This window comes from Streptomyces sp. NBC_01481, assembly GCF_026339995.1.
GTDB lineage: Bacteria > Actinomycetota > Actinomycetes > Streptomycetales > Streptomycetaceae > Streptomyces.
The window spans coordinates 1,086,684-1,142,939 of record NZ_JAPEPT010000003.1; the positions used below are offsets into that span (position 1 = coordinate 1,086,684).

The 56,256-nt window shown below is 70.4% G+C and carries 50 protein-coding genes and 2 pseudogenes (2 of these 52 running past the window's edge); 24 read left to right on the forward strand and 28 right to left on the reverse strand.

The genetic code is table 11. The features are described from left to right. Positions 1-617 carry the 5' portion of a nitroreductase gene (locus OOK40_RS21435; protein WP_266484205.1) on the reverse strand. 367 nt of this gene lie to the left of the window's left edge, so only the first 617 of its 984 coding nucleotides appear in the window; the start codon lies at positions 615-617; its stop codon lies off the left edge, out of view. A 437-nt stretch (positions 618-1,054) separates the two neighbouring features. Here OOK40_RS21435 and OOK40_RS21440 point away from each other — a divergent pair, with 437 nt between their 5' ends. Then, the gene (locus OOK40_RS21440; protein ID WP_266484208.1) at positions 1,055-1,945 is read left to right on the forward strand and encodes a pyridoxamine 5'-phosphate oxidase family protein; all 891 of its coding nucleotides are present in this window, start codon (positions 1,055-1,057) and stop codon (positions 1,943-1,945) included. 76 nt (positions 1,946-2,021) lie between these two features. Here OOK40_RS21440 and OOK40_RS21445 read toward each other — a convergent pair whose 3' ends face one another. The 10 genes and pseudogenes from OOK40_RS21445 to OOK40_RS21490 form a co-directional block, all read right to left on the reverse strand. Continuing rightward, positions 2,022-2,894, reverse strand: a complete 873-nt coding sequence (locus tag OOK40_RS21445) for a universal stress protein (RefSeq protein WP_266484501.1) — start codon at positions 2,892-2,894, stop codon at positions 2,022-2,024. A 339-nt stretch (positions 2,895-3,233) separates the two neighbouring features. Continuing rightward, a pseudogene (locus tag OOK40_RS21450) lies at positions 3,234-3,809 on the reverse strand (FkbM family methyltransferase); the annotation flags it as partial. Beyond that, positions 3,806-4,015: a Trm112 family protein gene (locus OOK40_RS21455; RefSeq protein ID WP_266484211.1), complete on the reverse strand. Its 210-nt coding sequence runs from the start codon at positions 4,013-4,015 to the stop codon at positions 3,806-3,808. The gene OOK40_RS21455 and the pseudogene OOK40_RS21450, both read right to left, overlap by 4 nt. Continuing rightward, positions 4,005-4,913: a hypothetical protein gene (locus OOK40_RS21460; RefSeq protein ID WP_266484214.1), complete on the reverse strand. Its 909-nt coding sequence runs from the start codon at positions 4,911-4,913 to the stop codon at positions 4,005-4,007. The genes OOK40_RS21455 and OOK40_RS21460 overlap by 11 nt, the downstream gene beginning before the upstream one ends. 4 nt (positions 4,914-4,917) lie before the next feature. After that, complete coding sequence (locus OOK40_RS21465; RefSeq protein WP_266484217.1) at positions 4,918-5,637, reverse strand: class I SAM-dependent methyltransferase; 720 nt, start codon at positions 5,635-5,637, stop codon at positions 4,918-4,920. After that, positions 5,634-6,980 (reverse strand): condensation protein, encoded by a 1,347-nt coding sequence (locus tag OOK40_RS21470; RefSeq protein ID WP_266484219.1) that lies wholly within the window; start codon positions 6,978-6,980, stop codon positions 5,634-5,636. The genes OOK40_RS21465 and OOK40_RS21470 overlap by 4 nt, the downstream gene beginning before the upstream one ends. Beyond that, positions 6,977-11,425, reverse strand: coding sequence for an alpha-(1->3)-arabinofuranosyltransferase family protein (locus OOK40_RS21475; RefSeq protein WP_266484222.1), 4,449 nt, complete (start codon positions 11,423-11,425; stop codon positions 6,977-6,979). Before OOK40_RS21475 ends, OOK40_RS21470 begins: the two co-directional genes overlap by 4 nt. Further along, a complete protein-coding gene (locus tag OOK40_RS21480; RefSeq protein ID WP_266484225.1) occupies positions 11,418-12,188 on the reverse strand; it encodes a class I SAM-dependent methyltransferase in 771 nt (256 codons plus the stop codon). Before OOK40_RS21480 ends, OOK40_RS21475 begins: the two co-directional genes overlap by 8 nt. A 7-nt stretch (positions 12,189-12,195) precedes the next feature. After that, complete coding sequence (locus tag OOK40_RS21485) at positions 12,196-13,353, reverse strand: glycosyltransferase family 4 protein (RefSeq protein ID WP_266484227.1); 1,158 nt, start codon at positions 13,351-13,353, stop codon at positions 12,196-12,198. A gap of 171 nt (positions 13,354-13,524) precedes the next feature. After that, on the reverse strand, positions 13,525-14,475 hold the full coding sequence (locus OOK40_RS21490; RefSeq protein ID WP_266484229.1) for a DUF3068 domain-containing protein: 951 nt from the start codon (positions 14,473-14,475) through the stop codon (positions 13,525-13,527). A 167-nt stretch (positions 14,476-14,642) separates the two neighbouring features. On the opposite strand from OOK40_RS21490, the gene OOK40_RS21495 reads away from it, so the two are divergent. Together OOK40_RS21495 and OOK40_RS21500 are read left to right on the forward strand one after the other, a co-directional pair. Then, complete coding sequence (locus tag OOK40_RS21495) at positions 14,643-14,807, forward strand: hypothetical protein (RefSeq protein ID WP_266484232.1); 165 nt, start codon at positions 14,643-14,645, stop codon at positions 14,805-14,807. Between the two features lie 30 nt (positions 14,808-14,837). Continuing rightward, positions 14,838-16,076, forward strand: coding sequence for a CdaR family transcriptional regulator (locus OOK40_RS21500; protein ID WP_266484234.1), 1,239 nt, complete (start codon positions 14,838-14,840; stop codon positions 16,074-16,076). 9 nt (positions 16,077-16,085) lie between these two features. Here the strand turns inward: OOK40_RS21500 and OOK40_RS21505 are convergent, their stop codons facing one another. After that, positions 16,086-17,417, reverse strand: coding sequence for a helix-turn-helix transcriptional regulator (locus OOK40_RS21505; protein WP_266484236.1), 1,332 nt, complete (start codon positions 17,415-17,417; stop codon positions 16,086-16,088). Between the two features lie 139 nt (positions 17,418-17,556). Between OOK40_RS21505 and OOK40_RS21510 the strand changes: the two genes are divergently transcribed. Then, positions 17,557-18,909, forward strand: a complete 1,353-nt coding sequence (locus tag OOK40_RS21510) for a M64 family metallopeptidase (protein ID WP_266484238.1) — start codon at positions 17,557-17,559, stop codon at positions 18,907-18,909. On the opposite strand, the gene OOK40_RS21515 is transcribed toward OOK40_RS21510, so the two are convergent. From OOK40_RS21515 to OOK40_RS21535, 5 genes are all read right to left on the reverse strand, one after another. Beyond that, a complete protein-coding gene (locus tag OOK40_RS21515; protein ID WP_266484240.1) occupies positions 18,844-19,710 on the reverse strand; it encodes a RimK family alpha-L-glutamate ligase in 867 nt (288 codons plus the stop codon). The two genes, OOK40_RS21510 and OOK40_RS21515, sit on opposite strands and share 66 nt — an antisense overlap. Then, positions 19,707-20,621 carry a RimK family alpha-L-glutamate ligase gene (locus tag OOK40_RS21520; RefSeq protein ID WP_266484241.1) on the reverse strand — a complete coding sequence of 305 codons (915 nt, stop codon included), beginning with the start codon at positions 20,619-20,621 and terminating at the stop codon, positions 19,707-19,709. The genes OOK40_RS21515 and OOK40_RS21520 overlap by 4 nt, the downstream gene beginning before the upstream one ends. A gap of 409 nt (positions 20,622-21,030) precedes the next feature. Next, complete coding sequence (locus tag OOK40_RS21525; protein ID WP_266484244.1) at positions 21,031-21,882, reverse strand: SAM-dependent methyltransferase; 852 nt, start codon at positions 21,880-21,882, stop codon at positions 21,031-21,033. 248 nt (positions 21,883-22,130) lie between these two features. After that, entirely contained in the window at positions 22,131-22,589 is a 459-nt protein-coding gene (locus OOK40_RS21530; RefSeq protein ID WP_266484246.1) for a CBS domain-containing protein, read from the reverse strand. Between the two features lie 89 nt (positions 22,590-22,678). Then, positions 22,679-22,978 carry a hypothetical protein gene (locus OOK40_RS21535; RefSeq protein WP_266484248.1) on the reverse strand — a complete coding sequence of 100 codons (300 nt, stop codon included), beginning with the start codon at positions 22,976-22,978 and terminating at the stop codon, positions 22,679-22,681. A 195-nt stretch (positions 22,979-23,173) separates the two neighbouring features. On the opposite strand from OOK40_RS21535, the gene OOK40_RS21540 reads away from it, so the two are divergent. After that, entirely contained in the window at positions 23,174-24,151 is a 978-nt protein-coding gene (locus OOK40_RS21540; protein WP_266484251.1) for an ABC transporter substrate-binding protein, read from the forward strand. Between the two features lie 19 nt (positions 24,152-24,170). Here the strand turns inward: OOK40_RS21540 and OOK40_RS21545 are convergent, their stop codons facing one another. Beyond that, the gene (locus OOK40_RS21545; RefSeq protein WP_266484253.1) at positions 24,171-25,307 is read right to left on the reverse strand and encodes a hypothetical protein; all 1,137 of its coding nucleotides are present in this window, start codon (positions 25,305-25,307) and stop codon (positions 24,171-24,173) included. A gap of 154 nt (positions 25,308-25,461) precedes the next feature. Between OOK40_RS21545 and OOK40_RS21550 the strand changes: the two genes are divergently transcribed. The 9 genes from OOK40_RS21550 to OOK40_RS21590 all read left to right on the forward strand — a co-directional run bounded on the left by OOK40_RS21550 (position 25,462) and on the right by OOK40_RS21590 (position 34,431). Further along, positions 25,462-26,922 (forward strand): cellulase family glycosylhydrolase, encoded by a 1,461-nt coding sequence (locus OOK40_RS21550; RefSeq protein WP_266484255.1) that lies wholly within the window; start codon positions 25,462-25,464, stop codon positions 26,920-26,922. A gap of 74 nt (positions 26,923-26,996) precedes the next feature. Beyond that, positions 26,997-28,295 carry an alpha/beta fold hydrolase gene (locus OOK40_RS21555; protein ID WP_266484257.1) on the forward strand — a complete coding sequence of 433 codons (1,299 nt, stop codon included), beginning with the start codon at positions 26,997-26,999 and terminating at the stop codon, positions 28,293-28,295. A 28-nt stretch (positions 28,296-28,323) separates the two neighbouring features. After that, the gene (locus OOK40_RS21560; RefSeq protein ID WP_266484259.1) at positions 28,324-29,070 is read left to right on the forward strand and encodes a PIG-L deacetylase family protein; all 747 of its coding nucleotides are present in this window, start codon (positions 28,324-28,326) and stop codon (positions 29,068-29,070) included. Positions 29,071-29,160: 90 nt separating this feature from the next. Next, the gene (locus OOK40_RS21565; protein WP_266484261.1) at positions 29,161-29,754 is read left to right on the forward strand and encodes a helix-turn-helix domain-containing protein; all 594 of its coding nucleotides are present in this window, start codon (positions 29,161-29,163) and stop codon (positions 29,752-29,754) included. Positions 29,755-29,832: 78 nt separating this feature from the next. Continuing rightward, a complete protein-coding gene (locus OOK40_RS21570; protein ID WP_266484263.1) occupies positions 29,833-30,801 on the forward strand; it encodes an NADPH:quinone oxidoreductase family protein in 969 nt (322 codons plus the stop codon). Next, positions 30,798-31,979 (forward strand): acyl-CoA dehydrogenase family protein, encoded by a 1,182-nt coding sequence (locus OOK40_RS21575; protein ID WP_266484265.1) that lies wholly within the window; start codon positions 30,798-30,800, stop codon positions 31,977-31,979. Before OOK40_RS21570 ends, OOK40_RS21575 begins: the two co-directional genes overlap by 4 nt. Further along, entirely contained in the window at positions 31,976-33,055 is a 1,080-nt protein-coding gene (locus OOK40_RS21580; RefSeq protein ID WP_266484267.1) for an acyl-CoA dehydrogenase family protein, read from the forward strand. The genes OOK40_RS21575 and OOK40_RS21580 overlap by 4 nt, the downstream gene beginning before the upstream one ends. A 195-nt stretch (positions 33,056-33,250) precedes the next feature. Next, entirely contained in the window at positions 33,251-34,117 is an 867-nt protein-coding gene (locus tag OOK40_RS21585; protein WP_266484504.1) for a phosphatidylinositol-specific phospholipase C/glycerophosphodiester phosphodiesterase family protein, read from the forward strand. Positions 34,118-34,236: 119 nt separating this feature from the next. After that, positions 34,237-34,431: a hypothetical protein gene (locus OOK40_RS21590; protein WP_266484269.1), complete on the forward strand. Its 195-nt coding sequence runs from the start codon at positions 34,237-34,239 to the stop codon at positions 34,429-34,431. Positions 34,432-34,450: 19 nt separating this feature from the next. On the opposite strand, the gene OOK40_RS21595 is transcribed toward OOK40_RS21590, so the two are convergent. Next, a complete protein-coding gene (locus tag OOK40_RS21595; RefSeq protein WP_266484272.1) occupies positions 34,451-34,810 on the reverse strand; it encodes a DUF779 domain-containing protein in 360 nt (119 codons plus the stop codon). Positions 34,811-34,957: 147 nt separating this feature from the next. Here OOK40_RS21595 and OOK40_RS21600 point away from each other — a divergent pair, with 147 nt between their 5' ends. Further along, on the forward strand, positions 34,958-35,524 hold the full coding sequence (locus OOK40_RS21600) for a dihydrofolate reductase family protein (RefSeq protein WP_266484274.1): 567 nt from the start codon (positions 34,958-34,960) through the stop codon (positions 35,522-35,524). A gap of 66 nt (positions 35,525-35,590) precedes the next feature. Then, positions 35,591-36,031 carry a nitroreductase family deazaflavin-dependent oxidoreductase gene (locus tag OOK40_RS21605; RefSeq protein WP_266484276.1) on the forward strand — a complete coding sequence of 147 codons (441 nt, stop codon included), beginning with the start codon at positions 35,591-35,593 and terminating at the stop codon, positions 36,029-36,031. Positions 36,032-36,054: 23 nt separating this feature from the next. Here OOK40_RS21605 and OOK40_RS21610 read toward each other — a convergent pair whose 3' ends face one another. From OOK40_RS21610 to OOK40_RS21620, 3 genes are all read right to left on the reverse strand, one after another. Beyond that, positions 36,055-37,407: a hypothetical protein gene (locus tag OOK40_RS21610; protein ID WP_266484277.1), complete on the reverse strand. Its 1,353-nt coding sequence runs from the start codon at positions 37,405-37,407 to the stop codon at positions 36,055-36,057. A 76-nt stretch (positions 37,408-37,483) separates the two neighbouring features. After that, positions 37,484-38,806: a cell wall metabolism sensor histidine kinase WalK gene (locus tag OOK40_RS21615; RefSeq protein ID WP_266484280.1), complete on the reverse strand. Its 1,323-nt coding sequence runs from the start codon at positions 38,804-38,806 to the stop codon at positions 37,484-37,486. A 25-nt stretch (positions 38,807-38,831) separates the two neighbouring features. After that, a complete protein-coding gene (locus tag OOK40_RS21620) occupies positions 38,832-39,509 on the reverse strand; it encodes a response regulator transcription factor (protein WP_266484282.1) in 678 nt (225 codons plus the stop codon). Positions 39,510-39,900: 391 nt separating this feature from the next. On the opposite strand from OOK40_RS21620, the gene OOK40_RS21625 reads away from it, so the two are divergent. Both OOK40_RS21625 and OOK40_RS21630 read left to right on the forward strand, forming a co-directional pair. Next, positions 39,901-40,656, forward strand: a complete 756-nt coding sequence (locus tag OOK40_RS21625) for a nuclear transport factor 2 family protein (RefSeq protein ID WP_266484285.1) — start codon at positions 39,901-39,903, stop codon at positions 40,654-40,656. A gap of 64 nt (positions 40,657-40,720) precedes the next feature. Then, on the forward strand, positions 40,721-41,149 hold the full coding sequence (locus OOK40_RS21630; protein ID WP_266484287.1) for a PPOX class F420-dependent oxidoreductase: 429 nt from the start codon (positions 40,721-40,723) through the stop codon (positions 41,147-41,149). A 51-nt stretch (positions 41,150-41,200) separates the two neighbouring features. Here the strand turns inward: OOK40_RS21630 and OOK40_RS21635 are convergent, their stop codons facing one another. Further along, positions 41,201-41,587, reverse strand: a complete 387-nt coding sequence (locus OOK40_RS21635) for a nuclear transport factor 2 family protein (protein WP_266484289.1) — start codon at positions 41,585-41,587, stop codon at positions 41,201-41,203. A gap of 394 nt (positions 41,588-41,981) precedes the next feature. Between OOK40_RS21635 and OOK40_RS21640 the strand changes: the two genes are divergently transcribed. Then, entirely contained in the window at positions 41,982-42,902 is a 921-nt protein-coding gene (locus OOK40_RS21640; RefSeq protein WP_266484292.1) for an AraC family transcriptional regulator, read from the forward strand. A gap of 17 nt (positions 42,903-42,919) precedes the next feature. On the opposite strand, the gene OOK40_RS21645 is transcribed toward OOK40_RS21640, so the two are convergent. Next, positions 42,920-44,848, reverse strand: coding sequence for a glycoside hydrolase (locus OOK40_RS21645; protein WP_323136083.1), 1,929 nt, complete (start codon positions 44,846-44,848; stop codon positions 42,920-42,922). A gap of 361 nt (positions 44,849-45,209) precedes the next feature. Between OOK40_RS21645 and OOK40_RS21650 the strand changes: the two genes are divergently transcribed. The 3 genes from OOK40_RS21650 (at position 45,210) to OOK40_RS21660 (ending at position 49,113) form a co-directional block, all read left to right on the forward strand. After that, on the forward strand, positions 45,210-45,890 hold the full coding sequence (locus OOK40_RS21650) for a response regulator transcription factor (RefSeq protein WP_266484296.1): 681 nt from the start codon (positions 45,210-45,212) through the stop codon (positions 45,888-45,890). A gap of 11 nt (positions 45,891-45,901) precedes the next feature. After that, positions 45,902-47,272: a cell wall metabolism sensor histidine kinase WalK gene (locus OOK40_RS21655; protein WP_266484299.1), complete on the forward strand. Its 1,371-nt coding sequence runs from the start codon at positions 45,902-45,904 to the stop codon at positions 47,270-47,272. Positions 47,273-47,601: 329 nt separating this feature from the next. Next, on the forward strand, positions 47,602-49,113 hold the full coding sequence (locus tag OOK40_RS21660; protein ID WP_266484301.1) for a nucleobase:cation symporter-2 family protein: 1,512 nt from the start codon (positions 47,602-47,604) through the stop codon (positions 49,111-49,113). Positions 49,114-49,153: 40 nt separating this feature from the next. Here OOK40_RS21660 and OOK40_RS21665 read toward each other — a convergent pair whose 3' ends face one another. Continuing rightward, positions 49,154-49,771 (reverse strand): TetR/AcrR family transcriptional regulator, encoded by a 618-nt coding sequence (locus OOK40_RS21665; RefSeq protein ID WP_266484303.1) that lies wholly within the window; start codon positions 49,769-49,771, stop codon positions 49,154-49,156. Between the two features lie 106 nt (positions 49,772-49,877). Further along, positions 49,878-51,940: pseudogene (locus OOK40_RS21670) on the reverse strand (discoidin domain-containing protein). A gap of 289 nt (positions 51,941-52,229) precedes the next feature. On the opposite strand from OOK40_RS21670, the gene OOK40_RS21675 reads away from it, so the two are divergent. Beyond that, a complete protein-coding gene (locus OOK40_RS21675) occupies positions 52,230-52,790 on the forward strand; it encodes a GNAT family N-acetyltransferase (protein WP_266484331.1) in 561 nt (186 codons plus the stop codon). A 39-nt stretch (positions 52,791-52,829) separates the two neighbouring features. Here the strand turns inward: OOK40_RS21675 and OOK40_RS21680 are convergent, their stop codons facing one another. After that, positions 52,830-53,390: a cysteine hydrolase family protein gene (locus OOK40_RS21680; protein WP_266484334.1), complete on the reverse strand. Its 561-nt coding sequence runs from the start codon at positions 53,388-53,390 to the stop codon at positions 52,830-52,832. 426 nt (positions 53,391-53,816) lie between these two features. Here OOK40_RS21680 and OOK40_RS21685 point away from each other — a divergent pair, with 426 nt between their 5' ends. Further along, entirely contained in the window at positions 53,817-55,265 is a 1,449-nt protein-coding gene (locus tag OOK40_RS21685) for an MFS transporter (protein WP_266484336.1), read from the forward strand. A 46-nt stretch (positions 55,266-55,311) separates the two neighbouring features. Here the strand turns inward: OOK40_RS21685 and OOK40_RS21690 are convergent, their stop codons facing one another. After that, on the reverse strand, positions 55,312-56,256 hold the 3' portion of the coding sequence (locus OOK40_RS21690) for a PI-PLC domain-containing protein (protein ID WP_266484339.1). 36 nt of this gene lie beyond the right edge of the window; the window shows 945 of its 981 coding nt (coding positions 37-981); its start codon lies off the right edge, out of view; the stop codon is at positions 55,312-55,314.

Sequence of the window (56,256 nt, forward strand, 5' to 3'; positions counted from 1 at the left end):
AAGGCGTACTCGGGAACACCGTCGTCGGCAGCCGTCTCCGCGCCGATGCGGGTCCATTGCTCCACCTCGGCGACGCGGTCGGGGTCCATCAGGTCGAGCCCCTCCGCGTCCTCGACCAGGTCCAGCAGAAACCGCACGTGCCAGGGCCCTGGGAAGTCCAGCGCGGCCCCCTCCAGCCGTGCGGCTTCGCGCAGGTCGTCGCGTACGGGGGAGGGGATCGGCGTGTCCGCGAAGGGGTAGCGGCTGGTGTGCCGACGGGCGATGGCGGGGTACAGCCGGGCGAGAGTGCCGCCGGGCTGGGCGGGCGCGGACAGGTCCACCGTCGCGAGGAGGTGAGGGCGCTCGGGGTCGGGCAGCAGCCGGACATGCGGCTCCCGGCCCGCGTGCACGGCGGCGACACGCAGCGTGAACAGCGCGGCGCCGCAGCCGATGTGGAGAGCGCGGCCGGCCGGATCGGCGTGCGGTATCGCACGTTCATGATCGGCGTACAGCTCGACGGTGCCGGAGTCGCGCAGGAACCGGAACCGCCACGGCTGGGCGTTGTGCATGGACGGCGCGGTGGTGGCGTCCTTCACCAGTGCGGCGATGGTCGTGGTGTCGAGAGCGGGCACGGACACGACGGCCTCCCTTCGTGCGGAGCGCTGGGCGCCTGCGAGGCGGGATCGGGTTCGTTGTGCCGGGCCGGCCTCGTGGCTCGTCTCCAGCATCAGGTCGTGCCTGCCGGCGCCGCTGGGGCCGAATGTCCCCAGTCACCGGCCGTGCGGCCCACACCGCAGAACCCCGGCTATGCCGATCCCGACGCCCTGCTTCAGGGCCCGGTCGCGGCCGGAACCTATCCGGTACGGGTCACCCGGTTCGACCGCACGCGAAACAGCACTCGCCCCATGCGTCCCCCCGCCAGGCGTGGCACGGTGGGTGCTAGGGAGTGTCTTCAAAGTAGCGTCGTCCGCCCGAAGGGCGGGACTGGCGGCGTCTGGTGCGTGCGTGCCAGGCGTCGCCAGGCAGACGGGACTTTGAAGACACGACCTAGGGGGGCCGGAAGGCGGTGATGGTCATGCGAGCCCACATTGGTGATCAACTCGTGGTGGAAAGCCCGACCACGGGCTCGACCCGGCGGGACGGCGAGATCGTCGGACTCCACCACGATGACGGCACGCCTCCCTACGACGTCCGCTGGTCCGACACCGAACAGATCACGCTGGTTTTCCCGGGCCCCGACGCGCATGTCCGGCACAGTGAGCACAGGCTGGAGAGCCTTCGGCAGGTGTCCCGCCGGGGGACCGACGACACGACCCGGCGAGCCCCTGACCCCGGCGACATCGGACGGCGCGTGGCCCTCGAACGAAAGCGCCAGGGACTGACCCGTACGGAAGCGGCTCGCCGCGCCAGAATCGCCCCGGAATACCTGAGGTATCTCGAGGAGCGGTCGGCCCACCCGAGCCCGGCGACTCTCATCAGGCTGGCCGACGCCCTGGGGACGGGTGTCGCCGACCTGCGGGGAGGCGGGGTGGACCTGCCTCCCGGACAGGGACATGCGCTCCGCCACCCCATGCTGGAGGACCTCACCGCCGAAGAATGCCGCGCCCGCCTCTCCACGCACGGCGTCGGACGTGTCGCGGTGTCGACGCCCGACGGCCCGGCGGTGGTTCCGGTGAACTACGAGGTCATCGACGATGCGATCGTCTTCAGGACCGCCCCTGGCTCCGATGCGGCAGCGGCTGTGGGAGCAGACGTCGCCTTCGAGGTGGACCATGTGGACGAGGCCATGAGCCAGGGCTGGAGTGTGCTCGCCGTCGGCCCCGCACAGGCGGTTACCGAGCCCGACGCGATGCGGCAGCTGGCCGAGCGGGCCCACACCGATCCCTGGGCAGGTGAACGCGACCTGTGGGTGTCGATCCGGCCCACGCGCCTCACGGGTCGCCGCATCACCAGGTCCGACAGGTGACTGTCCGCGCCCTCCAAGAGGCCGTTGGCGCTCCCCGGGCCGGACGCCTTCCCGGCTCCGCGCCGACCCGCGGCTCTCAAGCGTGCGGAACCACCGCGACGGGGCAGGTCGCATGGTGGAGGGCCGCATGGGCGACGGACCCGATGCGCGTACCGATGGCGGAGCGGCGTACGCGGCGGCCCACAACGAGCAACCGCGCACGAGAGGCGGCCGACAGGAGGACCTCCCCCGCGCTCCCGATTTCGACATGCTCGATCACCGGCACGTCGGGAAAACGCTCGCGCCAGGGGGCGAGCGCCTGCTCCAGTGCCTTCTTCTCGAAGGGTTCCAGCCCCCCTGCCTCGTCGGCCAGGTACATCGAACCAGGGCTGTAGGCGAAGACGGGCGGCAGACTCCAGGCCCGCACCGCTCGCACCGTCGCTCCCCGTACTGCCGCGGCCTCGAAGGCGAATCCCAGCACCGCGTCGCTGTCCTCCGCCCCGCCCTGCTGCCCTACGACGATCTCAGCGCCCTCCGGCTCGCCCGCGTCCTCCGCGTGGGCCCGGACCGAGACCACGGGACGTGTGGCGGCAGCGATCACCTGCTGACCGTACGAGCCGAGCATGAAGCCGACGAGGGCGCCGTGCCCTCGCGATCCCAGTACCAGCATCTCGGCTTGCTCGTTCGCCGCGAGCAGCGCGGCGACCGCGGTGTCGGGCACCACCTCGGCGGACACCGGCAAGTCCGGGTACCGGCCGGCCAGTTGCGTCTCGGCTTCCCGTACGACGGCGTTGGCCGATTGCGTCTGCGCGTCCCTGTCCTGCACCACGGGCACGTCGATGGTTTGCCAGAGCCAGGCGTGCACGATCCGGAGCGGCAGCCCCCGAATTGTCGCTTCGCGGGCTGCCCAGGCGGCCGCGGCCAGGCTTTCCGGGGATCCGTCCACTCCTACAGCGATCGCGCGGGTCATGGGGCTGCCTCCGTGCTCGGTGGGCGGCACGGTCACGCGGACCGGCCTCTGTCCCCTCAGCATCGCCGAACCGGGGGCAGCCGGCAGAGGGCCGGTCGGCCCAACATCGGTACCCGTTCGGCCGCCACGGCCCCGGCCCGCCGCCTCCGCGCCGCCCGGCCGCCGGGATCCGTGGAGGAAGAGCACCGAGTTGACGTACCGCCGCCGGAAGGGGCTCAGGCTGCGGCGCAGCAGTCCGTGCTCGGCGACGTGTGCCGTCAGCAACTGCTGGCCCGGCAGGTCGAACTCGGACAGCGGCAGCCAGTCGCGGCCCGGCAGCACCCAGCCCCGGTAGCCGTGGTGGGCGAGCCGGTTCAGTACCGGGTCCACCGGTCCGATCCGGGCCTCCAGCTCGACGAACAGCGCCGGGCGGTCACGGACCAGGATCTCCTCGGCGCCGCGCAGCACGTCCAGCTCGCTGCCGTCCACATCGATCTTGATCAGGGTGACGCCTGTCAGGCCGAGACTGTCGATGCGGACGCACGGTACTGGTATCGACCTGCTGTGGATGTCTCTGCGGACGAGTGAGGAGACACCGCGGTTGCCGCGGTCGCCCGCCGGCAGCCACAGGTGCGCCGTGCCGCCGTCGTGGTCCGTGGCAGCCGCGTTCACCACGTCGACATGAGCCGGTGTGGTGGCGGCCAGCACGCGGGCGAGGTGGGGCACCGGCTCGATCACCACCACCCGGTCGGCCCGCCGGGCCAGCCGCCGGGACCACGGGCCGTACCAGCCGCCGACATCCACCGCCGTGCCGCCGCCCGGGCAGAAGTCCGCCAGCCGCCGCAGCTCCGGCTCGTACCGCGGATACAGCAGAGCGACGCCCGTGGCGATCAGCGCGGGCGGCAGACGAGGGGCGATCCGGGCGGCCAGTGTCATGGACCGATCCGCCTGAGGATCCGCTCGTGCTCATCGTCGGGCACCCGCGTTCCCGAGGAGGGAAGCAGCTGGGGGATCCCGTCGATGATCGGATAGCGCCGGTGCAGCCGCGGGTTGTAGAGGACCTCCTCGGGCAGAAGCAGCGTCAGCTGTCCCTTGTCGATCGGGCAGGCGATGATCCGGAGCAGCGGATCGTCAGGCTTCATGGGCCAACTCCTTTGTCGGCGTGGGTGGTTCGTCATGACGTGGAAGCATCAGCAGGACACAGACGGCGAGCGCCGTGCCGCCGAGCCGCAGGGCGAGCCGCAGCGGGTCTTCGGGCAGGGACTCGCCGAAGACGAATGTGCCCAGCGCGGCCGTGAACAGGCAGGTGACGGTCGTGCACACGGGCACGATCAGCGAGGCACGGCAGCGCTGCAGCGCGGTCTGGGACAGGATCAGGCCGGTGACTCCCGTGAAGATCAGGATGTAGGGATACGGGGACTTCAGCAGGCCGAAGGCCGCGCCCTGGACCCCGCGGGTCGTCAGATGGCCGGAGACGCCCTTGATGGCGAGAGAGCTGACTCCGTACAACAGCCCGACGGCAACGCCGTATTCGACGCCCGCGGTGGGCAGCCGGTGACGGCGGCGCGCCCTGCGTTCCACGGACCGGTAGAGCCACAGCCCCGCCGCGAGCGCGGGCAGGCAGATCAGCAGCACACGGCCGTACGAGGCATGGCCGCCCACGGAGTCGGAGTGCTGGAGGGAGGCCACGACCATCAGCAGCGCGAGGGTGATCACGACCACGCTCCGTCGCTCGCGGCCGCTGGGGCGCTCGCCCAGAACGACCGAGGAGAGCAGAAGCAGCAGGACGAGACCGGAGACGAAGATGCCCTGCGCGGCCGCGATGGGAAGGGTGCGGTAGACGGCGAGCTGCGCGGCGAAGCCCGCGGCGAGCGCGAACGAACCGCCCAGCCACAACGGGCTGCCGATGAGCAGGCGTACGACGCGCGCCGGTTGTCCGGTGTTCAGTCGCGGCAGGCCCGACAGAGCCCGCTTCTCCAGTACGAAGCCCGTGCTGTAGAAGACGTTGGCCAGCAGAGCGGATGCCACCCCCCACCACATGGCGCTACACCCGCCTGGCGTGCACCAGGAGGATGGAGGCCAAAGACGGCGCGGCACAGGCGGCACGGTCCACCGGGCGCAGGGGGCGCGGCACGCCGTGGAAGGGCGCGCCGGTCAGGGTGACCACCTCGAAGCCCGCGGCGGTCAGGAATTCCCGCAGCGCACGGGCCGTGAACAGGCGCAGATGGCCCACCACTTGGGAACCGGGGCGGCCGTGGATGCCGCGCAGGCTGACCTCGGAGAACACGGGCTGCACCCCGAGGGCCAGCAGCACCCGGTTGTACCAGGCGGCCAGGTTCGGGGTGGAGAGCATCAGATGACCGCCCGGTTTGAGGATGCGGCGCAGCTCGTCCAGGGCGCTGTCGGGATCCACCAGATGCTCGATGACCTCGCTGAAGAGCACGGCGTCGGCGGTCGCGTCGCCCAACGGCAGTCCGCCCGAGGTCAGTTCACCCCGCACGACATCGTTCATCCGGGTGGCGGCCCGGCGCAGCGCGTCCTGGGACCAGTCGATACCGACGATCCTGTGATCGCCGAGCAGCGGACCCGCGGTGGCGGCCGCGGAGCCGTCACCGCAGCCGACGTCCACGACGACGCAGGGCTCGGCGGGCAGCACCCGGGCCAGCATCACCGCCTGCCGGCGGCTGCGCTCGTCCCCGGAGGCGACGGGGACGGCCGGGTTCTCGTAGAACTCGCGCAGTCCCGCCGGGAGAGTTCCCGTCACGGCCCGTCACCTCCTGAATCGGCCGACAGGTCCGTCATGGCCGCCAGATACTCCGTGAAGAAGTCGCACAGTCGCCTGCCCGCCGCGTCGTCGAGGAGCGCGCGCGACCAGCGCAGTGCCAGATGCAGCCGTCCGCCCGTGCTGGCGGTGGTCACGGTCAGCCCGCGCGGCATCGAGGCTGGAGCCGAGAACCAGACGGCCTCGGCGCGGCCCGCCTCGGCGAAGTCCAGTGGATACGAGATGCGTCCGATGTTGCTGAGCAGAGTCGTCGAGGTCCAGGGTGCGGCAGCCCGCCGCAGGCCACGGGTCAGGGCGGCCCTCATCCCGACGGGCACGGCGGGTGCGGTGAGGAGGGCGGCGGCATGGCCGAGTTGAGGGCGGGGCGCCGACTTGAGGGCGTGGGTGCGTTCCGCGGTGCGGTGCAGCAGCGCGGCGAGAGCGTCGGGGCCGGGCTCGGGCGCGTACTCCCTCGCCGCGAATCCGACCTCGACGAGACGTGTGCCGTTTCCGATGGGCATCTCGGCACCGCGGGGCCGTTCGTCGATGGGCATGGTGATACGCATGGGGCGCGGCGGGACATCGTGCAGCCGGTTCCAGCGGGCGATCATCAGGCAGGTGGCGACGAGGAGTTGATCGTTGACGGTGTAGCCGGCTCCGGCCGGCCGGCCCGGCACCGGCAGTTCGGCCAGCAGCAGGCCGTTGCCGCCGCGTCCCCGGGCGTCGGTTGCCGGTGCGACACGAGCGGGCCGGGCAGCGCCGCCGCCGGTGCGGGCGGGCGGCGGCCCGGGCCGCCCGGGCGCTGCGACGGAACTGCGTACGGGAGAGAGGGCGCCGCCGTACAACTCGGCGGCGGTGGCCAGCACCCGCAGACACGCCGGCCCGTCCAGGGCGGTGTGGTTGAGCGTCAGAAGCAGGACACACGAGCCGCCCGCCGGCGAGGGCCTGACCACCTCCAGCCGGACGGGCGGGGAAACGGACAGCGGCGGAGCCTCGGCCAGCGCTCTGGCCCTGGCCCGCTCCAGCGCGCCGGGCCCCGGCTCCGGGAAGCGAGTCGGATCCACGTCCGGGGTGCCCGTCAGCTCCCATTCGTAGCGCCGCCGATACCAGGGGCGGGGTGCCTCGCGGACCAGAATGCGCGGGTGTCTGCGCAAGGCCTCGCCGAACGCGGCCCGAAGCCGCTCCGGATCCGGCTGCCGGGGCAGGTGCACCTCGATGTGTACGGTCTCGGGCTCGTCCTCGCGCACACAGTGCCGGGAGATCTCGTCGACGACCGGAAACGGAATCCGGCCCGAAGCAGCGGGCTCGGCCGGTGGCCCCGGCCGCGCGGGTTGCAGAGCGGTCATCGCGGCGGAGCCTCCCTTAGGTCCTGTCCGGTCGATCTTGCCGGGCTCGCGGGCCCTGGCACGGCACCTCGCCGCGTTGTCGTCAGTCGCCTACGCTCCGCGTGGGCTCCATCCTCCGCCTTGCGATGCACCACGCCAGACCCCGCTCCCTGATCCGGCCTGATCGACCGGACAGGACCTAGGTCGATCGGTGCGCTGCCGGGCGGATCGGGGCGGGGCGCCGGGGCCGGATCGGGGTGCCCGGCAGGGCCGTTCGCCGACCGCACCCGCTGCGGCAGGGGCGGCGGATCCGGATCCACCGCGCCCGATGTGCGCTCGCGCGTGCGCCGGTCCACGGTGACCACCGCCGCGCACAGCGCGATGAGCGCCAGGAGTTGGGCCGCCGGACCGAACGCGCCCCGCCCGGCCGAGACCGGATCGCCCGCCTGCGTCGCCGCCGCGATCCCGGCGCCCGCCATCGCCACCAGGGCGATCGGCACCAGCAGGGAGTGCCGCAGACGGGCAACCACCGCCAGCGCGGGGACGATCAGCGCGAAGGGACCCGCCACGACCGCGACCACAAGGGTCAGCGCGACCAGGCCCAGCACCCACCCGGGCTCCGGCGGGGTCATCACCGCGGCGGCCGGGGTGGCGCTCCGGCGGCGTACGAGTGCGAGAGCCGCCAGCAGCGCCACCGCCACCGCACCGCCGATCATCCCGATGTCGTAGAGCAGCACCGGCTCGTACTCCAACTCGACCGTGCCGCCCGCGCCCGCGGGAATCAGCCAGGCCTGCTGCCAGCCGTCGATCCGCAGCGGGATCAGCGTCTTGCCGTTCAGGGTGGCTTTCCAGCCGTCGTTGGCGTTCTCGTACATCTGGAGGTACGCGGCCTCGCCCCCGCCGACGGTCACGGACCGCCGGTCGCCGCGCCAGTCGACCGCGGACGCCTCCCGCTGGTCGCTGACGGCGGGTGGCCGCAGCTCGCCGCGGGTCAGTGTGATGTCGGTGAGCGCGAGGGGACCTTCGTCGCCCGCCTCCACCTGGTGCAGCCCCCGGCCCAGCGGAAGAGTGCCCTGCTCAGTCCGGCAGAGCTTCACATCGACGGGCCTGCGCTCGGTCAGATCGCGCACCGTTCCCGACGCGCTCGTCGCGTGCAGTGTGCCGTCGACGGCGACGGGCGGACCCTGGCCGCACGGCACCGAGAACCTCAGCTCCGCGGCGGGCGGCGGTGTGCGCAGGTCGGCGAGTGCCGGTACGTAGACCTCGCTGAGGCCGACCGGCAACTGCATCCGGCTGTCGGCAACGGGGTTGTGGACGGTGAGCGGTGCCGCCCGGCTGACGGTGATGTCGAGCCCGTCGGTGGTGATCGGCTCGAAGCGGGCCAGGCCGTTCTCGTCGACCGCGGCCGTCACACCGCCGTTCGGCGTGCTGATCAGTATCTGCTCGGGCCGGGTGGACAGGCCTCCCGCCGCCGCGAGGACGATCTTGTCGATGGTCTTCCGGCCGGGCCAGCGCAGATGGATGACCGGCCTGTCGCCCGCGATCCATGCGGTGGTCAGATCCTCGTCGACGAGATTGCGCGGGCTGAGGCCGTTGTCGAGCCGGCTGGTCGAGTCCGCGGTCGCCGTGATCCGTCGCCCCTGCCGCGGATCGGCGGCCGTGATGAGCCGGTCGAGCGCCTCGCCGGGCACCGGCAGCGCCTTGGCCGTGACGGCGAAGTCTCCGCCCCGGCCGACGCCGAACCGGCGGTGCAGCCCCTCCTCGGCGGAGACCGGCGAGAGGCCGCCCGGGTCGCTGCCGCGATGGAGCGAGAACACCTCGGCGCCCGCCTCGGTGTCGCCCGCGTCGGTGGGGAGCCGCAGCAGCCGGGTCACCTGGACGCCGGGGACCGAGACTTCGCTGAAGCCCGCGCCGCCCAGTCCGGCCTTGGGCGACTGGGCCGCCAGGACCGTGATCCTCAGCCAATTGGCCTGCCCCGCCGGCGCCTTGACGGGCTGCGGGTTGCCGTTCGGAGTCAGCGGGCTGTCCTCGGAGCCCTGGTCGGTCTCGACCCGTACGAGTGTGGGGGCGGCCCGCATGCCGTCGCCCGGCAGGGGAGTGAGCTGAAGCGACGCGGGGACGTCGGTGGGCGAGGAGAAGCCGATACGCAGCCACTGGCCCACGGCGTTCCCGGCGCTGCCCTCGGCCCACGCCGTCTCGGGGTTGCCGTCGAAGGCGTTCACCGGGTCGTACTGCGGCAGATGGAACAGCCAGTTGCCGCTGCTGGATGCGGTCACCGAGGCGGCGCCGCGCAGGACGGCCGTCGTCTGGTGTCCGGCGCCCCTGTTCGGCAGGATCTGCCGCGGCCGCTCGCCCGGATCCTGCAGGCTCCCGGTGGGGTTCCGTTCGTCCGCGGTGTACGTGTACGAGGTGTTGCTGTTGACCAGTCCGAAGCGGGTGTCCGCGCGGCGCAGCCCGTCCGCGACGTACTGCGCCGCGGGCGTAGCGAGGCCCGGGTGGTTGTCGCCGGTGAGCACGGTGGGCCTGCCCCGCAGACTGGGATCGGCGGACAGTTGCAGCAGCGCTTCGGGGCCGCCGCTGACCACCGCGGTGTCGGCGATCGCCTGCAGACCGACCTGTCCGGGCCGCCGGGTATTGCCGGTCGGCTCGTAGATCTCGACGGCCTGCATACGCGGGAAGATGCCCTGGACCTGCACGGGTGTGTCGCTCGGGATGCGGCCGCCGGTGAGCAGCGGGCCGAAACCGGTGACCCGCCGATAGCCGGAGGCCTCCAGCGTGCGCTTCACGGTGATCGGCGGGACGTATCCGAGCTGGTCCGGGTCGAGGTCGTTGCGTACGACGACGAAGTAGAGGCCGGCGCGTGACAAGTAGTCGCGCAGGCCCGGTACTTCGCCGCCACTCATGAGCGCCTGGTCCACCGCGTCCATCGCACGCCGTGAGCCGGGCGTGCCGAGGGGCACGAAGTCGCGCTGTGCCCAGCGGGAGTCGGCCAGAACGTCGAGGGGCTCGTCGATGGGAGAGCCCCAGGTGTAGAGGCCGTGGGCGGTGGCGGGAACGACGAGGGCACGGCTGTCGGGGGAGTTCTTCTCCAGCCAGTCGGCGGCCTGCGTCCACTGGCTGGGCAGCTTCTTGAAGGCGCCGGGCTGCAGGATCGTCCCGTTCACATACGGCCAGGCCAGACCGGGCAGGACCAGCAGCGCGGCTATCAACGGCGCATGGCGGCGCGCGGGGAAGGGCCGGGCCCCGCGGCTCTTGCCCGCCGTCGCCACCAGGTGCGTCAGCCCGAAGGCGAGCGCGAGGGCGAGCCCCGGCTGGAACTTGTAGACGCTGCGGAAGGGCTTGAGCGGTCCGTTCAGCCAGTCCCTGACCGCCTCGTGGAAGGGGGCGCCGAAGGACCCGGCGTATCCGGTCAGGGCGATCAGGGCGACGGCCAGGACGGTGAGCAGCAGCCAGCGGCGCTCGGGCAGATCGCGCCGGGCCAGACCCGCGAGCCCGAGCGCGGCCGCGAACGCCGTGCCGAGGATGGTGACCGTCGCGGTCGCCACGGTCCAGCCGGCGGGCAGCCAGGCTTCGCCGAAGTGGAGGTAGGCGACCCAGTTGCCGGCTCCGCGCAGCAGTTCGGTCGCGGACATCGTCCCGGTGGTGGTGTCGGCCTGCTCGACGTACGGCATGAAGTCCTCGCCGTAGACGCCGAGAAGCAGCAGGGGGACAACCCACCAGGCGGTGGCGAGCACGACGCCGGGCATCCACCAGGCGATCAGAGCCCGCTTGCGCGGACCCGCGGGGCGGCTGAGCAGATAGAGCCCAACGGGCAGCAGCGAGGCGAGCGTCGACGCCGCGTTGACGCCGCCCATGAAGGGGATCAGCACCGCGGACGTGGCCGCGGCCACCCGCGGTGTGGTCCGGGTGCCGGTGAGCGGCAGCAGCACCCACGGAAGCAGCGCCCCGGGGAGCGCGGCCGCAGAGGTGGAGCCGACGACGATCGTGAAGGTCGGCCACAGCGCGTAGCAGACGGCGCCGAGCAGCCGGGACCGTGCGCTGCCGATCTCCAGGCGCTCGGCGAGCCGCAGCGCACCCCAGAACGCGGTGGTCACGATCAGCGAGAGCCACAGCCGTTCGGCCAGCCACACCGGGATGTGCGCGAGGTCGGTGAGCGCGTAGTACGGCAGGGTCGGGAAGGCGTATCCGGCGTACTGGTTGGAGAGCCCGCCGAAGCCGGCGCGGCTCTGCCACAGCTCTCCGAGGTCGCCGATGAACTTCCAGGGGTCGGCGACCACGCCGAGCTTGGTCTCGAAGGTCATCCTGCCCGGTGACACGGACAGGAAGGCGACGAAAACCGCCGCCCAGAAGGCCAGCAGCCACGATCTGCGGCGCGGCCGGCCGGCGGGCGGCGGGGACGGCGGCGGAGCGGTGGGCCGGGGACGGCCCGGCCTGCCCGGGGGGAGGGTCAACGTCGTCTCAGCCACGGGTGACTCGCAGGGGGCTGGTCATCGCTGCTGCCGTTTCTGTTCGGCGCCTAAGGACGAGGAGGAGGTTCCAGGTGGCGATCTCGCGCAGGCCCGGGACGCGGGTGACGGCCTGGGCGAGGAACGGCCAGTACCGCGAGCGGGCCGTGACGAGCGAGACGTCCTCGCGGGCGCGCACCTGGCGCAGGGTCGGACCGATGTGGATCGCGAAGAGGTTCTCGCCCAGGGTGTGCTTGGCCTGGCGCCCGGTCCGCCGCAGATAGCGGGCGCGGGCGCGGTCCGCGCCCAGGTAGTGCCAGGGCGCCCACTCGTGACCGCCCCAGGGGGAGAGCCAGTTGGTGAACGAGACGTAGATCAGCCCGCCCGGCCGGGTGACGCGGATCAGCTCGCTGAGGAAGGTCTGCGGGTCGGCGACGTGTTCCAGGACGTTGGAGGAGAAGCAGATGTCGGCGACGCCGTCGGCCAGGGGCAGCAGATAGCCGTCGGCGACAACCGAGCCCGCGGGGACGGTGCCCCGGGCGCCCAGTTCGCGCAGATCGGGCTCGAAGAGATAGCTGTGCGCACCGCGCCGCCGGAACTCCTCGGTGAAGTGGCCGCGTCCGCCGCCCACGTCCACCACCATCCTGCCGTTCAGCGGCATCTGCCGCTCCAGCTGGTCGGCCGCGTCCTGGGCGAGCAGGGTGTAACACCGGTCCGGGTCGGACTGCTCGCCCATGAACGCCCGGAAGAGAGTCAACGACCTGCGGATGGAGGGGTCCTTCATGGCCGCATCACCTCCGCTGCAGCGCGGCCTCCGCGGCCGCCGCCCGGAACTGCCGGACCGTGGCGCCCCAGCGGAACTGCGCCGCCCGCTGCCCGGCCGCTCGGCCGAGCGCCTCACGCCGCTCGGGGCTGAGCGCCAGCGTGCACCAGGCCGCGGCGAACGAGCTCTCGCCGCGGGCGAGCACACCGGTGACTCCGTCCTCGATCGAGTCTTTGAGTCCGGGTACGTCGAAGCCGATGGCCGGGGTGTACCGGGCCGCCGCCTCGGTCACCACGAGCCCCCAGCCTTCGACGAGCGAGGGGTGCAGTAACACCCAGGCCGCGCACAGCAGCCGGTGTTTTTCCGCCTCCGTGACCCGGCCTGCGAAGGTCACTCCGGGCCCGGCGAGAGATTCCAGCCTGGCTCGTTCCGGTCCGTCACCCACGATGACGAGCCGGCCCCCGGTAACCGGTCTGACCCTCTCCCACAGGCGCAGCAGCAGCTCGATCCGCTTGTACTCGACCAGGCGCCCCACGGCGAGGAACAGCGGCTCGGCCGAGGTCGGGGCGAGCGGTCCCGGCTCCTCGACACCGTTGTGGACGAGCCGGATCCGCTCGCGCGGGACACCGAGGCCGTGGAGCGCGTCGGCGGTCGAGGGGGAGACGGCGACCAGCAGGTTGCCGCTGTGGGCACGGGTCAGTGCCCAGCGTTCGAGCCTTCTGCCCAGCCGGGCGGCCGGGCCGGGGAAACGCTCTCCCCAGATGTCGGTGTGGACATGGTTGACCAGGCAGAGCGTCGGTCCGCTGTGCCACAGCGGGGCGAGGTAGGGCATGCCGTTGCACACCTCGACGAACAGGTCGCAGTCACCGACCTGCCGTTCGAAGGCGCGGCGGGCCCGCAGGAAGTGCCCGGCGTCGCCGCCCGCCGAGACCACGCGGTAGTCGCGGTAGGCGGCGGGACCGCCGCACAGGAGCGTGACCTGGTGGCCGTGAGCGGTGAGCCCGTCGGCAATGCGGTCGATGAGCAGTTCGGAACCGCCCGCGGCCGGGTTGCCGAGGTCGCGTCGGGCAAGGAAGACGATCCGGCGGGGATGCGGGGCAGGGCCGGACTCGGGGTCGTGCCGCGGGGACAGTCGCGGATGGTGGGGGAGTGGCGCGCGCAACGTGGGGGGTACGTGCTGGGGCATTCGAGCTCCAACTCGCCTCGGGGTGCGGGACGGTGGGGAATGTCGGGTGCGCGAGAGCGGTCGGCGGGGCGGGGTGGGTTGGTAGTGTCCGCCCGCCTGTTCGACGCCGCTACTCACGGTGGTGACAAATTTGGCCCGCTGTGGGCCTGACGCTCCATCACATTGTGCGCATTACTGGGGATTCGGGCGTTCCCGGCCGCGCACGACGAGTACGACACCCACGGCCGCCAGGACGAGCCCGGCCGCTCCCGCACCGATCGGCACGAGTTCTCCCACCGCTCGCAGTCTGCCGCTGTCGGTCTTCGCCAGCGCCACCTGCTCGCGCTGGGTGTCCGGCGTGAACTCCAGCCCGGCGCTGTCCAGCAGGACCACCTTCGCCTCGTCGCCACCGGGTGCCCGCAGCGTCTTGCGCGGAGCGATCCTCGCGTTCATGATGCGGCCGGTCCGGCGGTCGACGACCAGCTCGATGCCGTGGTTGGCGTACCACTCCTCGGCATGCACCTGGCCCTGCTTCGGCAGGCCGACCAGCCGCCCCGGTACCTGGCGGGTGCCCGTCCTGGTGTCCTTCACGGATCCGGTGAAGCGGTAACCCTCGTAGCCCGCGACCTTCTTGGTGCCCTTGAACTCCAGCCGGACCGTGGCTCCCAGCGTGTTGTCCCACCAGAGGTATCCGCGCCTCTGCACGTCGAAGGGGAACTTGAGGTAGGCCTCGCCCTGATACTGCGGCGTCTCCCCGCAGCAGTGCACCGGAGCGTTGGTCCGGCGGTCGGTCACCCAGCGCTCCAGCGTCCACTGGTAGGACCTGCGCGGATCGCGGAATGCGAGCGTGTCCGGGGTGTCGATGGCTGTGGACACGTCCCACACCGCCCGCCCGCTGCGCTCGCTCGCCGCGACATCGCCCAGCACCCGCCGGGTGATGGTGATGGGTTTCCCCTGCACGGGGCTGAGGCTCCCGGTGTCGAAATAGGCGCCGGTGCCGGTGAACACCGTGGTGACATCGACACTGGTCGGGGTGCGTTCGGCGCGCGGCTCGACGTACCAGGCGAGCAGCGGGGCCAGTACGAGCAGAAAGACGCCGGTGCCCAGCAGGACCAGCGACAACGGCGAAGCGGTACGACGCATTGGGGCACTCCCGGACAGTGGGGGAAATCAGGAACGGTGCGCGTCTGTACGGGCCGGGACCGTAAGCGCCCTCTTGACGAAGTGTCAATGCCCCTCACAGACTGGGCAGTCGCCGAGCCGGTGGCCGCGGGGGCGGGGTGCCTTCCGACCGAAAGGCTCGCTGAACCATGCCCAGACTGACCGCCGCCGTGCTGACCACCATGGCCGCAGCCGCCCTCGCCGTGGGGGCTGCCTTCGGCATCGTCGCCGCCCTGAACGCCACACCCGAGCAGCCCAACGTGCCTCTCGTCTCCTTCGAGACGGGCCGGCCGACAGCGTCCCCGCAGCCGTAGGGGCTCCATCAGCCGCGAGGGAGGAAACCCATGCCCGTGCGCACGGCCTGGCGGGACGTCCCCCGCCTGCGGGCACGCAGATTCGCCGCCCTGGCCATGGCCGAGGTGCCCGCGCTCGCCCAGGCCATCCTGGGCGAGATCCGCCAGGAGTACCCCGGCCTGCCGCTCGTCGTCGACGAATCCGGCGAACCCATGGCCCTGATCGGCATCCGCGAGGCGCTGGAGGACTTCGTGGGTCACCTCGTGGTGGAGGAACACCGGCCGCACGGGCGCCAGTTGGAGGTCTTCCAGGAGTTCGGCCGCGGCGAGGTGCTGCAGGGCCGCAGCCTGGACTCGCTCCAGGCCATCTACCGGCTCGGCGTGCGGCTCGCCTGGCGTCGCCTCGCCGAGATCGGGCAGCAGGTCGAGATTCCGCCGCCGGCCATGTACGAGCTGGTGGAGTCGGGCTTCGAGTATCTCGACGGGCTCGTGGCACAGTCCGTACGCGGCTACGTCGAAGCAGCGGCCCGCCAGGCCGGCGAACGGCTGCGGCTGCAGCGGCGGCTGATCAGCCTGCTGCTCAGCGAGCACCGCACCGATCCCACCGATGCCCTGGCCGAGCATGCCGGGCGCATCGGCTGGCCGCTGCCCGAACAGGTCGCCGTCGGAGTACTGCTGCGGCCCGCCCCGGAGTCCGTCGCCCCGGCTGTGGGCCAGGACGTGCTGCTGGACATGGAGTACGAGCAGCCGCGCATGGTCGTCCCCGAGCCGCACGCGGCCGGGCGGCCCGAACTCCTGGAGCGCGCGATGACCGGCTGGTCCGGCGCGATGGGGCCGCCGGTTCCGCTCGCCGAGGCCGCCAAGTCGCTGCACTGGGCCTTCGCCGCCGTACGCCTGATGGAGCGCGGGCTGCTCCCGGCCGGCCAGGTGCTGCAGTGCACGGAGCACACCGAGGCGCTGGTCCTGCTCCCGCCCGAGGAACTGATCGAGGACCTGGCCCGGCGCTGCCTGGCACCGCTCGACCAGTGCGGCCCCGCGCACAGCAGGCGACTCGTCGAGACGCTGCTGGCCTGGCTGGAGACACGCGGCGGTGCCCCCGAGGTGGCGGATCGGCTCGGCGTCCATCCGCAGACCGTGCGCTACCGATTACGCCAGATCCGCGCGCTGCTGGGCGACGAGGTGGACGATCCGGACCGGCGTTTCAAGCTGGAGCTGGTGTTGCGGGCCCGACGCCTGCGCGATGCGGGGACGGCGCAGGGCGCCGGTGGGCCCCTGCGCGGGCGCCGTTGACCAGATGGTCTAGAACGACGGAGCCGCCGGCGCCGGTCCCAGGGTCGTGGTGCCGGGGGCCGCCCGGTGCCCCAGTCCCGTCCGGTACGCGTCCAGAGCGGCCTCGGTGCGGCCGGCGCGGCGCAGCAGGTCGCCCAGCAGACGGCAGAGATCGGCGAGGTCACCGCTGGCTCCGCTCCGCTCCAGCATGGCGAGCGCCACGACGTAGTGCTCCTCGGCGGCCTCGGTCTCGCCCCGCTCCTCGGCGATCAGCCCGAGCAGCCGGTGCGCGCCGCCCGCGTGCACCGCGCCGTGCCGGTCGCCGAGTTCCAGGAGGGCCGAGAGCAGACCGGCCGCTTCATCGTGCCGCCCGAGCCGCCGCAGTACGTCGGCGAGTTCCACCTCCACCTGGGCGGTGTAGAGCACGGCGCGCTTGGCGGTCAGCATGTCCCTGGCCCTTCGCAACTCCTTTTCGGCGAGGGCGAGTTCGCCGTTCTGTGCCTGGACGTAACCGCGCATCCAGTGGCAGTGCGCGAGGTCGGTCCGCAGTCTCAGCTGGCGGTAGATCGTCTGAGCCTTGGCGAGCGAGGCGTCGGCGTCCGCCGTGCGTCCTTCGGCCAGGAACGTACGAGCCACCTGCCGGTGCATGCCCGCCACCAGTGCCGGATCACTGACCTGCGGTGCCAGGGCCAGGGCGAGTTCGGCGGCATGTGCGGCGCGGGCGTGGGCGCCCATGTCGATGTACGGGCCGATGACGGCGGCGTACAGGAGCACCAGCGCCTCGGGGTCGGCAAGGCCGCTGGTGCCGAGCTCGTCGATGGTGGACTCGAGGAGGTAGCAGGCGTAGCGCAGCTCCCCGGCGAGCAGGTGGGCGACGGCGCGGCCCCGGATCGCGCGGGCGCGGCGGGGCAGCGGCTCACCGGCCAGGAGCCGCTCGGCCGCCTCGAAGTGCCGTCCGGCGTTGGCCAGTTCGCCGGTTTCCAGAGCGCATTCGCCGAGCCCGAGCAGCGCCTCGGCCTGCTCGGGAGCCAGGTCGAGGTGCTCCGCGTCGGTCAGGAGACGGCGGTAGAGGACGGCGGCCTCGTCGGCGGCGCCGGTGGCGAGGTGCTGCTGGGCGTCGGTGAGGGCGAGCCGCAGCTCGGTGGCCACATGGGCGGGCCGTCCGGTGGCCAGTTCCTCGTACGTCGTGCCGAGCCGTCCGGCGAGGAAACGCAGCGCCGTCTCGGAGGGCCGGACCTTGCCGGACTCCAGGGTCGAGACATACGCGGGCGTGTACGAGGGTTCGGCCAACTGTCGTTGTGTCAGCCCGCGTTGGTTACGCAGACGCTGCACCCGGCGACCGATCTCGGCCGGTTCGTCCATGGGACCCCCTCTGGTTTCTGAACTCCCCAGTATTCAGGGGTCGTAGGCATTGCGCATCTCCTGTACGTCCCCCTAATTTAAGCAGCCAGTTCACCGTACTTAATCGACGACTTAACTTCCTTGACAGGGGGAGCACTTCATGCGTTCAGCACGGGGCAGTGCCCTGGCGGCGGCCGGCGTGGCCGCTGTCCTCGCGGCCGTTCTGGCGGCCGCACCCGGCAGCGCGGCCGCCGGTGCGCCGACGCCGGGCAGGAGCGGTGTCGAGGTCGAGATACCCGGGCCGGAGCACGGCGCAGCCGCCGGATCCGGCCACACGCACGTACCGAAGGAGGGCCAAGGCCGGCCGGCCTCCCGGCTCTCGGCGGTCGAGGAGGCCGCCGACGGCGAGGTCACCAAACTGGTGGACAACGGCTCCACCGCCGACCGGCTGGACATCGTCGTCGTCGGGGACGGCTATACCGCCGCCGAGATCGCGCAGTTCCACATCGACGCCAAGGAGAAGTGGGCCGAGGTGGCGGCCGTCGAGCCGTACACGACGTACCAGGGCCTCTTCAACGTCTGGGCGGTCGACGCCGTGTCGAACCAGTCCGGAGTCTCCGGCGACCCCGGTCCTGAGACGGTCCGCGACACCGCCCTCGGCTCGTACTTCTGGTGCGACGACATCGAGCGGCTGCTCTGCATCGACCAGGACAAGGTCGACGGCTATGTGGCGAAGGCCCCCGAGGCCGACCTGGTGCTCGTCCTCGCCAACAGTGCCAAGTACGGCGGCGCGGGCTACAACGAGCCGAGCGCGAGCCTCGGCTACGAGGGCATCTCGACCGCATCGGCGGGCAACGACAAGTCCGGCCAGGTCGCCATCCACGAGACCGGCCACTCGCTGGGCAAGCTCGCGGACGAGTACTACTACCCCGGCTACCCGGGCTACGAGGAGTACACGGGGGCCGAGCCCGCCGAACCCAACATCTCCACCCTGGCCGCCGACGACATGTCGGGGCAGGGCGCCAAGTGGCACCGTTGGCTCGGCGAACAGTCGCCCGACGGCGGTACGGTCGGCACGTACGAAGGCGGGGGCTTCTACGTCAAGGGGCTGTACCGGCCCACCGACAACTCCTTGATGCGTTCTCTCGGCAAGCCCTTCAACCTGCCCGGTGTCGAGGCGATGATCGCCGGCTTCTACCGCCATGCCAGGGTCGTCACCGCCGTCACTCCCACCGCCCCCACCCTCCGGGCGGGAAACACCGCGAAGATCGCCGTACCCCGGCTGGCAGGCGCGGACGGGCATCAGCTCAGGATCCGCTGGTACCTGGACGGCAGGGAGTTGAGGTTCTTCGAGGGCCGTAAGCAGATACGGGTGTCGGAGCTGGCCCCGCGGCTGATCGACCGGCGCCCGCACTCGCTGTCGGTCACCGCCGAGGACCGTACGGCCTCAGTGCGCGACCCGGAAATCGCCGGGACGCTGAAGTCCACCACCGGCTGGACGATCCGCCTCTGACGCCGAGCGGCTCGCCTCTGCACGGTCCAGGGCCAGTGCCACCAGCGCCTCCGGGGCGCCGGACTGGCCCCGGACTCCGGGGAAGGCGTTGATGTCCACGATCAGCGGCGCGCCGTCCCCCGTCTCGATGATGTCCACGCCGTAGACGTCGAGTTCGAAGACCTCGCCGAGCCGGCGCACCAAGGCCGGCCAGCCGGGCGGCAGGTCTTCGGGGGCGAGCGGCAGTGAGGGACCCCGGCCCCCGGGGAAAAGTTCGGAACGGCGCAGTGCGGCGAAGAGCCCGTCTCCGACCGCCCACAGTTTGTGGTCCCAGCCGCTGTTCGGTGCGAACTCCTGGACCACGACCGGCTCCAGGGGGTGCGCGGCGGCCAGCTCCCGCAGCTGTACGTCGCTGTCGAGACGGGCCACCAGGTCGTGCCGTCGACTGTGGCGGCTCTTGACCACCACCGGGCCGGGGAGCCCTGGTCCGGAGGCCAGTTGGGCGAGCGTGGCGAAGGTGCGGGTGGCCGCGAACGGGAGGCCCGCCCGACGTGCCTTGTGCGCCATCGCCGTACGGTCCTGGCACAGCGCGGTCGCCGCGGCCGAGTTCACCACCGCGGCGCCGCGCCGCTCCAGATCGCGGGCGAGGGCCAGGGCGCGTGGCGTACGCGACTTGAGCAGGTAGACGTCGGCGAGCGGCCCGGGGACTTCCGCCACAGTTCTCGGATCCAGCGTCTCCACCTGATGCACGGGCGTGAGCAGGGCGGTGGCGGCGGCCAGCAGCGGATGCCCGGGCTCGGGCGTGATCAGGCCGATCCTCATGTGCTCTCGCCCGCCGCCGCGGGAACCTGCACCGGAGCCTGAGCCGGGAGTTGCACGGGATGCGGACGGGCCGAGTGCAGCACGGCCGTTCTGGAGGACCCGCCCGTGCGGGCCAGCCCGAGCACGGCTCGTGCCACCCGGGCCGCGGCGTCGGGGACCTGACGGAAGCTCGGAAAGTCGTTGACATCGACGACTACGGGGCCGTCCGGTCCCAGCACCACGTCCACGCCGTACAGATCGAGGCCGTAGACCGCCCCGACCCGGGCGGCTATCGCGGCCACCTCGGCCGACAGCGGCACACGGCGTTCCGGCACCGAGCGGTCCGGGTGGAGCGGGGAGCGGCGCTCGGTCGCGTACAGCTCGCCGCCGACGCAGTACACCTTGACGTCGATGCCCGAGTTGGTCACATACGGCTGGGCGATGAGCATGCCCTCCCCCGCCAGTTCGGGGACCATCGCGGCGAGCCCGTCCGGCGACGGGACCAGGTACACGGCCCGTCCCGAGCTGCCGTCGGCGGGCTTGACCACCAGCGGGTACTGCGACGCCGGTATCTCCGCCAGCAGTTCGGGCCGCGCCGCCGCGTAGGTGGGCGGCAGCGGAAGCCCACGGCTGCGGCCGATCGCGGCGGCCAGCGCCTTGTCCCGTACACCCCGTATCGCCCGGGCGTCGTTGACGGTCGTCATCCCCGCCGAGGCCGCGGCTTCGAGCAGGGTCAGCCCCGGGCCTCCGGAGACCGTCTTGAGAACCCACGCGTCGTGAGTACCGGCCTGCACCACTTCGGTCATGTGCAGCAGGGAACCGCCGGGCCGCAGCACGTCCACCCGGTGCCCCCAGGAGGTCAGCCGGCGGATCACCTCGACCGGCATGCCGTCGTGCCGGTAGTGCTCCTCCACCAGGAAGCAGAGCCTCATCGACCTTCCCCGTAACCCCCGGACGTCCGCCGATCCCGTCCGGCGAGTTGTGACATCACAGGATGTCATGGACGTCGTGAGGTGATCTCCCCGGCGTCCGCCGGTGCTTCACGGAGCCTCACACCTCGACGGCGTCCTCGCGCTCGGGCGCGGGTGGGACCAGGAGGGCGGCGAGAACCGCGGCGGTCGCGAGAATGCCCGCGCCCCAGGCGGCGGCCACGGTAAGGCGGCCTTTCACCGGATGCGCAGCGCGGCGGTGAGCTCGACCAGCCCTTGCGCGAAGGCATCGCGGACGAGGACCTCACGGCTGTGGAGCGGGTCCTCGTCCGGATGTGTGACAACGTCGCGGACTGAAGCGAGCCGGCTGAAGCGGTCCGGCTGAAGCGGGAGTTGCCGGTGCGGCGGCCCCCTACGACTTGCGCAGCAGCCCGCCGTACTCGTAGATGCCCGTGTTCTTCTCGGTGGCGCCCAGGTACGGGGCCAGCGCCTCGTGCACCGGGGCGAGGCCCGGCTGGTCGGGGTCCGGGCGCCAGTCGGCGAGGTTGACCAGTCCCGGCTCCACCGGGTCCAGCCCGTCCAGGAAGACGTCGAGTTCGGCAGGGGTGCGGGTCTGCCACGGGATGCCGCTTTCCGAGATGTGCTCGGTCATCTGGGCGCCCCTGGCCGGATCGTCGGAGACGACCTGGGACAGACCCAGATAGCTGCCCGGTGCCGCCTCGTCGATGACGGTGCGCAGGACCCGGCGCGGATCGTCGGCGTCGGTGAGGTGGTGGCCCACGGACAGGAACAGCACCGCAACGGGCTCGCGGAAGTCGATCAGCCGCCGGACCTCGGGGTGGTCGAGTACCGACTGCTGGTCCCGCATGTCGGCCGTGATGACGGTCGTGGAGTCGTCGTCGGCGAGCAGCGCCCGGCCGTGTGCCAGCACGATGGGGTCGATGTCGACATAGACGACGCGTGCGTCCGGTGCGAAGCGCCGGGCGACCTGGTGGACATTGTTGTCGGTCGGCAGGCCGCACCCCATGTCGAGGATCTGGCGGATGCCCGCCTCCTGCGTCAGATAGCGCACGGCCCGGAAGAGGAACTGGCGGTTCTGCCGTGCGATGTCCACGCACTCGGGGAACGACGGCAGCGTGGAGAGGAGAAAGGCACGGTCGACGTCGTAGTTGTCCTTGCCTCCCAGCATCCACCCATAGGCTCGTGCCGAGGTGGGCACGTCGAAGGGTATCGAGGTCGTGCCGGACTGCCTGTCATCGGCCATGCGTGTTCTCCGCCTCTCCGTCCGCGGAGCCCCGCTCCGCCGTGGCGAGACTACCCTCTGCCGGTGTCTGTCATGGCCGGTTCGCGAGGGTCAACTCGCCCGCTGACAAGGGAGATTGGCGTCCGGATCGTCCAACTCGGGTATTCCCGCCCCGCGGGGCGAGGCGAAGACCCCGCCCCGGGGCAGGGGACGGGGCCATGAGGCCGCTCGTGAAAGCCCGACGAGACGACTCGGCCCAGGTTGTCGGGTCAGCCCTGGGACTGACCCGACATCGGGGCCGCTGCGTACACACGGGTCGCGAACTCGGCGATCTGCTCGTCGCTCAGGTTCTTCGCAAGGTTGGCCTCCGTGATCATGCCGACCAGACGGTGACCACCCTTGACGTCGATCACCGGGAGCCGCCTGATCTGGTGCTCCTCCATGGTCGTCAGGACTTCGGTCGCCTCCGCCTCGGCGTCGATCCAGTGCACCTTGGCATTGAGGGATCCGGCCTGCACGGTCGCCGGGTCGACGCCTTCGGCGCAGCACCTGACGACGATGTCACGGTCGGTGATCAAGCCTGTGAGCTTGTTGTTGTCGCCGCAGATGGGCAGGCAACCGACGTTCAGGTCGCGCATCATCTTCGCCGCGTCGAAGAGCGACTGGTGCGCCCCGACGCACTGCACGCCGCCGGACATGATGTCCCGGGCTCGCAGCTTCTCAGCCATGATTTCCTCCCGTCCTCGAGAGCGTTGTGTCCTCTGCCATCGATCACAACACGAATGGCGCAACACCGCTCCCTGGATGCGCCGGGCTGTCAAGGCTCCAGATGGCTGAATCCCACCTCGAAGCGTTCGACCGAGACAACCCGTTGGCCCTCCCGCTGGGCGACCTGGTCGCGAAGCCGGTTCGCCTGGTCCTCGCTGGCGTACATGGTCTTCTCGTCGTCCCACAAGGTCAGCGATTTGGCCTTTCCGGAGGCCCGGTCGACGAGGTAGTACACGCCCCGGAAGCCGGGGGCCTCCCGCACATCTTTGAGAACCGCTTCCCAGTTCGCGGTCAGGTCCCCCTGCGCCGGGACCGGTGAACCCTGGTACGTGCTGAGCCTCACGAACATGGCTGCCAACCCTTCCTGGCCGGCTGCCGGCCGGGGGCAGGCAGCTCTCCAGGACAAGGGTGCTCCGGCAGGCCGCACACCGCACGACGAGCGGCCGCGACCCAGCGTGTATGGCCCGCCTGTCGGGTGCCGGCGGGCCGTAGGCGTGCGCATGGAAAACGCGCGCCCGCCCCGCGCCCGCGCTGCAATGGACGGGTGACCGGGGCGAGGCAGATCTGGACGAGGGCGCGGCACGCTCTCGCGTCCGCCGTGCTGGTGACCGTCGTCGCCTGTTCGGCCGGGCCGTCCCCCGCGAACCTGGGTGCTGTCACGGAGTCGCCCGGCGCCACCAAGCATCTGACGATCGGTTCCGCGGGCTTCACCGAGAGCGATCTGCTCGCCCAGATGTACGCGCTGCTCCTCGGCGAGGCCGGATACCGCACCCGGATCCAGTCCGTCCCCAGCCGGGAGATCTACGAGCCGGCGCTGGAGAGCGGCCGGATCGATGTGGTGCCCGAGTACGCCGCCGCCTTCGCGGACTGGCTGAACGCCAAGGTCAACGGCCCCGGCGCGGGCACGGTCGGTTCGCCCGACCTCGCAAAGACGATGGCGGCCCTGCGGAAGCTGGCGACACCACGCGGTCTGACCGTCCTCGACGCGGGCAAGGCCGCCGACCAGTACGCCTTCGCCGTCAGTGCGTCCTTCGCCCGGGAGCTCGGGCTCACAACGCTCAGCGACCTGGGGAAGACCAAGCTGCCTGTGCGGCTCGCGGCGGACGAGGAGTGCGTCCAACGTCCTGACTGCGCACCCGGACTGAAGAAGACGTACGGAATCGACATCACGGCGGTCGATCCCCTGGGTGTCGGCACCACCCCTGCCAAACAGGCCGTCCAGAGCGGCCGGGACCAGATGCTGCTCACCACGACCACCGACGCGACGCTCGACGACTTCGGTCTCGTCCCGCTCGCGGACGACAAACACCTGCAGAACGCCGACTACATCGTGCCCGTCGTCAACCGGGCCGGGGCGGGCGGCGAAGGGGTCACGCGCGCACTGGGCAGGCTCAACACCGCACTGACAACCGCTGATCTGGCCCGGCTCAACGAGCAGGTGGACAGCCACGGTCGGCCGCCCAAGGACGTGGCCAGGAAGTATCTTGAGTCGAAGAAGCTGCTCCCCGAGTCCGGCGGCTGAACGCGGGCGCCCGAGGCTCTTACGCCACCGGGCCGGTGTGCAGGCTCTCCAGGCGCCGTTGCAGCACCTGCAGCGCCCCGCGCTGACGGCCCGGAACACTGCGGCGCAGCCGGACCAGCGCAGGCGCGAGCGCCCGCGCCCGGGGCAGGTCCCGGATCTGTTCCCACTGGTGATGAGCGCGGTCGACCGCACCCTCGACATCGGCGTCGTCGGTGGCCTGCCGGCGCGTCAGCCGGGCCTCCGCCGCAGCCATCCACAACTCGCAGCTGAGGGCCGGATCCTGAGCGAGCCGCGCGAGATCGGCCCGGACTTCCAGCCAGTGGATCGCCTGCACCGATCCGGGGCCGTGGGTGCGCAGCTCCCGCTGCTCCCAGGCGGCGGCAGCGGCGGCAGCCTCCGTGTGCCGCCCGGCCCCGGCGGCGGCGAGAATCGCCGGGTGCGGATCCTCGCGAGGCTCCGGAGCACTGGCCGGCCCTGTGGCCTGTACGGGCGGGGGAGCGCCGATCGCCAGCAGCAGGGCATCCTCATCACCCGCTCGGGCCGCGGCCTGCTCGTGCAGGGTGGCCGGGTCCGGCCGTGCCCCGCTGCGCCAGATCGCCGCGCACGCCTTCAGATAGGCGGGAGTTGCGGCTTCCCGGCTGCGCCGGAGAGCCGGGCAGACGCGCCCGTAGAGACGGATGCCCGGTCCGAGACCGAGGCCGTGCGAAGCGAGGTGCTGCCAGGCATCGGCGTCGGCGACGAGGTCGACGACGAGGGTGGTGGTGCCGGGCCGCCGGATCGCCGTTTCGGCGGCCAGCCAGTGCCACGGAAGCGCCGTGTAGCGCATGGTCGTCGGCGTGGTCCGGGCGAGGGCGAGATGCAACAGCCGCTGTTTGCGGTCCAGTTGGAGCTGGCCCGCGATATAGAGGAACAGCGGTCCCGCCGCGGTCGCCGCCGCCCGGATCCGGGTGAGGACGGTCTGCGGATCGAGGGGATCGGCGAGTTCGACGACCGTCGCCGCCGGGGTTCCGGTGAGCGCGCTGGGCGGGACGGCTGCGAGCGTGGGCAGTACGGAACTCGCGTCCACGAGACGGCCCTTGCCGACCGGGGCGGCCGCGATGAGCAGCGCCGTTCCCGGTTCTGCCGTGTCCCCTTCGTTGATCACCACACGCAGCACCGTAGCCGACCGCAGCTGCGGCCGACGGCGCCCGGCGTCGAGCGGCCCGCCGTCGGCTTTCTTGTCATGACCCTTGCAGGGAGGGGTCGGCGCTGCTATTCCATCGGTTAGGAAAGTTTCCTTTCAGTTCTCTGTACAGGCAATGGAGACCCCCATGAGACGGGCACAGTACTGGTTACGCTCGCTCGGCGGCGTCGGCACAGCCGTCACCGCTCTGCTCCTCGGCCTCACCGGCGCGCCGTCGGCCCCCGCCGCCGAAGCTCCGGCCGCCGCCGTCATCCACGAAGCCGAGAACGCGGTCGTCTCGCAAGGCGCAGTGGAGTCCAATCATGCCGGATTCACCGGCAGCGGATTCGTCAACTACAACAACCTCTCCGGCAGTCATGTCGAGTGGACGGTCAACGCCGCCCAGGCCGGTACCACCTCGCTGACCATCCGCTTCGCCAACGGCACCACGACCAGCCGCCCGATGGACATCACCGTCAACGGCGCCGTCGCCGCCACGGCCCGCGCCTTCCCCGGCACAGGCGCCTGGACCTCCTGGTCGACGACCACTGTCAACGCCACTCTCAAGGCGGGTGCGAACACCGTCCGGGCCACCGCCACCACCGCCAACGGCGGTCCCAACGTCGACAGTCTCACCACGGACGCGGGCGGCCCCGCGCCCGGCGGCAAGACGCCCGTCGAGATCAACGGACAGCTCAAGGTCTGCGGCACCAAGCTCTGCAACCAGTACGGCAAGCCCATCCAGCTGCGCGGCATGAGCACCCACGGTCTGCAGTGGTACAGCCAGTGCGTGACCTCCGGCTCACTCGACGCCCTGGCCACCGACTGGAACGCCGACGTCCTGCGCATCTCCATGTACATCCAGGAGGGCGGCTACGAGACCAATCCGCGCAAGTTCACCGACCTGGTCCACTCGATCATCGAACAGGCCACCGCGCGCGGTATGTACGCCATCGTCGACTGGCACATGCTCAGCCCCGGCGACCCGAACCACAACCTCTCCCGCGCCAAGACCTTCTTCACCGAGATCGCTCAGCGCCACGCCAGCAAGAACAACCTGCTGTACGAGATCGCCAACGAGCCCAGCGGCGTGAGCTGGTCGAAGATCAAGAGCTACGCCGAGCAGCTCATCCCGGTGATCCGGCAGCACGACCCGGACACCCCGGTCCTCGTCGGCACCCGCGCCTGGTCCTCCCTCGGTGTCTCCGAGGACTCGGACGAGACCGAGATCGTGAACAACCCGGTCAAGGCGTCCAACATCATGTACACCTTCCACTTCTACGCGGCATCTCACGGCACCGAGTACCTCAGCACCCTCTCCCGTGCCGCCGACAAACTCCCCATGTTCGTGACCGAGTTCGGCACCCAGACCGCATCCGGCGACGGCGGGAACAACTTCACCAGGTCCCAGCAGTACATCGACCTGATGGCGAGCAAGAAGATCAGCTGGTCCAACTGGAACTACTCCGACGACGAACGCTCCGGCGCCGTCTTCAAGGGCGGCACCTGCGAGGGGAACGGTCCCTGGACCGGCACCGGGCCGCTCAAGCCCGCCGGCGTCTGGGTCCGTGACCGCGCCAGGACCCCGGACGACTTCCCGACGGGCTGACCAGGACTCCCTGTGTCTCCCTGCCCGCCCCATGTGATCCCATGGGCGGGCAGGGACACAGAACAGGAGCATCAGTGACCAGCTATCGCCAGCCGGGAATCGTCCTGACCGACCGGCACTTCACCGTCCCGCTCGACCACGCCGACCCGGCGGGCGAGCAGCTCGACCTGTTCGGCCGCGAGGTCGTCGCGAGCGGACGGTCCGGTGCCGATCTGCCCTGGCTGGTCTATCTGGAGGGCGGCCCCGGCTTCGGAGCCCGCCGCTTCGTCGGCAAGCAGGCATGGCTCGGGCGGGCGGTGCAGGAGTACCGGGTCCTCCTCCTGGACCAGCGCGGCACCGGCCGGTCCTCCCCCCTGAACCGGCAGACCCTGCCCCTGCGCGGCGGGCCCCGGGCCCAGGCCGACCACCTCGCCCTCTTCCGCGCCGACAGCATCGTGCGCGACTGCGAGACCATCCGGCCGCTGCTCACCGGCGGCGCGCCGTGGACCGTGCTCGGCCAGAGCTTCGGCGGATTCTGCGCCACGCACTATCTCTCCACCGCCCCCGAAGGGCTGCGGACTGTACTCGTCACGGGCGGTCTGCCCGCCCTGGACGCCTGTGCCGATGACGTCTACCGCGCCGCGTATCCCCGCATCCAGCGCAAGGTCGAGGCGCACTACGCCCGCTATCCGCAGGACGTGCGCCGGGCGCGCCGGATCGCCGAATACCTCGCCGAGCACAAGACCGAGCTGCCCGGCGGCTATCTGCTCACCCCCGAGGCCTTCCAGTCGCTGGGCATTCTGCTCGGCGGCGGGGACGGCAGCCACCAGCTCCACTATCTGCTGGAGGACGCCTTCGTCCGTACGGGCGCGGGGTACGAACTGTCCGACGCGTTCCAGGAAGCCGTGCTCGGGACCCTCTCGTACGCGGGACATCCGCTGTACGCCGTGCTGCACGAGGCGATCTACGCCCAGGGCGCGGGGCCGACCGCCTGGGCCGCCGAGCGGGTCAGGGCAGAATTCCCGCAGTTCGACGTCGCGACCGCCCTGGACGGGGACGTCCCGCTGCTGTTCACCGGGGAGAGCGTCCACCCCTGGCACTTCGAGGTGGACCCCGCCCTGCGAGCGCTGCGCGAGAGCGCCGGACTGCTGGCCGCCCGCACCGACTGGACCCCGTTGTACGACGCGGCACGGCTCGCCGCCAACCAGGTGCCCGTCGCCGCGGCCGTCTACCACGACGACATGTACGTCGACACCGAGCACTCGCTGCGCACCGCCCGTACCATCCGCGGACTGCGCACCTGGGTCACCGACGAGTACGAGCACGACGGGGTGCGGGCGAGCGGGCAGCGGGTGCTCGACCGGCTGCTCTCGCTGGCCCACGGAGAGGTATGACGCCCGGTCAGCGTCGTATCCTGCCCGCATGAACGAGCCTGCGCCCGAGCAGCTGGAACCCATGCCCGACGACTGGCAGCGCGCGCTGGCGGTCGTCGCGCACCCGGACGACCTCGAGTACGGCTGCGCCGCGGCCGTCGCCGGCTGGACCGACGGCGGACGGGAGGTCTCGTACCTTCTCGCCTCCCGTGGCGAGGCGGGCATCGACACGATGGATCCGGCCACGTGCGCCCCGCTGCGCGAGCAGGAGCAGCGGGCGAGCGCGGCCGTCGTCGGAGTGTCCTCCGTGGAGTTCCTGGACCACAGGGACGGTGTCATCGAGTACGGGACCGAGCTGCGCCGGGACATCGCGGCCGCCATCCGCCGCCACCGGCCCGAGCTGGTGATCACCCTCAACCACCGGGACACCTGGGGCGGCACCGCCTGGAACACCCCCGACCACCGCGCGGTCGGCCGGGCCACCCTGGACGCCGCCGCGGACGCCGGAAACCGCTGGATCTTCCCCGAACTCATCGCCGAACAGGGCCTTCAGCCCTGGAACGGGGTGCGCTGGGTGGCGGTCGCGGGCACCACGACGCCCACCCACGCCGTCGACGCGACGCCGGGTCTTGAGCGCTCCGTCCTCTCCCTGCTGGAGCACCGCACCTATATCGAGGTGCTGACGGACCAGGATCCCGAGGAGTACTGCAGGGCCTTTCTGACCGGGTACGCCCAGCAGGCGGCGGCACTCTTCGGCGGCAGGCCCGCCGTGACCTTCGAGCTGTTCGGCCGCTGATACCGGCGGCCGTTTCCGGCTCGGACCGTCATAGGCGTGCACGATCGGCCCACTCTCGCCCGATTGACAAACACGCTTGCCGTTTCTGCAATGGACGGCATGGACGACGACACACAGCTCGATGCCGTACTCAGCGAGGTGGGCCCCCGGCTCCGCAGGATCAGGCGGGAGCGAGGGGCCACGCTCGGGGCGCTGTCCGAGGTGACCGGGATCTCCGTGAGCACCCTGTCCCGTCTGGAGTCCGGGCGCCGCAGGCCCAGTCTCGAGCTGCTGCTGCCCATCGCCCGGGCGCACCAGGTTCCGCTCGACGAGCTGGTCGGCGCGCCGCCGGTCGGCGATCCGCGGGTGCGGGCCAAGCCCATCGTCCGACACGGCCGCACGATGCTGCCGCTGACCCGGCAGCCGGGTGGTCTCCAGGCGTACAAGGTGGTCCAGGAGGCGGGTGCCCCGGTGCCCGAGCCGCGGACGCACGAGGGGTACGAATGGCTGTATGTACTGTCCGGCCGGCTCCGGCTGGTGCTCGGTGACCACGACGTGGTCCTGACCGCGGGGGAGGCGGCGGAGTTCGACACCCGCGTGCCGCACGCCTTCGGGCCGGCGGGGGACGCGCCCGTGGAGTTCCTGAGTCTGTTCGGTCCGCAGGGCGAGCGGATGCATGTGCGGGCGAGACCCAAGCGCGGTTGACGGGGTCTTCCGGAGTGGCAAGCGACCGCTTAGTATGCGACGAGCATGGTACTGCCGACGGTTTGTGGAGGCCCCGAGATGCAGGCATGGCGAGTACACCGGAACGGCGAGCCGAGCGAGGTGATGCGGCTCGAAGAGGTGGACCGGCCCACGCCCGGTGAGGGGCAGCTGCTGCTGAGGGTCCGCGCGGCGAACATCAACTTCCCCGACGCCCTGCTCTGCCGCGGTCAGTACCAGGTGCGGCCCCCGCTGCCCTTCACACCGGGCGTGGAGATCTGCGGCGAGAGTGAGGACGGCCGCCGCGTGATCGCCAACCCCGCACTGCCGAACGGCGGATTCGCCGACTATGTCGTCGCCGACGCCGCGGCCGTGCTGCCCGCGCCCGACGAGCTCGACGACGCCGAGGCGGCCGCCCTGCACATCGGCTACCAGACCGGCTGGTTCGGACTGCACCGTCGCGCGCAGCTACGGGCGGGCGAGACACTGCTCGTCCACGCGGCGGCCGGCGGCGTCGGCAGCGCGGCCGTCCAGCTCGGCAAGGCGGCCGGCGCACACGTCATCGGAGTCGTCGGCGGCGCGGACAAGGCCCGCATCGCGCGCGAGCTCGGCTGCGACGTCGTCATCGACCGCCGCGAGGACGACATCGTCGCCGCGGTCAAGGAGGCCACCGGCGGCCGCGGCGCGAACGTCGTCTACGACCCGGTCGGCGGCGACGCCTACGCCAAGTCGGCCAAGTGCGTCGCCTTCGAGGGCCGGATCGTGATCGTCGGCTTCGCGAGCGGCACGATCCCGAGCCCGGCCCTCAACCACGCCCTGGTGAAGAACTACTCGATCGTCGGCCTGCACTGGGGCCTGTACAACCAGATGGATCCCGTCGCGATCCGCGCCTGCCACGAGGAGCTCACCAAGCTCGCCGCACAGGGCGTGATCAAGCCGCTGATCAGCGGACGCGTCGCCATGAAGGATGCGGCAGACGCCGTCCAGCGCGTCGCCGACGGCACGACCACCGGCCGCCTGGTCGTCATCCCGGAAGGAGATGCCCGATGACGGACGCCGCCGAACTGCTCGCCCGTACCAAGGAGTTGCTGGCCGCACATCCGCCGGCGAGCACGGACCGTACGGACTTTCTGAAGGCGCGCTTCGACGCGGGCCTCGCCTGGGTGCACTACCCGACGGGTCTCGGCGGCCTCGGAGCGCCCCGCACACTCCAGGCCGTCGTGGACGCCGAACTGACCGCCGCGGGCGCACCCGACAACGACCCGCGCCGGATCGGCATCGGCCTCGGCATGGCCGCGCCGACCATCCTCAAGTACGGCTCCGACGAGCTGAAGCAGCGCTTCCTGCGGCCGCTGTGGGTCGGCGAGGAAGTGTGGTGCCAGCTCTTCAGCGAGCCCGGCGCGGGCTCCGACCTCGCCGCGCTCGGCACGCGCGCCGTCAGGGACGGCGACGACTGGATCGTCAACGGGCAGAAGGTGTGGACCTCCAGCGCCCATGTGGCCCGCTGGGCGATCCTCATCGCCCGCACCGACCCCGACCTTCCCAAGCACCGCGGCATCACCTACTTCATCTGCGACATGAGCGACCCCGGTGTCGAGGTGCGCCCGCTGCGCCAGATCACCGGCGAGGCGGAGTTCAACGAGGTCTTCCTGACCGATGTGCGCATCCCCGACGCGCACCGCCTCGGCGAGATCGGCGAGGGCTGGAAGGTCGCGCAGACCACCCTCATGAACGAGCGCGTCTCCATCGGCGGCAGCCGCATCCCGCGCGAGGGCGGCATGATCGGCCCCATCGCGCAGACCTGGCGCGAACGTCCCGACCTGCGCACGCACGATCTGCACCAGCGGCTGCTGACCCTGTGGGTGGACGCCGAGGTGGCCCGGCTGGCCGGCGAAAGGCTGCGCCAGCAGCTCGCCGCGGGCCAGCCGGGCCCCGAGGGCAGCGGAATGAAGCTCGCCTTCGCCCGCCTCAACCAGGAGATCAGCGGCCTGGAGGTCGAACTCCGCGGTGAGGAAGGCCTGTTGTACGACGACTGGACCATGCGCCGTCCCGAACTCGTCGACTTCACCGGGCGCGACGCGGGCTACCGCTATCTGCGCTCCAAGGGCAACTCCATCGAGGGCGGCACCAGCGAAGTGCTGCTGAACATCATCGCGGAACGGGTACTCGGACTGCCTTCCGAGCCACGCAACGACAAGGACGTCGCCTGGAAGGATCTCGCGCGATGACTGACCTGCTGTACTCCGAGGCCGAGGACGACCTGCGCGCCGCCGTACGCTCCCTTCTCACCGACCGCAATGACACTCCGTCCGTCCTTGCGCGCGCCGAGGCCGGTGCGCCGTACGACCCCGGACTGTGGAAGGCGCTCGCCGGGGACATGGGCGCGGCCGGACTGCTCGTGCCCGAGAAGCTCGGCGGCCAGGGCGCGAGCCACCGCGAGGCGGCGGTCGTCCTGGAGGAGCTGGGCCGCGCCGTCGCCCCCGCGCCGTATCTCACGAGCTCGGTCATCGCGACCGAGACGCTGCTCGGACTTGACGTGGATTCAGCCGAAGTGGCGGAGCTCATCGGCGAGTTGGCGGCAGGCAGGAAGACCGCCGTGCTCGCCGTGCCGCTGTCCGCATCCCCGCACGGTCCGCTCCCCGCCGGGGCCTCCAGGATCACCGGGGTCGCGGACGCCACCGTCGCCGATCTGCTGCTCGTCCTGAAGTCCGACGGGCTGTACGCGGTCGAGACGGCGAGCGTCACGGTCGAGGCGCTGACCCCGCTCGATCTCACCCGCCCGCTCTGCGCCGTCACGATCGGCGACACGGCGGGCGGCACGCTTCTCGCCGATGCGGCGACCGGCGAGCGGGCCGTACGGCGCGGGCTGCTCGCCGGGGCCGGGCTGCTCGCCTCCGAGCAGCTGGGTCTCGCCGAGTGGTGCCTCGAGGAGACGGTCCGCCACACCCGCGAACGCCATCAGTTCAACCGCCCCATCGGCTCGTTCCAGGCGCTCAAGCACCGTATGGCGCAGCTGTGGCTCGAGGTCGTCTCGGCCCGCGCCGCGGCCCGCAACGCCGCCGACGCGCTGGCCACCGACAGCCCGGAGGCCGCCCTCTCGGTCGCCGTCGCCCAGGCGTACGGCTCGCGGGTCGCCGTGCACGCCGCCGAGGAGTGCGTGCAGTTGCACGCGGGCATCGGCATGACCTGGGAGCACCCGGCGCATCTGTACCTCAAGCGCGCCAAGTCCGACGAGATCGCGCTCGGCACGCCGGGCCGCCACAAGGAGAAACTGGCCGAACTGGTGGACCTCCGGGCTCCGTAGCCCTACCCCGCCCGCCCCCGGCCGCCGCGCTGAACCATCAGCGCGGCGGCCGTCGTATGCCATCCGCACTGACGGTCCGTCACCGCTGACGACCCGGTGACGGATGGCCGAACTCTTCGCGCTGCACTGCCCATTGGGCCGCCCGCGACGGATACTCGCCGATGTCCCTCCCGACCCGCAGAGCCCGGAGGCACCATCGTGCTGACTACCCGTCGCAGAGCCGTCACCACCATCGCCGCCGCACTGGCCGCCACCGTCGCCGCGCCCGCCTATGCGCAGGCCGCGCAGCAGCACGGCGGACAGACCCGCCCCAAGCCGCTGCGCCGGGCCCATGCCCACAACGACTATCTGCACCAACGGCCCCTGCACGACGCCCTGTCGCACGGCTTCACCAGCGTGGAGGCGGACATCTTCCTCGTGAACGGCGAGCTGCTCGTCGCCCACGAGCCGGCGGACCTCGACCCGACCCGCACCCTGCGCTCGCTCTACCTCGACCCGCTGCTCGCCCGCGTGAAGGCCAACCACGGCTCGGTGTACCGCGGTTACCGGCGACCCGTACAGCTCCTGATCGACATCAAGACGGACGGCGTCAACGCCTACCTCGAACTCGACCGCCAGCTGCGGCACTACCGGCGGATGCTGAGCAGCTACTCCCACGGCCGGGTCCACCTCGGCGCCGTCACGCCCGTCATCTCCGGCGACCGCGCGGCCCGCGTGCCCATGGAGGCGCAGCGGCAGCGGTACGCCTTCTACGACGGCCGCCTCGACGACCTCGGCACCGCCACCCCCGCCTCCTTCGTCCCGCTGATCTCCAGCAATTGGACGCAGAGCTTCACCTGGCTGGGTACGGGCCCGTTCCCGGCCGCCGAGCGGCAGAAGCTGCACGCGATCGTCGGCGAGGCCCACGATCACGGTCAGCGGGTCCGCTTCTGGGCCACCCCCGACGCGGCGGGGCCCGCCCGCGACGCGATGTGGAGCGAGCTGCTCGCCGCCCGGGTCGACCACATCAACACCGACGACCTGGCGGGCCTGGAGAGCTTCCTGCGCGCCCGCGGCGAGTAATCGAACTGACCCGCAGACAACACCCGTACGGCGGACACGCCAGTCGGCCGTACGGGCCCCTCACTGCGCCAGACTGACCGCCGTACGCCGCGATCCCCGCGCGGCGCAGGAGGTTGGCGATGGCCATTTCGATCTCGATCGTGCTGCTTCTGCTCGTTCTCGCAGTGATCTTTCTGCGCAACGGCGGACTGAAGCTGTCCCACGCGGTTGTCTGCGCCCTGCTCGGCTTCTACCTCGCGAGCACCAGCATGGCGCCGACCATCCAGGAGGGCATCGCGGCCACGGCCAACGTGGTCGGCAGCCTCAGGCCGTGACGTCGCCCGGGCTGAGCCGTCAGCCGCCGTCCACCACATGCGAGCGGATCAGGAATCGCACGCCCTCCGGCGCCTCCAGCGAGAAGCCGCTGCCCCGGCCCTCGACGACATCGACGACGAGCCTGGTGTGGCTCCACACCGCGTACTGGCGCTTGGAGATCCAGAACGAGACCGGCTCCTCGACGCCCTCCACCCGGAGATCCTCCAGCAGCACGTCGGACTCGCCCGTACGGAACTCTCCGTCCAGGTAGCACATCGGCGCGCTGCCGTCGCAGCAGCCGCCGGACTGGTGGAACATCAGCGGACCGTGGGCGGCCCGCAGCCGCCTCAGCAGATCGGCGGCTGCGGGGGTCAGCTCCACGCGCGGGGCATCACTCATCCCGCCAGCAGAGCACCGGCGAGGTTGCAACGCCGTTGCAGCGCCTTCCCGGAAGATCTTTCCCTGGGGCGTCGATCGGGCGAGTTGCCGTTCGACATACGGATGAGGGCGCGAGACGGGTGCGCCACGGAAGCAGGAGGAACGGCCATGAGGAAGATCATCTACTTCGTCCACTCGTCGCTCGACGGACACATCGACGGCCCCGGCGGGGCCTTCGACTGGACGCTGCTCGGACCGGAACTCGCAGCGTACGGCGACGGCCTGCAGGAACGCGCCGACACCTTCCTCTACGGGCGCGTGGTCTGGGAGATGATGGCGGGCTACTGGCCTCACGCCGAGTCGATCTCCGACGACCCGCACGACCTCGCCTTCGCGCCCGTCTGGCGCCGGACTCCGAAAATCGTCTTCTCCCGGACGCTGGAAGCGCCCGAAGGCAACGTCCGCGTGATCGGCGGGGATCTCGCCGAAGAGGTCACCACCCTGAAGCTGAGCCCGGGCAAGGACCTGCTGCTGATGGGCGGTTCGACGCTGCCGGCCGCCCTCACGGACCTCGGTCTGATCGACGAGTACCACATCGTCGTGCACCCGGTGGTCCTCGGCGGCGGCAAGCCGCTGTTCCTCCAGGGCAAGGACCGGCTCAACCTCCAGTTCGTCGAATCGCGGTCCTTCGACGCACGGACCGTGCTGCTCCGCTACGAGCGTCCGGCGGGATGATTGCCCGGATCCCAGGTGTTGAGGCGAGAAGCAAGTCTTCGACTCTTCGACGACGGGATGGATGCCATGCCTCTTGAGGGCGAGTACGAGCCGAGCACCCAGAAGTGGGTACGCGACCAGGTCGACCTGTACGAAAGCTCCGGCGGCACGAAGGGGATCACGCTGCGGGGCCTGCCCGTCATCGTCCTGACCACCCGCGGCGCCAAGAGTGGCAAGATCCGGAAATCCCCGCTGATGCGGGTGGAGCACGAGGGCACGTACGCCGCGGTGGCATCGCTGGGCGGCGCGGCCAAGAACCCGGTCTGGTACGACAACGTCGTGGCCGACCCGCGGGTCGAGCTCCAGGACGGACCGGTGCGCCAGGACATGACGGCGCGTGAGGTGACGGGGGAGGAGAAGGCGCTGTGGTGGGAGCGCGCGGTCGCGGCCTACCCCGACTACGCCGCCTACCAGAGGAAGACGGAGCGCGTGATCCCGGTGTTCGTCCTCGAGCCGGACAGGACCTAGGGGGGGTGGGGTGAAGGCGTTGGTCAGGGCTGAGCGTTGGCGAGTGCGGCCTGCAGCCCGGGCGCCGACTTCGCCGCTGCGGCAGTGTCCTTGTGGTCGGCCGCGTCCCGCAGTTCGCGCAACCGGTCGTCGATCTGTGCTGCTTTCCCGGCCTCGGTGTGGTGGCGGGCTCGTGCCCAGGTGAGTTCGAGACCGGTGACGTCCCCGGCGACCGTACCCGGGTCGCCGGTGGCGGCATCGGTCGCCAACTGCCGTGCCCACAAGGACATCCGGGCCGCCTCGACCGTTGCGAGCGGCTCATAGCGCAGATGCAGATCGAGGTCGTTCTGCGCGACCCTCAGCGCCGCGCTGTGCACCCGCTTCGTATCGCCGGCCTTGACCGCCGCGGTGAGCGTGTCGACATCGCGGTTCATCTGTTTGGCGAGCAGCGGGGGCACCCTGTCCCCGGTCCGGTAGGCGTCCCATGCGGTCCGCACCTTCCGCGCTGCCTCCGGGTCCGCCGTACCGCTCTGTGCCGCGCGGACGGAGTCCGACAGGGCGCTCAGGGCGGCGGGGACGGGTCCGGGCTTCGCGTCGGTGGGCACGGCGAGAGACACCGCTTCGAGGTCGCCGTCCGGGCTCCCGGTCGAGAACTCCCCATATCCGGGGGCGAAGACCTTGTCCTCGCGGCTGCCGTCCATGTGCAGCTCGCGTACGGTCATCGCACCCTTGACGGGCCCGTACGGGCCGTCGATCGTCCGGCCCACGGCCTTGACGCTGACCTCCTCGAAGACGACGCCCGGCACATTCTCCGGCCGGTACACGTCCCCGGCCTTCGGGTGCGCGGGCATGATCATCGCGGCCGGTCCGGTCTTTCCGGCCTTCCAGGTGCCGTCGGTGTCGGCCACCACCCCGTTCTGATAGTTGAAGACATCCTCGCCGAGGTACCAGACGGAACCGTCGTCGGCCTGTGCGAACCAGTCGAGCGCGACCTCTTCGATCCGCCCGTCGGACAGAGCCATGTACTGCAGCGTGCGTACCTTCACCTGCTCTCCCTTGATGGCGATGGAGGTGGTGCCAGGCAGCAGGGTGAACTCGGTCCGGAACGGCTTGCCGCCGACCTGGCCTCCGTAGATCACCTGCTGGACCTGTGAGCTGGGATGCAACGGATTGTTGATGGTCGTCGAATGAGAGAAGACGGGCTTGACCCGGTCCACCCGGTCCTTCTCGGGTGCCAGCGGCATGCACTTTCCGGTCTTCTCTCCGGTGGCCTCGTCAATGATCTGCACGCAGTCCGAACGCGCCTGGGCGTTCCCCGAACCGCTGCCGCAGCCGCCGGTCGCGAGCGTCGCGCCCAGCACCACCGCCACCGCTCCCGCGAGTTTCCCGCTGTTCATGACGCGCCTCCTCGTCTCGTACGCAGACCGTGGCAGCAGGGCGCTGAAGGGACGCTGAACCAAACTGAACCAGCCTTCAGACAAGGTCCTCGCGAGCCGGGAGCGACACCTCGAAACGGGCCCCGCCCAGCGCGCCCCCGGACACCGTCACCGCACCGCCGTGCGCCGCGACCAGCTCCGCGACGATCGCAAGGCCGAGCCCGCTGCCGCCGCCGTCCTCCACGGAACGCGAGCGCGCGTCGTCGAGCCGTACGAACCGCTCGAAGATGCGCTCACGCTCGGCGGCGGGCACCCCGGGCCCGTCGTCCTCGACCCCCACCACGATCCGCCCCTCCTCCTCCGTGAGGTCGAAGGCCACCCGGTGCCGGGCGTGCCGGGCCGCGTTGTCGCCCAGATTGCGCAGCACGCGCAGCAGGCCCTGCGGATCCGCCGCCAGCCGCGCCGGCGACACCCCGGCCGTGCTGATCCGCAGCCCCGTCGCCGCCGTCCGCAGCCGCCGCGCCTCGTCCAGCACGAGGTCGTCGACGTCGACCGGCCGGCGATCCGGGCGCAGCGCCTGCTCGTCGGCGCGGGCCAGCAGCAGCAGATCGTCGACCAGATGCTGGATGCGCAGATTCTCCGCCAGTACGGTCGCCGCCAGCCCTTCCTGCGTCGCCCGGCCAGGATGGGCGAGCGCGACCTCGGCATGCTGGCGGATGGACGCCACAGGGGAGCGCAGCTCGTGCGAGGCGTCCGAGATGAAGCGCCGCTGCGCCTTCTGGGCCCGCTCCAGGCGGTCCAGCATGCGGTTCATGGTGGCGGCGAGCCCCGCGATCTCGTCCTGTCCGCGGGGCAGCGGCACCCGGCGGTGCAGCTGGGAGGAGGAGATCGCCTCCACCTCCGTGCGGATGGCGGCGACCGGGGCCAGCGCACGCCCGACCGCCATCCAGGTGGCCGCCCCGACCAGCAGGAGCAGCAGCGGCAGCCCCACGAGCAGCAGCCTGGTGACGATCTGCGTCGCCTCCGCGACCGCGATCAGCGCCCGCCCGACCAGTACCGTCCTCTGCCCGTCGGGCGCGTCGGCGACCGTTGCCACCACCAGGAACTCGTCCTCGTCCAGCGGGGTGGTGATGCGGCTCTCGCCGTCCCCGCCCGGGCGGGCCAGCGGGGGCAGCTCAGCGACATTCGCGCTGGCGGCCACCACATCGCCGTCGGCGTCCAGGACCTGGATGAACTGCTCGTCGCGATCGGCCACCGCCAGGGACGGCACCCCGCGCCCCGACTCGATGACGGCGGCCACCTGCTCGGCACGAGCACGCGCCGCCTGCCGTACGTCGTCGGTCAGCTCGGCCCTGAGCAGCGCGACCAGCGCCACCGCCCCCGCGACCAGCCCCACCGCGACGACGACGACGGCCGCCACGGTCGACCGGAACCTGACCCCGTGCCTAACCGCCATCGGAGGCCAGCCGGTAGCCGCAGCCACGCACGGTCTCGATCGCGGCCCGCCCGAAAGGCCGGTCGAGCTTATTGCGCAGATGACGGACGTAGACCTCGACAATGTTGGGATCGCCGTCGAAGTCGTCGTCCCAGACATGCGCGAGGATCTCCCGCTTGGACACGGTCTCCCCGCGCCTGCGCAGCAGGAACTCCAGCAACGCCAGCTCCCGGGCGGTCAGTTGGACCCGCTCCCCGCCGCGCGAGACCTCCTTGGCCGCGGGATCGAGCCGCAGATCACCGGCGGTGAGTGCGGCGGGCCGCTCGCGCGGGTCACGGCGCAGCAGTGCCCGCAGCCGGGCCAGGAGCACGGCGTACGAGAAGGGCTTGGTCAGATAGTCGTCGGCACCGGTGTCCAGCCCCTCGACCTCGTCCCACTCGCCCTCCTTGGCGGTGAGCATCAGGACCGGCGTCCAGTTGCCCTCGGCGCGCAGGGCAGCGCAGACGCGGTAGCCGTTGAGGCCCGGCAGCATGATGTCGAGGACGATGGCGTCATAGGGCTTCTCGCGGGCACGCCACAGGCCGTCCGTACCGTCCAAGGCGACATCGACGGCGAAGCCCTCCGCCTCCAGACCGATGCGCAGCCCTTCGGCGAATCGCTCCTCGTCCTCGACGACCAGTACCCGCATGCCCCGATTGTGGCCCCCGGCACCTGAAGCGGGGCTGAACACGCACGAGTGTCGGGCCGGGAGCGTCGCCGCCTTGGGGCCGTCGACGAAATCAACCATCACCGTTCCGACGCCGCCAGTCACCAGGGTGATCCGGTGGGAGTCCGGCCGGTACGGCATCGCGAGCGTTTGCGCAGACAGTCGGCTCATCAGCCTGTGTTCTTCCAAGCCCGGGTGCGGTCGGTCGGATTGCTTTAACCGACCTCAGGGAGGATGACCCATTGAGTAGCTGTCTATTTTTGACCATGGTTGTTCAGGATCTCACCTCGTGTGCCGGATCAATTCCGACGACGCTGGAGGAGCAGTCGGCGGACACCGGGTCCGCCGCCCCCCGGTCGAACGGATGCGCGTCATGAACAACAAGGATCTGGTCCTCAAGGCCACAGGTGAGCTGTTCGGTCACAAGGACCCCTCCGCAGTGGACCGCTGCGTCTCCCCGACGTACAAGCAGCACAGCGCGCTGGCCGCCGACGGCCCCGAGGCTCTGCGTGAGCTGGTCGACTCGCTCTCTGCGGACTTTCGCTACGAGGGCGTCCGGGTCATCGCCGACGGAGATCTGGTCGCTTTGCACGGGGTCTACCACGGCCTCGGCCCCACGGCGCTGGTCGCCTTCGACATCTTCCGGGTGGAGAACGGCAAGCTTGCCGAGCACTGGGACGCCCTGGTGCCGGTGGTCGAGGACACCGTCAGCGGCCGCTCCCAGACCGACGGCCCTACCCAGGTCGGCGACCTGGAGATCACCGAGGCGAACCGCGAGCTGGTCGCCGAGTACGCCGAGAAGGTGCTCAAGGGCGCCGACTACTCGGCGTCGACCGACTACACCTCCGCCGAGACCTACCACCAGCACAACCCGGAGGCCGGTGACGGGCTGGACGGTTTCGGGGTGGCCGCAGCCAAGTGGGCTGAGCAGGGCAAGAACGTCGTCTACAAGACGATCCACAAGGTCATCGCGGAGGGTGACTTCGTCCTGGTGCAGGCCGAGGGCGAGTTCGGCGAGCCGGTCGTCTACTACGACCTGTTCCGCCTCGCCGACGGGAAGATCGTCGAGCACTGGGACGTCATCCAGGCGATCCCCGCCGAACTGCCGCACGGCAACGGCCTGTTCTGACCGACAGCAGCAACAGGACAACCACAGACCGCAACCGACCCATTCGTAAGGAAACCCAGGACTCATGGCCGCACCCATGACCGACGCTGAATGGCGCGCCTTCGTCAGTGAGGGCACCCGCACCGCGAAAATCGCCACCACCCGTGTCGACGGACGCCCACACGTGGCACCCGTCTGGTTCCTGTTGGACGGCGACAACCTCGTATTCAACACCGGCAAGAACTCCGTCAAGGGCCGCACCCTGATCCGCGACGGGCGACTCTCCCTCTGTGTGGACGACGATCGGCCGCCGTTTTCCTTCGTCGTCATCGACGGCCGGGCGCAGGTGAGCGAGGATTTGCCAGAGGTGCGCGACTGGGCGGCCCGGATCGCCGGCCGCTACGTGGGAGAGGACCTTGCGGCACAGTACGCCGCCCGTAACAGCGTGCCGGGGGTTCTCCTGGTGCGGGTGTCCATCGTGAAGGTCCTGGCGTTCAGCGGCGTAGCCGACTGACACGAGGGTGTTCGTGAACGATTCCTCTGCGGGGTCTGACCCAGCGTGCCGTCAGAACATGGTGTTGGGGTTCCTGGAAGTGGCGGGGATGAGTTGGAGTACGTCCCAGTGCTCAACGATCTTTCCGTTGTCGTCGAAACGGAAGATGTCGATGCCGGCGTATTCCTCGTTCGGCCACACCTGGTGGCAGTGAAGGACGACGTGGCTGCCCTCGGCGATGGCGCGTTTGACCTCCACGCGCTTGCCCGGGTATTCGGCAGCCATCCGTTCAAAATAGTCGACGAAGTCCTGCCTGCCGTCACTGGCAAGCGGGTTGTGCTGGATATAGGTGTCGCCCACGTGCCTGTCGAAAGCTTCCGCCGGACGGCATTCGTTGAACAGCAGGTCGTAGAACGCCTTGGCCGTGGCCTTGTTGTGCTCGAGATGGATATCAGTCATGTCAGTCATTGTAGGTAGTCGCTCTCTGGTAGTTGTAGTGTCAATCTACAGATTCGAGCCGCTATTTGGCCGGAGCTGGTCGAGTTCAGGATCGGTCCCGGGCGTCCGCCGCTTGCCGTACCGCTTCAGGCGCTCAAGCTGCCGGTCCGGCGGGATCATCGCCCCCAGCCCCACCTTTTCCACGGCGCGGGCTGCTTGCTCAGCGTCGGGCTCAGGGGGCACTGAACATCTCCTGGTACTCGTGGCGTGCGCAGTCGGGTCAGGTGCCGCAGAGGCCGGGGTGCTGGTCGAGGTCCTTATATAATTCCGTCACCCGCTCCTTGCTCTGCCGTGGTGACCCTGCTCAACGCTAAGGGCGGAACTGGGACCCATCCGGATAGGCTGGTGACTCACGATGGTCAGAAACCGACAACCGGCCTCGCGCGTGATCCCCGAGGTCGCCTTCGCCGCCCCCGTCGGCACCCCCGCCGGGGTCGAGGTCCTTTCTCTGGCCGAACTGCGCTCACGTATTGGACCCGAGCAGCGTCGGATCGCGGCGCCGGGACGGCCGGACTTCCACCATCTGCTCACCCTCACCAGCGGCTCCCTGTGGCAGACGGTGGACTTCACCGGGTACGCCCTCAGGCCCGGTTCCTGGCTGTGGGCGCGGCCGGGTCAGGTGTACCAATGGGGTGACATCACCCAGGCCGAGGGCACAGTGATCATTTTCGAGCGGGACTTCCCCGACCCGGCCACCACCACCGCCGCTCGCCTGGACGACCCGCACGCTCCGGTCGTACGAGTGCCGCGCGGCGACGACATCGAAGCACTGCACACGGCAGCCCACCACCTGGACCGGGAGTTCCAGGCGGCAATGCAGCTGCCGGTCGACATCCACGTCACGGTGCTGCGCCACCTGCTGGCCGTACTCGTCCTGCGCCTCACGCACCTGGCCTCGTCCGTCGGCAGTCCCTCGCCCGAGCCCGGATCGACGTATCTGCGTTTCCGTGACGCGGTCGAGCGCGAGTTCGCCTCCACCCGCCGCCTGGACGACTACGCCCATGCTCTCGGCTACTCCGCGCGTACGCTCTCCCGTGCCACTCTCGCCGCCGCCGGTGTCGGGGCAAAGGAGTTCATCGACCGCAGGGTCGTCCTGGAGGCCAAACGCCTGCTCGCGCACAGCGACTTGCCCGCGGTACGGATCGCCGCCCAGCTCGGCTTCTCCAGCGCCACCAACTTCAGCAAGTACTTTCACCAGCGCACCGGGCAGACCCCGATCGCCTTCCGCGAGTCCGCGCGCGGTCGCCATGACCCGGCACGGGCCGACCGCCGGTGAGAGGGTCGCTTCGGACGTTACGGACAGAGGGTGCGGTCCGGGCCGCCCGGCACCTCGGCTCGTACGCAGCCGCCCGGCAGCCCCCGGTACGGCGAGGATCCGAAGTTGGCCGTCACGGTCAGCGCCGTGTCGCCGAAGGTGGTGCGCTGCACCCGGTGGTCGGCGGTGAGCCGGGTGAAGCCGGTCATCGCCTTGGTACCCGCCGCCTTCTGGAGATGAGCGAAGAAACGCTGGAGCTTTGCGATCTCGGGGCCGTGCTTCTTCAGGCTCGCGCCGTCCAGCGTGAAGTTGAGCGGCGTGTTGTAGAGCATCGCCAGCAGCGCGCGGACGGTCTGCTGCTCGGGCAGCTTGTAGTACCCCAGCTCCCACCGCTCCACGCTCACCACGGAGTCATGCAGCACGGTCTCGTACAACGGCACCCTGTAGCGCGGGTCGTACATCGCGCGGGCGGCGTCGGAGGTGAGCTTCGCGGGCCTGAAGAAGAGATCCGGTGCGTTCTGGGGGGCGTAGCCGCCCCAGGTCTCGCGGTCGCGCTCCAGTGCCCACAGGTGGTCCGACACGGGCGTACTCGAACCGTGGCTGTAGGCCAGGACGCCGCCCGCCCAACTGCCCGCCGACTCCGAGCCCAGCACCAGTTTCCGCTCGCGTGACAGCATCTCCATACGGGCCAGCCGATTGGCTCGGTCGCGCGCCTGTGTGGCCGGGTGCGCGGGGGAGTGGTCGCGGAAGAGCTCGCCCGCCGCGTCGACATCGAGGAAGTAGCTGTTCGCGCCGTTGGCGGTCATCGACCTCGTCCGGTCGGCCAGATAGTGGTGCGTGGGCTCGGCCTGCGCCAGGGCCTGTGAGCTGACGTAGCAGCCCCGGCCGCCGAAGCCGGTCTTCACCTTGCCGTCCGCGCCGCGCACACACGCGTCCGGCCAGACCGGCGCGGGCCACGTGGAGGACGGGGCGTCAGCCGTCGCCGGATCCTGGGCGTTGGACCACGAGTCGTAGGGGCCGACCAGGTACCCGGCCTTCTTGGCCGTATTCACGGCCTCCCGCGTCATGGGCCGGGCGTCGGCGTCGTAGCCCAGCCACATCCGGTCCAGGCCCAGTGCTCGCATCCGCTCGACGGACTCCTTGCTCCGCCCGTCGCCCCACAGGTACGCGTGGAAGGCGCCGATGAGCCTGCCCGCCTGCGGGTTCTCCTCGATCTTGCGCTCCAGGCTGCCGAGTTGTCCATGCTCGACCAGCCACCGCCGGTAGTCCTTCGCCGCGGCGACCGGCGACACGTCGGTCAGGGCGAATGCGACCGTGTAGCGGCGGGTCTCCTCCTTCTCACTGAAGGCATGGGTGGTGGCGGTGCGCAGGCGGCCGGCCCGCGAGGCGAACTCGAGCGTGGTCCCGATATCGGTCGGGACCACATAGCTGACGCCGTGGCGCCCCATCGTCCAGCCCCAGAACGGCATGGTCAGCCCGTCGGTGAGCGCGATTGCTCCGCCGCCCGCCAGCTTCGCCCGCTCCGAGTTCCACCACGGGTCCGCCGCCGGGATCGACAGTCCCTCGCCGCGCGGCACCTGTACGGCCGACGCCTGGGGGTCCACCCCGCTGACCGGCCAGGTCAGCTCCGCGTCGCGTGAACTGCGCATCTCGACCACCAGCCGGCCGGCGCGCTCACGGGCCGTAACAGTCAGACCCCGTTTCGGGTAGTGCCAGGTCGCCGCCGAGTCCCGCAGGGCAACGTCCACGGCCGGGCCGAGATCCTGCGCGGCTTTGGCGGAGAACACCAGCGAAGTCCCGTCGGCCGCACGGGCGGTGACGCCGAGCGTGGCCGGATCCACGCGCGCCTGGCCGCCTTTGACCGGTACCACGACCGTGCCGCCGTCCAGCCGGGCACGGTTGTCCGGTGGCGATGCCGAGCCGGCCGGCATGAGGGAGGCGGCGCCGGCGAGGAGCGTTGCGGACACGGCGGCCGCGGTCAGGGCCCGGACTCGTGGCGAGCCCGGCCAACGATGCTTTGTTTTCTTGGTGAACGGCAACATGGCAGTCACCGTCTTTCTCAAAGGTGAGAGGCAGATGAGAACCACCAGGGCGTGTTTTAGAAGTAGCGCCGTCCGCCCGCAGGGCGGGCCCCGCGGCGTCTGGTGCGTGCAATCGCAAGGCGGAGGATTGCCCTCGTACTGGACGTACTTGGGCGACTCCGACAACACCGCGAGTGCGCGTGCCAGGCGTCGCGGGGCAGGCGAAACTTCTAAAACACGCCCTGGGCGCGGCGTGACGTGAGAGACGGCAGAGGACGCGCGTCGGAACAATCCGCGGGAGGTACGTTTGGGAGCCGTGTCGGTGCTGGTCGTGGATGACGAGCCGGCCACGCGCGAGGCCGTCGCCGAGGCCCTGGAGATCGAAGGCTATGCCGTGGCGCTGGCAGCCGACGGCGCCGAGGCACTGCACAGCGTGGCGGCGCGCCCGCCGGACGCCATCGTGCTTGACGTCCTCATGCCCCGTATGGACGGGCTTGCCTTCTGCCGACGGCTGCGGGCGCTCGGCGACCGCACGCCGATCCTGGTGCTCACCGCGCGCGGCACCGTGGAGGACCGGGTGGGCGGGCTCGACGCCGGGGCCGACGACTATCTCGCCAAGCCGTTCGCACTGCAGGAACTCCTCGCGCGGCTGCGGGCCCTGCTTCGGCGCGCATACCCCGAGGACGGCGACACGCCGGCTTTCGCGGACCTCACCCTGGACCCGCAGACGCGACGGGGGCGGCGCGGAGGCCGGCTGATCCAGTTCAGCCAAACCGAGTTCGCTCTCCTGGAGTTGCTGGTCCGCAACGCGGGCCATGTACTGACCCGTGAAGTCATCATGGACCGCGTCTGGGGTTACGACTTCGGGCCCGGTTCCAACTCCGTGGAGGTCTACATCCGTTACGTGCGCCGCAAGCTCGAAGCGGACGGCGAACGGCGCCTGGTGCACACGGTGCGCGGGCTCGGCTACCGGCTGGCTCTGGAATGAAACCGGAACTCGTGACTGTCTGGCGGCGGCTGTCGATCCGCAGCCGGATGGCCGGCACCGCGGCGCTCGCCGTCGCCCTCGCCGTCGCAGCGATGGCCGTGGTCGGCTATGTCGCCGCCGACCGCCAGGCCCATCGCGAGCTGGATCTCGGGCTGGTCCGCGAGGCCAACCGGATCAAACGGCAGGTCCAGAGCGGTACTTGGTCGGCGGCCGGCCCCTGTGCCTGGCTGTCCGCCCCTGCCTGCGTGCAACTCGTGGGCTCCGACGGAGAGGTGAGCGCCGAGGGCGCGACCGAGCGGGGGGCGCTCGACACCCGTGACGCGCGGGCCGTCGCAGGCGGCAGGAAGACCGCGTTCTTCAGCACCGCCCGGCTGCAGGGCCACCCGGTCCGCGTCTACACCGCGCCGGTCGCCGAGGGCCGGGCGGTGCAGGTCTGGGTGCGCTCCGACGGGGTGGAGCGCGGTGTGGCACGCGTCCGTACGGTACTGATCGAAGCCGGAGCGGCAGGCGTGCTCCTCGCCTGCCTTCTCGGGTACCTCGTCGCCCGCACCAGCCTCGCCCCGCTGGCCCGGCTGACGGCCGTCGTCGAGCGGATCGCCACGACCCGTGACACCCGGCACCGCATCGCTGTCACCGGCCACGACGAAGCGGCCCGGCTGACGGGCAGCTTCAACACGATGCTGATGGCTCTGCACGACTCGCTCACCGCCCAGCGCCGCCTGGTCGCGGACGCCTCCCACGAGCTGCGCACTCCGCTGACCAGCCTGCGCACCAACGCCGAACTCCTGGCCAGGATCGCCCCCGACGACGTCCGCCGCCGCGAACGCGCAACGACGGCTCTGGGCCGGCAGATCAGCGAGCTGGTGGACCTGGTGGAGGATCTGGCGGAGCTGGCGCGGGGCGACGAAGGGGCGGACGAACCGGCCGATGACCTCCGGCTCGACGCGGTCGTGACCCAGTGCGTGGACCGGGCGCGTGCGCATCGGCCCGCCACGGTGTTCACGGTGGAGACCGAGCCGACGCTGATCTTCGGCGTACGCGCCCGGCTGGCTCGCGCGACGGCGAACCTGCTCGACAACGCGGCCAAGTTCAGCCCCGACGGCTCCGTGGTGGAAGTCCGGCTGCGTGATGGTGAGCTCACCATCCGTGACCACGGTCCGGGCATCGACCCCGGCGACCTGCCGCACATCTTTGACCGCTTCTACCGCGCCCCGGCCGCCCGCGCCCGCCCCGGCTCGGGCCTTGGCCTGTCCATCGTCGCCCAGGCCGCGGCCCTGCACGGTGCCACAGCCACAGCCGAGCCCGCGAAGGACGGCGGGACGGTCATGCGCCTGTCCTTCCGGACGGCCGGGGGCCGGGAAGGCTCGTCATCCCCCTCGTGATCATCGCACTCGTGATCGTATGAATCGTGGCTCCAAATGGCCCCGCCTCAGGGGGACTTGCCGTATCAGGGACCGGGGCGCGCTGCCCTGGCTTTGGAGGTTTGCCCAGGTAGAGGCCCCGAGGGCGGCTCTTTCTTTGGAGAAGTCTACGATGTTCGCCGAGTTCCTCTCTGGCGTTGGATATGCGTCACACAGGACGAAGAGCCGACGGAGACACCGCGAGCCTTCGAGCCCCCTGCGACTGGCTGAAACCAGGGTGCGCCATCGTCGTCGCGCCAGGGATAACCAGAGGACCTCTCACTACCTACCTCTTGAAGGGCAAGGCGGAGATGGCACGAGTCGCCCCGCTTTCCGCTGGAAAGCAAAGTGAGCACCCGGTCGACGAGGTGCTCCCCCTCCCGAAACTGGCTCTCTACGGGTTCCAGCACGTCCTGGCGTTCTACGCCGGTGCCGTGATCGTCCCGATCATCGTGGGCGGGGCCCTCGGGCTCAGCCGCGAAGAGCTCGTCTATCTGATCAACGCAGACCTGTTCACCTGCGGTATCGCCTCGATCATCCAGGCCCTCGGCATCGGCCGGATCGGCGCGCGGCTGCCGCTGATCCAAGGGGTCACCTTCACCGCGGTGTCCCCGATGATCGCGATCGGCCTCGGCGCCGGCGGTGGCACAGCCGCCCTGCTGGTGATCTACGGCGCGGTGATCACCGCGGGCGTCGCCACGTTCGCCTTCGCTTGGCTCCCCGCCCGGGCCTTCAAGGCTGTGCTGGGACTCTTCCCGCCGGTGGTCACCGGCACGGTGATCACCGTCCTGGGGCTGGTCCTCATCCCGGTGGGGCTGAACGACGCGGCGGGCGGGGTGGGCAGCCCCCACTTCGGCGATCCCGAGAACTTCGCCTACGCGGGCGGCACCATGGCCTTCATTCTGGTGCTGATGAAGATCGGCCGGCCGTTCCTGTCCAGCATCGCCATCCTGCTCGGGCTGGTGGGCGGCACCGCGGCCGCTTTCCTGCTGGGTGACGCGAGCTTCACCGACGTCGGCAAGGCGGACTGGGTGGGCGTCACCACCCCGTTCCACTTCGGCGTCCCGCAGTTCCAGTGGTTCCCGATCCTGCTGATGCTGATCGTCATGCTGATCACCATGGTGGAGACCACCGGTGACACGTACGCCATCGGCGACATTGTGGGCAAGAAGATCGACGGCGAGACCGTGGCCCGCGCCCTGCGCGCCGATGGCGCCGCGACCGCCCTCGGTGGTGTGCTCAACTCCTTCCCGTACGTCGCCTTCGCGGAGAACGTCGGCCTGGTGCGGATGACGAAGGTCAAGAGCCGCTTCGTGGTCGTCGCGGCCGGTGTTTTCATGATCGTGCTGGGAATGCTGCCGAAGGCCGCCGCCGCGGTCGCCTCGGTGCCGCACCCGGTGCTCGGTGGCGCCGCGACCGTGATGTTCGCGATGGTCGCCCTGGCCGGTATCCAGACCCTGGCCAAGGTGGATCTCAAGGAGGAGAAGAACGCCTTGGTGGTGGGCGTCTCGCTGGCGATGGCCCTGCTGCCGTCCACCGTCCCTGTGCTGTTCAAGGAGCACATGAACGCGGACCTCGCCTCGCTGCTGAACAGCGGCGTCACGCTCGGCGCGAGCACCGCGATCCTGCTGAACCTGGTCCTCAATCGCCTGGGCCCGAAGGAGCCGCAGAGCGAGCCGGTGGTGGCGGGCGGTGTGGTGACGGACGTGGATGGGGCGGACGCCGCCCCGTCTCATCCCGCTCCTGCACCCGCCGGGGTACCGGCCCAGGTCGCCCCCACGGGTGCGGCGGGGCCGTCGGTGGACGAGCCGGACGGCGCCTAGGACCACCCGCCGGGCTCGCTCGCGGGCCCGGCGGACCGCTTCAGTCCATTGCCGCCGGTTGGACTTGGTCGCATACGAGGCCGGTGACGTGGTCGGTGATCATGTCGAGGATGTCCGCCCAGGCGGTGTCATTGCCGAGGACGAGGAAGTTCAGGGTCAGTCCGTCGGTCATGGCGGCCAGATAGCGGGCCAGCACGGGGACGGGCACGCGGAGTTCGAACCCCATGCTGTGACGCAGTTGCTCGATGAGTTCGCCGTAGGTGTCGCAGTACAGCGCGTGCTGCCGCCGTGCCAGATGCTCGAACCCCGGGCGGCGCAGCGCGTACTGCGTGAGTTCGTACGTGAGCATGTGCTCGCCGGGGTTGGCGGTCACATGGTCCCAGTAGGCCTGGAAACCCGCCCGGATGGTCTCCCGGAGGGTGGCCTTCGGCCGGATCGCTTCCTTTGCCACCGTGACGCCGTGATCGGTGATCGCCGTGATGACGGACTCGATCAGGGCCTGCTTGGAGTCGAAGCAGTAGTGGAAGACGCTCAGTGACACTCCCGCCTCGGCGGCGATGGACCGGGTCGTCGTCCTGGAGACGCCGTCGCGGGTCATCGCGCGGATCGCTGCCTCGATCAGCTGTTGACGCCGCTCGGCCGACGGCATGCGTGCCATGTCGTTTCCTTCGTTCTTGTGCCGCGCGGAAGCAAGCGGTCGGGGCCGGCCGGATCAGGAGAACTGATCCGGCCGGCCCCGGCCGTTGGGGACTCCATGGGTGGTGTCAGCTGCTGTAGACGCCGACTTCGCGGAGGGAGAAGCCCCACTTGGTGCCGCGCTCCAGCCCGTGGACGCGGACGTAGCGGGCCGGCGTACCGGTGAACTGCGCCGTGTCCAGGCCGCCGTCACCGGCGGTCGTGGACCATACGGACTGCCAGTTCGTACCGTCGCTGGAGACCTCGATGCGATACGCCTTCCCGTAGGCGCTTCCCAGTTGAGGGTGACGCGCTTGATCAGGCTCTGGGCGCCGAGGTCGATCCGTAGCCACTGGTCGTCACTCCAGTCGCTCGCCCAGCGGGTGTCCGCGTTGCCGTCCACGGCCCGGCCGGGTGCGTAACTCGTGAACAGGCTCCACTCCGACGAACTGGCCGAGGTGGACGAGCCCGCGGCAAGGTTCACCCCGGCTTTGTGGTTCTCGGACGCCTTCCAGGTACCGAGGTAGGACTCGGCGCCCCGGAAGAGGTCGTCCACGACACCCTGGCCGCCGACGAGCCGTATGTCCTCGATCCAGTCAGGGACCAGGCCGTAGTGCGCGGCGCCGTCGGTGTTGATGTCCCAGGTGCGCTCGCCGGTGGTCTGCCTGTCGATGACGGCGCTGCCGTCGGTGCTGCGGAAGGGGTACTTCACCGGGTTCGGGGTGTCCGCGCCGCGGGGGCCCGGCCAGCCGCCCACGCCGTTCATGTCGGTGCCGTAGCCGTAGCCGACGTTGTACTTGTCGCGCAGCGCGTCCGTGCGCTTCGCCTCGGCGCTGAAGGCCTCGGCGCCGTTCATGTACTGGGCTACGAAGCCGCCGAGACGGTAGACGCGCTCGGTCCAGTTGAGGTCCATCCAGCTGTGCGAGGAGATCACGCCCGGGTAGGACTCGGACTCGAAGATGTCGAAGGCCCGGCCCGCGGCCTTGACGCCCATATGGTCGATTTCCAGCATCATTTTGCGTTTCATCATGCCGCGCACGGCGTACTCGCCGAGCTCGGTGAGACCGCGGGTGTTGCACTGCGCGTCCGCGGCGTACGACGGGACGTGCACGCCTGCCGGCAGCTCCTTCTCCGCGTTGGGCGCAGCTGCGAGGCCGATGGGGTTGTCGTGCTGCGGGCCTGCGCACTTCTCCGTCTTCCAGAAGGTGCCGGTCGACAGGAACTGGCCGACGTTGATCGCCGTGCCGAGGGTGCCCGAGTCGAATCGGACGCCGCACAGGGCGTTGTCGAACTTGTGGCACAGGAACATGCTGCGTACGCCCAGTTTGTACAGCTCGTCGAGACCGCGGTCGATGTCGGCCCTGCTGCACTGCGCGACATCGAGGATCTGCTTGCAGCCGAACGGCTCGGAGGTCTCGACCCCCAGAACGACGGCGAGCTTGCCCTGCTGGACGACCTCGCGGGCCTGAGCGGAGTCGGTGACGATCCTGAACCAGCCCTTGCCGGGGCCGCCGTACATCTTGTCGACGTAGGCCTGCAGGTCGTACGTCTTCTGCGCCTGCAGGCGGATGGAGGTCATCTCGTCGCAGCTGCGGTCCTTGAAGAAGTAGACCGAGCAGATCACGCCGTTGGTGACGAGGTCGTTGACGAGCACCCGCTGACCGCCGCGCCAGGCCCGTTCGACCCAGGCGTAGTAGTTCTGCTGGTGGGTCAACGAGTCATGGGCGGGCCAGTCCTTGAACGTCGGCCATCCGTTGGGATCGTGCTTGCCGTCGCCGCCCTTGGTGATGAAGTCGAAGATCGCGAGCGAGCCGTCGGGGTAGTGCTCGGGGCAGTCCTTGAGAGCGTCGGCGATGCCCAGTTCGGAGAACGTCTTGCCGCAGATGAGCCGGCCACCGAAGGCCTCGTTGGACATCAGGTGGTTGTGTGCGTCGACGAAGCCCCGTACCTGCCCCTGGGCGTCGGTTCCCTTGAAGGGCTCGCCCGTGACATTGATCTGGGAGTCGGGCGCGGGCCGCGCGGCCGGTGTCCACCAGCCCGACTCGGCCGAGGAGTTGGGTGCAGTGCCGAGGACCATGGCCACGACGGTGAGGAGCAACGACAGAACCGCGAGGGGCCTGCGTCGGCGGTGCGAGCGTCGAGTCGTGGTCATCACTCACGCCTTCGGTCGGAGGATTGCGCGGGTCGGGGAGCAAGACCGTCCGGAGACCTGACGTGATTGTCATGTCCCACGCGAACGATGCGACGAGAATCGCGGCTGTGAGACTCGGAGTCAATAGTCCGGGACGGATGACCTGATGGGTCGTCGGCTCCGTCGCGGACGCCCGTAACACTGCCCGTGATGCCGCCGGTGACGCTGCCCGTGATGCCGCCTGTGATTGCCGCCCGTGAGAAGATCCCTTCGCGCTGTGTGCGCTGGTTTCCGGCCGCGGAAGGTGACGATGTACGCGATATCCCTGGGCGACGACGGCGCCGAACTGCGACCGCTCGAACCGTGGCAGGCCGAGGAGTTCCTGACCCACGTGGACCGAGGACGGGAGTTCATCGGGCAGTACAACGCGCTGCCCGACGTCGTAACGGACCTGGAGTCGAGCCGGGCGTTCCTCCAGGCGTACGCGGAGAAGGCCGCGGCCGACGCCGGGCGGCTCCACGGCATCTGGACGGACGGCAAGCTGGTCGGCGCGGTCCTCTTCCGGAGGATGGACGCGGAGCAGGGCACCGCCGAGGCGGGCTGCTGGCTGGAGCCGTCGGCGGTGGGCAAGGGGCTGGTGACCCGGGCCGCGCGCGTGATCATCGATTGGGCCGTCGAGGAGCGGGGCATCCACCGCGTGGACTGGTGGGTCTCGGCGGCGAACGAGCCCAGCATCGCCGTGGCCCGGCGGCTCGGAATGACGAAGGACGGCGTGCTGAGGGAGAGCTACCTGTACCGGGGGCAGCGGCACGACGAGGAGGTCTGGTCGGTGCTGGCACCGGAGTGGCGGGCGGGCAAGCGGGCGTTTTGACAGCTCAGGTTCTCGACCTGTCGGCTCAGCCGCTGAACGTCACGTGCTTTGTCCGAACGTCACGTCCTTCGTCTCCGTGACGCCGGCGGTGCGACCGGGCGCAGTCTCGTACTGCCAATACAGGTTCGTGTGCGCGATGACCTTGTCCGGCGGCGGAGCGCCCCACGCGCTCTGATCCTGCGACGTGTGCGCGTCACCGACGAGTGTCACGTCGTAGCCACGCACAAAAGCGCCATGGATCGTGGACCGGACGCAGGCATCCGTCTCCGCGCCGGTCACGACCAGGCGTCCGACTCCGGCCTCGGCCAGCACCTCCTCCAAGTCGGTGTCCTCGAAGGAGTCCCCGAACGTCTTGTGCACCAACGGCTCCGACTCCTGGCGTGCCAGTTCCGGGACGTACTCCCAGGCCTCGCTGCCCTTCTCCAGGTGATCGTCGGAGTGCTGGACCCAGACGATCGGGACACCCTCTGCGCGAGCCCTGTCGACGAGCGTGCGGATGTTGGCGACGACCGCGTCGCGCTGGTGCGCATCGGCCACGACGCCCTTCTGGACGTCGATCACCATCAAGGCGGTGTGGGGTCGATCTGACAGCGTGGTCATGACGATCTCCTCTGCTGCTCGGACGGGCTCATGCCACGGGGATCACGCTAGGGCCTGTCGTTCGGATCTTGCCGGGTTCGCGTGCCCTGGCACGCACGCTTGCCGCGTTGTCGTCAGTCGCCGACGCTCCGCGTCGGCTCCATCCTCCGCCTTGCGATCGCACGCACCAGACCCCGCTCACTGATCCGGCCTGATCCAAAAGACAGGCCCTAGGCCGATCCGCCCACAACCGCCGCTGGTCCGTCCAATTCCAGGGTGCGCCGGATTCGAGGCGTGAAAGAGCGCGGTGGTGCGTCGTTTGCCGTATCAGCAAACCAACTTTGCCGCCACGGCAGTCGGGCGCACTGTGGGCGCAGGGCCGGCCGACGGTGAGATCACGGCCCCCACAACACCCGGCACGGCTCAAGCCGCCACTCAACGGAGCTCATGTTGAAGCCAATTGTCGCTGGACGAGATGAACCAGTAGCTGGAAACCCGGAACGGACGGCCTCGGTCCGGTGGGCGCTCGCCGGCCTTTCGCTGTCCGTGCTGCTGTCCTCGCTCGGCACCAGCATCGCCAATGTTGCCCTGCCGACGTTGGCGCAGGCGTTCACCGCCTCCTTCCAGGAAGTCCAGTGGATCGTCCTCGCCTATCTCCTCGCCATCACCACCCTGATCGTCAGCGTCGGACGGCTCGGCGACATCACCGGCCGCCGACGGCTCCTCCTGGCCGGAATCGTCCTGTTCACGGTGGCCTCGGTCCTGTGCGGCGTCGCGCCCACGCTCTGGATGCTGATTGCCGCCCGGGCGGCGCAGGGGCTCGGAGCGGCCATCATGATGGCCCTCACCATGGCGTTTGTCGGTGAGACGGTTCCGAAGTCAAAGACCGGTAGCGCCATGGGGCTGCTCGGAACGATGTCCGCGATCGGCACCGCTCTCGGTCCATCGCTCGGCGGCGTTCTGATCGCCGGACTCGGTTGGCGGGCAGTCTTCCTCGTCAACGTACCGCTGGGCATCCTGACTTTCCTTCTCGCGCATAGCTACCTGCCCGTCGACCGCCGGGAACCGAAGACTGATCGGACCGGCTTCGACAGAGTGGGCACACTGCTGCTCGCTCTGACGCTCGCGGCCTACGCACTCGCCATGACGATCGGGCACGGCAGTTTTGGTCCGCTCAACATGGCTCTGCTGTTGGCTGCCGTCATTGGAGTCGGCGTCTTCGTCCTCGCCGAGTCGAAGACAGCATCACCCTTGATCCGATTGGCGATGTTCGGCGATCCCGCGCTGAGTGCGAGCCTCGCCATGAGCGCGCTTGTCTCGACGGTGATGATGGCGACGCTGGTGGTCGGGCCGTTCTATCTTTCGCGTGCGCTCGGGCTCGACGCGGCACTCGTTGGCCTCGTCATGTCAGTCGGTCCGCTTGTGGCCGCGCTGACCGGCGTGCCGGCCGGTCGCATCGTGGACCGCCTCGACGCACAACGCATAACCTTCCTTGGGCTCATCGGGATGGCGGCCGGCTGCTTCGTCCTTTCCGCGATGCCGACAACGGTCGGAATCCCCGGCTACATCGCCCCCATCGTCGTCATCACCGCCGGCTACGCGATGTTCCAGACGGCCAACAACACTGCCGTCATGTCAGATGTCCGCCCGGACCAGCGGGGCGTCATCTCAGGCATGCTGAACCTGTCGCGCAATCTCGGGCTTATCACCGGTGCATCCGTCATGGGCGCCGTGTTCGCGCTCGCCTCGGCGACGACCGACATCACAACGGCGCACCCGGGGGCCGTTGCCACCGGTATGCGGATCACGTTCGCAGTCGCGGCGATGCTGATCGTGGTCGCGCTCACCATCGCGGCTGGAGGCCGTGCTCTCGCCCGCCGGTCCGTGGTGACGTGAACCCACGGCACCCCGGCGGGCGGTTCCCCCTGTCCGGGGCGCGCCCTCAGGGGCTCGCGTTGAGCTCCGCGACGATCGAGGCGGGGGTGTGGCCGCTGCCGTCCGACAGGCGGTGGAAGTCGACGGAGACGAAGTTCGGGTTGCGGCCCCCGGCCGCGGTCCGGCACTGGTCGGCGATGCGGTTTCTCAGCTTGGTGCCGTTGTCCAGGGCCGCCGTGAGGACGGTGGGTACGTTGCGGTGGTGGCTCATGGTGAACAGTCGCCGGAATCCGGGCTCCTGGCGGTCCAGGGGCACGTCGGACCAGCGGCTGACGCACGCCAGGTCGTTGCCCAGGTCCCCCAGGCTCCAGTAGTTGCTCACCGTCCAGGACTTGTCGTACATGACGCCCAGGTTCTCGCGGTCGGACCGGTCGGAGAGGATCAGCAGGCGCTTTCCGGCGGTGACGAGGTCGGCAACCTTCGGCCATCCGTGCTGTCGTACGCCCCACGCGTCGGGCCGGAACAGCAGCTCGGACAGCCCGTTGACCCTGCCGAGGGACTGACGCAGCTGCTCCGCGCTGACGTAGTCCTCCAGGAAGACGGTCACGACCTCCTGTGGATGGGTGGCGAGGAAGTCCACCACGGTCTGCATCGTGCCGTGGAAGGACTGCCGTGGCAGGGCGTACGTGGCACCGGCGAAGGTCTTGCAGTCGCCGTGGCACAGGTACACGTCGCTGGGATAGCAGTCGCTCCCGAAGCTGATGATGCACAGCCAGGTGCTGCGCTCGTACCAGTGCGTGTCCAGGCTCAGGCCGCGAACGCCGTTGTCGAGTTGGGCGCGCACCGACTCGGCCTGGTTCGCCGAACTCCAGCGGGAGTCCTCGTAGTTGGTGAAGGCGTTGTGGGTGGTCAGGAAGGCGACCTCGTCGAGTCGGCGATCGCCCCAGCGCGCGGCTGCGGCGTCGGACGCGTCCGTGCCCGCGGAGACGGTGACGGTGGATGTGGTGCCGCC

What these genes read in the sequence shown, in the direction of transcription:
- OOK40_RS21440 (WP_266484208.1), top strand. Translation starts at nt 1,055, where the DNA reads ATGCGAGCCCACATTGGTGATCAACTCGTGGTGGAAAGCCCGACCACG.
- OOK40_RS21620 (WP_266484282.1), bottom strand. Translation starts at nt 39,509, where the DNA reads ATGCGGGTACTGGTCGTCGAGGACGAGGAGCGATTCGCCGAAGGGCTG.
- OOK40_RS21680 (WP_266484334.1), bottom strand. Translation starts at nt 53,390, where the DNA reads ATGACCACGCTGTCAGATCGACCCCACACCGCCTTGATGGTGATCGAC.
- OOK40_RS21590 (WP_266484269.1), top strand. Translation starts at nt 34,237, where the DNA reads ATGGCCATTTCGATCTCGATCGTGCTGCTTCTGCTCGTTCTCGCAGTG.
- OOK40_RS21485 (WP_266484227.1), bottom strand. Translation starts at nt 13,353, where the DNA reads ATGCCCCAGCACGTACCCCCCACGTTGCGCGCGCCACTCCCCCACCAT.
- OOK40_RS21660 (WP_266484301.1), top strand. Translation starts at nt 47,602, where the DNA reads ATGGCACGAGTCGCCCCGCTTTCCGCTGGAAAGCAAAGTGAGCACCCG.
- OOK40_RS21665 (WP_266484303.1), bottom strand. Translation starts at nt 49,771, where the DNA reads ATGGCACGCATGCCGTCGGCCGAGCGGCGTCAACAGCTGATCGAGGCA.
- OOK40_RS21490 (WP_266484229.1), bottom strand. Translation starts at nt 14,475, where the DNA reads ATGCGTCGTACCGCTTCGCCGTTGTCGCTGGTCCTGCTGGGCACCGGC.
- OOK40_RS21535 (WP_266484248.1), bottom strand. Translation starts at nt 22,978, where the DNA reads ATGTTCGTGAGGCTCAGCACGTACCAGGGTTCACCGGTCCCGGCGCAG.
- OOK40_RS21570 (WP_266484263.1), top strand. Translation starts at nt 29,833, where the DNA reads ATGCAGGCATGGCGAGTACACCGGAACGGCGAGCCGAGCGAGGTGATG.
- OOK40_RS21495 (WP_266484232.1), top strand. Translation starts at nt 14,643, where the DNA reads ATGCCCAGACTGACCGCCGCCGTGCTGACCACCATGGCCGCAGCCGCC.
- OOK40_RS21675 (WP_266484331.1), top strand. Translation starts at nt 52,230, where the DNA reads ATGTACGCGATATCCCTGGGCGACGACGGCGCCGAACTGCGACCGCTC.
- OOK40_RS21605 (WP_266484276.1), top strand. Translation starts at nt 35,591, where the DNA reads ATGCCTCTTGAGGGCGAGTACGAGCCGAGCACCCAGAAGTGGGTACGC.
- OOK40_RS21625 (WP_266484285.1), top strand. Translation starts at nt 39,901, where the DNA reads ATGAACAACAAGGATCTGGTCCTCAAGGCCACAGGTGAGCTGTTCGGT.
- OOK40_RS21635 (WP_266484289.1), bottom strand. Translation starts at nt 41,587, where the DNA reads ATGACTGATATCCATCTCGAGCACAACAAGGCCACGGCCAAGGCGTTC.
- OOK40_RS21640 (WP_266484292.1), top strand. Translation starts at nt 41,982, where the DNA reads ATGGTCAGAAACCGACAACCGGCCTCGCGCGTGATCCCCGAGGTCGCC.
- OOK40_RS21685 (WP_266484336.1), top strand. Translation starts at nt 53,817, where the DNA reads ATGTTGAAGCCAATTGTCGCTGGACGAGATGAACCAGTAGCTGGAAAC.
- OOK40_RS21500 (WP_266484234.1), top strand. Translation starts at nt 14,838, where the DNA reads ATGCCCGTGCGCACGGCCTGGCGGGACGTCCCCCGCCTGCGGGCACGC.
- OOK40_RS21560 (WP_266484259.1), top strand. Translation starts at nt 28,324, where the DNA reads ATGAACGAGCCTGCGCCCGAGCAGCTGGAACCCATGCCCGACGACTGG.
- OOK40_RS21575 (WP_266484265.1), top strand. Translation starts at nt 30,798, where the DNA reads ATGACGGACGCCGCCGAACTGCTCGCCCGTACCAAGGAGTTGCTGGCC.
- OOK40_RS21515 (WP_266484240.1), bottom strand. Translation starts at nt 19,710, where the DNA reads ATGAGGATCGGCCTGATCACGCCCGAGCCCGGGCATCCGCTGCTGGCC.
- OOK40_RS21600 (WP_266484274.1), top strand. Translation starts at nt 34,958, where the DNA reads ATGAGGAAGATCATCTACTTCGTCCACTCGTCGCTCGACGGACACATC.
- OOK40_RS21505 (WP_266484236.1), bottom strand. Translation starts at nt 17,417, where the DNA reads ATGGACGAACCGGCCGAGATCGGTCGCCGGGTGCAGCGTCTGCGTAAC.
- OOK40_RS21630 (WP_266484287.1), top strand. Translation starts at nt 40,721, where the DNA reads ATGGCCGCACCCATGACCGACGCTGAATGGCGCGCCTTCGTCAGTGAG.
- OOK40_RS21470 (WP_266484219.1), bottom strand. Translation starts at nt 6,980, where the DNA reads ATGACCGCTCTGCAACCCGCGCGGCCGGGGCCACCGGCCGAGCCCGCT.
- OOK40_RS21480 (WP_266484225.1), bottom strand. Translation starts at nt 12,188, where the DNA reads ATGAAGGACCCCTCCATCCGCAGGTCGTTGACTCTCTTCCGGGCGTTC.
- OOK40_RS21550 (WP_266484255.1), top strand. Translation starts at nt 25,462, where the DNA reads ATGAGACGGGCACAGTACTGGTTACGCTCGCTCGGCGGCGTCGGCACA.
- OOK40_RS21610 (WP_266484277.1), bottom strand. Translation starts at nt 37,407, where the DNA reads ATGAACAGCGGGAAACTCGCGGGAGCGGTGGCGGTGGTGCTGGGCGCG.
- OOK40_RS21595 (WP_266484272.1), bottom strand. Translation starts at nt 34,810, where the DNA reads ATGAGTGATGCCCCGCGCGTGGAGCTGACCCCCGCAGCCGCCGATCTG.
- OOK40_RS21510 (WP_266484238.1), top strand. Translation starts at nt 17,557, where the DNA reads ATGCGTTCAGCACGGGGCAGTGCCCTGGCGGCGGCCGGCGTGGCCGCT.
- OOK40_RS21580 (WP_266484267.1), top strand. Translation starts at nt 31,976, where the DNA reads ATGACTGACCTGCTGTACTCCGAGGCCGAGGACGACCTGCGCGCCGCC.
- OOK40_RS21530 (WP_266484246.1), bottom strand. Translation starts at nt 22,589, where the DNA reads ATGGCTGAGAAGCTGCGAGCCCGGGACATCATGTCCGGCGGCGTGCAG.
- OOK40_RS21455 (WP_266484211.1), bottom strand. Translation starts at nt 4,015, where the DNA reads ATGAAGCCTGACGATCCGCTGCTCCGGATCATCGCCTGCCCGATCGAC.
- OOK40_RS21525 (WP_266484244.1), bottom strand. Translation starts at nt 21,882, where the DNA reads ATGGCCGATGACAGGCAGTCCGGCACGACCTCGATACCCTTCGACGTG.
- OOK40_RS21565 (WP_266484261.1), top strand. Translation starts at nt 29,161, where the DNA reads ATGGACGGCATGGACGACGACACACAGCTCGATGCCGTACTCAGCGAG.
- OOK40_RS21460 (WP_266484214.1), bottom strand. Translation starts at nt 4,913, where the DNA reads ATGTGGTGGGGGGTGGCATCCGCTCTGCTGGCCAACGTCTTCTACAGC.
- OOK40_RS21445 (WP_266484501.1), bottom strand. Translation starts at nt 2,894, where the DNA reads ATGACCCGCGCGATCGCTGTAGGAGTGGACGGATCCCCGGAAAGCCTG.
- OOK40_RS21520 (WP_266484241.1), bottom strand. Translation starts at nt 20,621, where the DNA reads ATGAGGCTCTGCTTCCTGGTGGAGGAGCACTACCGGCACGACGGCATG.